The sequence below is a fragment of the Pseudomonas sp. SDT291_1_S447 genome (assembly GCF_054070155.1).
This window is the reverse complement of record NZ_JBSVXS010000005.1, coordinates 1-57,671: the sequence shown is the minus strand read 5'-3', so window position 1 is coordinate 57,671 and position 57,671 is coordinate 1. Positions and strand designations below refer to the sequence as shown.

The following is a 57,671-nucleotide window of genomic DNA, read 5'->3' as shown; positions in this document are numbered from 1 at the left end:
GATTATAAGAGGAGTCTCGCGATACAGGTAGCACGTCGCCGTGGGTTCTGGGGGTAAATGGGGACAGACCACGTTGGGTAAATGGGGACAGACCACGTTTGGAAAACACTCGGAAAACGTGGTCTGTCCCCGTTACCTCCATGTGAATGTGATCGCGAACCCTAATGGTCATAGAATTTTGAGAGACTGATCATGTCAGCGATTTTAAGTTATAAAGAAATAATGCAGCGAATGTTTTACTACTATCCCATTTACTGCAGGACTAAGATCAGGAAGAACAAAAAATCAGGTTTTTCCTGGGTTGAAGGGGAACTTGAAGTCGGCTATGCATTAAATGAGATGGAAGAAAGTTTTGTTACTCCAGTTGAAAAGCTAATGCTCCAGACTGCCGGGCTTGTGTTGTCGGCGGGAAGAGAGCCCAAGGTCGCTTTTGATTTTTCGGTTGACCATATAAAAGGGATTATTGAGGTGCATGGGTTAGCGTCTCTTATGTCACAGTTGTCTGAGCAAGATGCTGTGCAGGTCGAGTCGGACTTAAAGCTTTTAGACATTATTTAACGATTGCTGCTGGGCAGGTTTATTGAACTCGATAAGTCTGCCCGCTAAGTCTTTACGGGGTAATAAAAAGTGATTAGAGCGGGAATTTTGCTTTCACTGGTTTTCCTGATTGCAGGCTGCCACTCCAACGTCAGAGACTCTTCTCCCAGTCTTTTAAAGGATGGTGTACAACTTCAGCAAAAAACGGCTATGGCAGATGCACAACACGCCAAAGTCATCATGAAAGCGACAGGTTACACGTACCCTGTCGAGTTCTCGGTCCGCCGTGCTGCAGATCCCGATCGGCGAATGGAAGTGCTGGGTACTGTGGTGGATTCCGGGCGGGGCAAGGTATTCGGCTGGATCGCCAAAGTCAGCGAAGCGGCCAATAGCGCCACGTTCAAACACTTCCCTCAGTTGGAAACGCAAGCCAATGCCGACGAACCCTTCGAGGTGTCGGGGCGTTCCAACGGAATGGGTACCGGCAATACTTATAGCTGCGGGCCGCTGAACAGTACTTTTACCCCGGAGCGAAGCAAGGTCTACCTGGTGGAGTTCCAGTTTGTCGGGCAGGGTTGCGAGCAGCATGTTTACGATGTCAGCCGGCCGGATCAACGAATTGCTGTGACGTCCAAAAACTAAAAATCCCCCGCACGTAGCGACAAGCGGTCGAAACGTAAGATTGACGTCAAAATGATGGCCATCTAATATCGCGCCACTATTTTGATGTCACTTTCGTTTCAAGGGATCGAACATGTCCTCACCCGCCCTCGCGGCGAGGTTGTGCGCAGCTTTGCTGTGCAAGTCTCCATTTCATTTCGCTGCCGCAGCATCGACTCCCGGCAGCGCCACTGATACCCGCTGTTCCCCATCCAGAGCATCGAGCTCAAGGGCGTCGCCAGTGTGACGTTGCTCATTCCCCGGAACGGCCGGACGCGCTGACCGAGCGCGAAGCACCGATCTATTTCTGCATCGACTTCTTCATCTAAAGCAACTTCTCGAGATCATTGACATGGACGTTCGTCAGTTCGCCTTTCTTGCGTGCCAACCTTCTGCGGCCGTAAAAGACCGTGAGCGCTTTTTGGGCATGCCCAAGCGCGGGCTGGCATTTCTGCTGGCGAACGTCATGTTCTGGCAACCGATGTGGGCACAGGCCGACGGCATCGTCGTGGCCAACCCGAATACCTCGCTGGATCGTGCCGGCAATGGCGTGCCGATCATCAACATCGCCACGCCCAATGCCAGCGGGCTGTCGCATAACCAGTTCCACGACTACAACGTCGGCGCGCAGGGGCTGATCCTCAACAACGGCTCGACGCAGAATACGGTTACGCAACTGGGTGGGCACATCGTCGACAACCCGCACCTGAAAAACAGCGGTTCGGCACAGGCGATTCTCAACGAAGTCGTCAGCGGCAACCCGAGCCAGTTGCGCGGTTACACCGAAGTGGCGGGGCAGTCGGCGCGGGTGATCGTCGCCAACCCTTACGGTATTACTTGCAATGGCTGTGGTTTCATCAACTCGCCGCGCGTCACGCTGACTACCGGCAAACCCGTGCTCGATAACGGCCGGCTGGAGCGTTATCAGGTTGATCAGGGTTCTGTGGCCATCGAGGGCGCGGGCCTCAACGCGACCAACGTCGACCGTTTTGAAATCATCACCCGCAGCGCGAAGATCAACGCGCAACTTCAGGCGCAGAACCTGACGATTGTCGCCGGTCGCAACGACGTCAACGCACAAACGCTCAATGCCACAGCGCGCGCTGAGGACGGCAGCAGCAAACCGCAACTGGCCATCGACTCCTCGGCACTCGGCGGCATGTACGCCGGGGCGATCAAACTGGTCGGCACTGAGGCCGGGGTCGGGGTGAAGCTCGACGGCAAGCTGATTGCCAGCGGCGGTGATATTCAGCTCGATGCCAACGGCCAGTTGAGTCTGGCTGATACCTCGGCCACTGGCGCGGTCAACGTCAAGTCTGCCAGCCTCGACGCACGCGGCCCGGTTTACGCCGGCACCAGCGCTAACGTGCAAACCCAAGGCAACCTCACCAACCGCCAGACTCTCGCAGCCCGTGACAACATCACTCTCAGCGCCGGCGGCCAACTGACCAACGCCGGGACCATCGAAGCCGGCGTCAACGTCGACGGCAGCCGCAACGCCAGCGGCGACCTGAACCTCACCGCGCAGCACCTCGACAACACCGGCAAAAGCCTTGCCGCCAGCCGCAACCTGACGGTCAGCACCGCGCAAACCCTGAACAATCAGGGCGGCACGCTCAGCGGTCAGAACATCACCATAACCGGCGGCAAGCTCGATAACCGCAGCGGGCAGATTCTCGGTGACCTGGGCCTGAATATCGATCTCGGAGGTGCGCTGGATAACCGCGACGGCGTGCTCGGTTCGGGGCGTTCGCTGACTCTCAAAGCTGCCAGTCTGGACAACCGTGAAGCCGGGGCGCTGGTCAGCGATGGCAGCCTGACTGCACGCATCAGTGGCACGCTCGACAACCGCAACAAAGGCGATATCTCGGCCAAAGGTGCCATCGATCTGCAGGCCGGCACAATGCTCAACCGTGACGGTAAAGTCATCGGCAACAGCACGCTGGCCGTGCACGGTGACATGGCCGACAACCGGGGCGGAGTGATTCAGGCCGACCAGCAGTTGACCCTGAATGTCGCGCAACTGGATAACCGCGAAAAAGGCGTGATCAGCGCTAAGCAAGGCCTGACCTATGTTGGCACTCGTCTGGATAACAGCGGTGGACTGGTCAGTGCGGTCGGCCCCGTCAACCTTACGGCTGCGGAAATTCAAAACGCGGCCGGACGGATTTCCAGTCAGGGCGACCTGCTGGCAACCATCGGCCTGCTGCAACAACAGGGTGGTGCGCTGGTTGCCCAAGGCAATCTGAGCCTGACTGGCAAGGCACTCGATAACCGCAATGGCGGGTTGGTCGGCACGACAAAAGCGCTGACACTCTCGGTCGACGATGTCGACAACCGCAGTGGCGAAATCTCCAGCAGCTTGCTGATGAACGTCAAAGGCCTGCGTCTGGATAACGGCGACGGCGGCAAAATTCTCTCCGGCAGTAACATTGGGCTGAGCGTCACCAAGCTGATCAACCAGAGCAAAGGCTTGATCGCCGCCACCAAGGGCGCGGTAACCGTTATCGGCACCACGCTGGACAACAGCGGCGGCAATCTCACCAGCCTCAACGGTCTGGTGATTACCCTTGATGACGCGCTGACCAATTCGCTCGGCGCGATCAGCAGCGACGGCACGCTTACCGTCAATGCTGCGCGCATCGACAACAGCAACGGCAGCCTCGGCAGCGCCGGCCACCTGAAACTGACCAGCACTGGCGTTTTGCTTAATCAGGCCGGTTCGATCAACAGCGACAGCCTGCTGACCGTCAACAGCGGCAGTCTTGATAACAGCCGCAAAGGCGTGATCTACGGCCAAGGCAACAGCCGGGTCGAGACCGGCGGATTTGACAACAGCCAGGGTGGCAAACTCACCAGCGGCGCGGCACTGACGCTCAAGGCATGGCAGGTCAACAACGCCACTGGCCGCATCGCCAGCCAGCAAGCACTGGATGTCTCGCTTACCGGGCTGGATCAACAGGGCGGTGAACTGTTCAGCAAGACTGATCTGACCCTCGATCTGAATCACGGCCAGTTGAACAACCAGAACGGTTTGATCAATGCGCCCGGCACGTTGCTGTTGAAAAACCTCAACGGCGTAATCAACCAGGGCGGGGAAATCTCCAGCCAGCAAGCCTTCACGCTCGCCGCGCATGACCTCGACAACAGCAACGGCAAACTGCTCAGTCAGCAGAGCCTGACGTTGCGCATTGCCGCAGCATTGAACAACCTCAAAGGCGTCATCTCCGCCGCCTCGCTGGACAGCCGCAGCGGCAGTCTGGACAACCACGAAGGCTTGATCAGCAGCCGCGGCGAGTTGTTGCTCACCACCGACAAGACCTTGGATAACCAGTTCGGCACGGTCATCACTGACGGCCGACTGACCGTCACCGCTGACGATCTGGATAACCGTGAAGGCAATATCGCCGGCAAGGCCGATGCCAATGTGCAGGCGAAAACCGTCAACAACCAGAAAGGTCAGTTGATCGCCACCGGCAACCTCAAACTGGAGGCCGAGCAACTCGATAACCGGCAGAACGGTCTGCTGGGGTCGAGCCAAGACATGAGCCTGACCGTCGCTGATCTGGACAGCCGTGGCGGTGAGATCAGCAGCAACGGCGATTTGCGCGTTACCGGTAAAAAACTCGATAACAGCGACGGCGGCAAAATCTTCGCCGGCAAGGCCCTGAACCTGACCGTCGACGAAGTGCTCAACCGCACCAAAGGTCTGATCGATGCCGGCTCGCAGTTCAACCTGCAGGGGCGCTCGCTGGTGAACAACGGAGGCGAATTGCTCAGTCAGCAAGGCATGTTGTTGAACCTCACCGGCACCTTTGATAACACCTCGGGCAAGGTCAGCAGTGAGGGCACGCTGACGGTCAACACGACGCAAGTGACCAATGCCGGTGGCAGCCTGTCCAGCGCGGCGAATTTGAAGCTGGACAGCAGCGGCAGTGTCGACAACCAAGGCGGGCAAGTGGTTACCGATGGCGCGCTCGTCCTCGACAGTGCCAGCCTCGACAACCGCCAAAAGGGCACGCTCAGCGGTAAAGGCGCGGTCACCGTGACCACCGGCGCCTTCGATAACAGCAACGGTCAATTGAGCAGCGCCGACACACTGAATCTCACTGCCGGCCAGGTCAGCAACGGTGGAGAGGGCAGTATCGGCAGTCAGAACGCGCTGACAGCTTCGGTCAGCGGTTTTGATCAACAGGGCGGCAAGCTGTTCAGCAACACGCAATTGAGCCTGGACCTGAATCACGGTCAGTTGAACAACATCGGTGGCTTGATCAACGCCCCGGGCACGCTGCTGCTCAAGCGACTCAACGGCGTCAACAACCAGGGCGGCACGATTTCCAGCGCCGAGGCGCTCACCCTGACCGCGCAAAGCCTCGACAACAGCAACGGCAAACTCCTGAGCAATCAGGGCCTGACCCTACGCATCGCGGCCGCACTGGACAACGTCAAAGGCATGATCGGCGCAGCCGCCATCGACGCGCGCGCTGCGAGCCTGAACAACAGCGGCGGCAACCTGGTTAGCCGTAGCGACCTCGACCTGACCGTGGACGGTCTGCTGCGTAACGACGGCCGTGGGCTGATCAGTGCGGTGCAAACCCTTGAGATCACCAGTGCCGATTTGAACAACCGTGACAGTGGTTTGATCAACAGCCAGGGCAACCTGACGCTGACCGCCAGCGGGCTGGACTCCAGCGATGGCGGCGAAGTATCCGCCAGCGGTGACATCGACCTGAAGCTGACGTCCCTGAGCCAGAACGGCGGGCGCCTGGTGGGTGACAAAAGCGTCACCCTTGATCTGGCCAATGGCGATCTCGACAACCAGCGCGGTTTGCTCACGGCTCAAGGGCCATTGACGCTCAAACGTCTGCGTGACGTGAACAACCAGAGTGGTGAGATTTCCAGCAACCTCGGTTTCGATCTGATTGCTCAAGCGGTGAACAACGGCGCCGGCAAAATCATCAGCGGTGAAAAACTGCTGTTGCGTGGCTCCAGCCTGATCAACCAGAAGGGGCTGATCTCCGGCTGGCAGGGACTCACCGTCAACGCCGACAGCCTGGACAACCGCAACGGCGGCACGCTCTCCAGCAAGTTCGCCGATGTCTCGGTCGACATCAAGGATGCGCTGCTCAACAGCGACGCCGGGGCCGTCGTTGCCCAAGGCAATCTGGTCGTCAAGGCAGGCAGTCTCGACAACAGCAACAAGGGCAATCTGAGCAGTGGCGCAGGGCAAGTCCTGACGCTGGGCGGCGCACTCAATAACAACCAGGGCCTGATTTTCAGTGGTGCTGCACTGGATGTCGTCAGTACGGCGTTCAGCAATGCCGGCGGCTCAATCAATGTCGAACAGGCATTCACGGCCACGGCCACAGGTCTGGACAACAACGGTGGCCAGATCGCCAGCAACGCCGCGATCACCCTCAACCTGAGCGGAGGGCTGAACAACAACGCCGGCAAGCTGGCGAGCAGCGGCGCGATGTTGATCAAGGGTGTGACCGATCTGCACAACCAGAACGGCCAGATCGTCAGCCAGAAAACACTGGAAGCGCACACCGATTCTCTGGACAACAGCAACAAGGGCACCGTCGCGGCGAATGACCAATTGCAGATCACCGCAACGGGCGCCGTCAACAACAGCGCCGACGGTCTGATCTACAGCCAGAATGCCGACGTCCAACTCAATGCAGCCAGCCTGCGCAACGGCAAAGGTTCGATCCAGAGCGAAGGTGCGTTGACCCTCGAGGTCAGCGGTGACTTCGACAACCAGAGCGGTAAGGTCATCGCGCAAAGCGGCAATGTCTTTGTCAAAGCGGCCAACATCGATAACCGTGGTGGCACGCTGTCCAGTATCAAAGGCGCACTGGAAGCTCGCACCGTGGGTGTGCTGCGCAACGGCTTCGACCTGAACAATAACCGTCAGAGCGGCATCATTCAGGCGCAAAGCCTGACGCTTGCTGCATTGGCTGGCCTGAACAACAACGGCGGGCGCATTTCCGCGCAGTCGGCCGACAGCAGCATTACCACGGCGGCGCTGGATAACAGCAGTGGCGTGCTGTATTCGAAAGGACTGTTGGGCGTCACCGGCACAAGTCTGGAAAACGCTGGCGGGCAGATCGCTGCCAACCGCATCGACTTCGGTCTCAGTGGCGCGTTGCGTAACGGCACGGGTGTCATCGAAAGCGATACCCAACTGAGCGTAAAGGCTGCCAGCGTCGACAACCAGAACGGTCGTCTGCGTTCGCTGGGCAACACCGGCAAAACCCTGTTCCAGATCGGCGGTTTGCTCGACAACCGCAATGGCGTGCTGGAAACCGCCAACACCGACATGACCCTGGCAGTGGGAGGCCTCTTCAATGCCGGCGGGCAACTCAACCACGTCGGGCGCGGCAAGTTCGACATCTCCACCGCCAATGTCATCGGCGCCGGCGGCAGCATCGTCACCGGCGGGCTGCTGGAACTCAACGCCGACAGCTGGAGCAACTCCAACGTCATTCAGGCCGGTCGCCTGAACGTCAATGTCGGCCAATTCAGCCAGACCGCCAGCGGCAAATTGCTGGCTTCCGATTCCCTGCAGATCCGGGGCGGCAACTGGAGCAACGATGGCTTGATCGCCAGTGATGGCATCCTCGATATGCAAATCGGCGGAACCTACGCCGGCAGCGGCCGCTTGACCAGTCAGCGCGGCGCTTACCTTTCCGTCGCGCAGATGAACGTTGCGGCGGGCGGCAGCTTCGCGGTGGGTGCCACGTCGACCGTCAATATCGGCGGGCAGCTCAGCAACGCCGGGCGCATGACCTCCAGTGAAGACCTGACCATCAACGCGGGCAGTGTTGCCAACTACGGCACCCTGGGTGCGGCGCAGAACCTCATCATCAACACGCCCTCGTTGCTCAACGATCGCGGGCTGATTTTCAGCGGCAACAACATGACCCTCGGCGTCAGCACGCTGACCAACCAGCACGGTGATTTCTACGGTCTGGGCGATGTGGTGATGGGCGGGTATGGCGGCGCGGCGCGGGCAGCGGGGGTGTACAACATTTCCGGCTCGATGGAGAGCGGACGCGGGTTCACGCTGAGCGCCGACGTGTTTGAAAACCGCACAGAAGGGCCGACGGCGTCGGTTGAACGCAAGCTCATTTCCGGGTTCATTGCAGCAACGTGCGGTGACTGCGTTGGCGGCACTTTCAACAACTTCCTCGCCAGCCGCGAGACCTACCAATTCTTCGACACCGATACCAGCACCTCGGCGATGTTCAACGTCGGCAAGGATTTTACGTTTACGGGTGGCACGTTCCTCAACAGCAAAAGCACGGTAGCGGCGGGCGGCAACATCACCATCACCGCCGACAGCCTGAAGAACATCGGCGCCAAGAGCGGGACTGTCGAAGTCACGCGTCAGTACAACTTCGAGATGGGCACAGGCACCACGGCGCAATTCATGGCCAACGTGATCATGCCGTACAACCAGCGCAACAACCCTGATTTCCCGTTTGTGTACTACGTCATCGCACCGGAAGGTCTGATCCGTAAAGCGATCGCCACAACCGTGGGCAATGGCATTGTCATCGTCGACGCCGAGACGGGCGAAAACGTCGGCAGTCGCAAATACGGCCGGGCCATGTCTGGATTCATCGCCGGCTTTGAGACGTCAACGCCATCGATGTATGACCCGAATAATCTGCTGGCATTACCGAGCGAACTGGCGCCTTACGAAAGCCGTCTTGCGGTTGAAACCCCGGTGAACAGTACCGGTGCTGCTGATGCCAATAACTCGCGTAATGCAGTGATTCAGGCCGGCGGCAATGTCTCGATTACCGCGACCCGGGAAGTAGAAAACAGCGTTATCCATCAGGACTACAGCGCCACCGGGGGCACCAACAAGGTCGCCGATACCTCGGTCGGCAACAGCGGCACTGTCGTTGTGCGCATTAACAGCCAACTGCCGCCGGATCTTGCGCAACAGCAAGTCAATCCGCTGAGCTTGCCTGGCTTCTCGCTGCCGACAGGCGAGAACGGTTTGTTCCGTCTGAGCGGGCAGGGCACCAGTGGCGCCACAGCCGGCAACACCGGGCCAGCGCCAACGTGGACAGTCGCCAGTGAGTCGGTGAATGCCCAGGACCACACGGTCGCCGGCAGCAGCGGCGGGCCCCGCAACCTGTTTATCGATGCGCCGGCGCCGGTGTCCGACAGCACACGCGCCGTGGATACATTCCACCGTACGCCAAGCATGGTGCAGACAGTCGCCAGTACGGTCGACGTCAAAGTGCCGGAGAGTTCTGCAGGCACGGGCAACCCGGGCCGCGGTAACGACATGAAAGAGTCGATCGACACTCGTCCGGTCACGCGTGTCACTGGCCTGCCGGACACCACGGCGCCCTCGAACCCGCACAAATACCTGATCGAAACCAACCCGGTGCTCACCGACCTCAAGTCGTTCATGAGCTCGGATTATCTGCTGGAGAAGCTCGGCTACAACCCCGACCAGAGCGCCAAACGTCTGGGCGACGGCCTCTACGAACAACGCCTGATCCAGCAAGCCGTCACCGCCCGCACCGGCCAGGCTTTCATCGACGGCCAGACCTCCAACGAGGGCATGTTCAAGTACCTGATGAACAACGCCATCGCCAGCAAGGACGCACTCAACCTGTCCGTCGGCGTCGGCCTCACCTCTCAGCAAGTCGCGGCACTGACCCACGACATCGTCTGGCTCGAAGAGCATGAAGTGAATGGTGAAAAAGTGCTGGTGCCGGTGGTGTATCTGGCGCAGGCCAGCGGCCGTCTCGGCCCGACTGGGGCATTGATTGCCGGTAACGATGTGACGCTTATTGCGGGGGAAAACCTCGACAACGTCGGCACGCTCAAAGCCACCAACAACCTCTCCGCCACGGCGGGCAAGGACCTGGTCAACAGCGGTTCGATCGAGGCGGGCAATCGTCTGGATCTGCTGGCCACCAACAGCATCGTCAACAAAGCCGGCGGCATCATTGCCGGCAAGGACGTCAGCCTGACCACCCGCACGGGCGATGTGATCAATGAGCGGACCATCACTTCGATGGACAACCAATACGGCTCCGTCACCCGGCATCAGGACTTTGCCGATAACGCAGCGCGGATCGAAGCCGCCAACGACCTGACCGTCAAAGCGGCCAAGGATATCAACGTCATCGGCGGCGTTCTGAAAAGCGGTCAGGACATGGCGTTGAATGCCGGGCGTGATGTCAACGTGGTCTCTGTGCAGGTTAACGACAGCGCGTCGCTGGGTTGGAGGGGAGCTGTTAGCAGCGTCACGCAACTGGGCGCCGATATTGATGCCGGGCGTGATTTCAAGGCGGATGCCAAGCGTGACATCAATGTCATTGCCAGTGACATAGAAGCCAAGCGTGATGTCTCGATGAAAGCCACCGAGAACCTGGTCATCACCTCGGCGGCGGATGAAGAGCACTCGCTCTCAAAAAACAAGCACATGACCCGTCAGGAAGACCATGTCACTCAGGTCATGTCCGGCATCACGGCGGGCGGCGACGTCAAACTGGATGCGGGCAAAGACCTCAGTGTGATTTCCAGCCGCGTAACGGCGGGTGATGAAGCCTATCTGGTCGCGGGCGACCGCCTCGAACTCCTGGCAGCGCAAGATACGGACTACTCGCTCTATGACATGAAGAAAAAAGGCAGCTTCGGCAAGCTGAAGATGCAGCACGATGAGGTGACCGACACCAAGTATGTCGGCTCCGAGATCAAGACCGGTGGCAATCTGACGCTGTCGAGCAAGGGTGATCAGCTGTATCAGGTCGCCAAACTGGAAAGTGGCAACAACATCACGCTGGACAGTGGCGGGGCGATTACTTTTCAGGGGGTCAAGGACCTCCATGACGAAAACCATACCAAGACCAACAACAGCGCTGGCTGGGTGTCCTCCAAAGGTCGCGGCAATACCGACGAGACCTTGCGCCAAACCCAGATGATCGCCAAGGGCAATATCGTTATCAAGGCGGTCGATGGCCTGAAAATCGACATCAAAGATGTGAATCAGCAGTCCGTCAGCCAGACCATCGACGCTATGGTCAAGGCGGATCCGCAGTTGGCATGGTTGAAAGATGCTGAGGCCCGGGGGGACGTGGATTGGCAGCGGGTGAAGGAGATTCACGAGTCTTTCAAATACGAAAACTCGGGACTGGGTCCGGCAGCACAAATCGCAATCGCCATCATGATGTCCTTCGTGATGGGACCGGCAGGGCTGGGCCTGGTCGGCGGTGGCTTCGGTGGGGCAGTCGCCACAAGTCTGGCAACCACGGGCGTTACCAGCACCATTAATAACAAGGGTGATCTCGGGGCCGCATTCAAGGAGACCTTCAGTGCCGGAAGCTTGAAAAATGCGGCTATCGCCGGGTTTACGGCGGGCATGCTCGACTATGCAGACACCAACTGGTTTGCGGCTGGGGGCAGTAAAACTGCAAATATCCTGACCACCAGCAATATTACTGATGTCGCTATCCGCACGACGGGGCGCGCGATTATCTCCAGCGGTATTTCGACCACTATTGGTGGAGGTAGCTTTGGTGACAACTTCGGAGCGGCGTTGCTGGGTGAGGCGAGCAGTGTCGCCATGGCGACCGGGTTCAACTGGGTTGGTGACAACACGATCAAGTTTCCGGATGGCAGTGTTGAAAAAGTTGTAGCTCATGCGCTGATGGGCGGTCTGATTTCTCAAGTGATGGGAGGGGATTTTGCGACGGGCGCGGCGGCGGCGGGGCTGAACGAAGCAGCGATGAATGTGCTTGTTGATTTCGTAGGCGATAACAAAGAACTGCATCAAATGCTTTCGCAGCTTACGGGTCTCGTTGGGGCGGCAGCTGTTGGAGGGGACTTCCAACTGGGTGCCGATATCGCGGGAAGTGCAACGCGGTACAACCACGATTTGCATGAAGGAGCAGCGCGGGATCTCGCGAAACAGGCATTGGGTTTCTGCAATTCAAATCCAGGTAGCTGTGATGTGGGTGTTGATGTTTCAGGACTGACAGTCGAAGACGTTGTTAAAGCGATGCGCGTCGAGGGCTTGCACGGTGCTGGCATTGATGGTGTGAAGCCAGAGGCGATTGCATTCCTGGATGATTTCATATTTTCCAGAATTCCCGGGTATAGAGACACTCTTTACAGTCCAACAGAGTCGGAGGCATCGAGACTCGATACCGAACAGAAATTTACACTGGCTTTTTCGATATTCAACCTCGGTCAGGCGGTCAGAAACTTTGGTAACACTTTGCAAGGTCTGGTGGGACTTGAAGCGGGTGGTGCACTTCTCGTTAAGAATGTGGACGAGGCGACCGCGGGTGGCTTGCCAGAAAAGGCGGTCGAAACGATTAAAGCCCTGCCAGGTCCTCGTCAAATTGATGCGGCTTGGGGAGCCCTCGACTATAAAAAAGGTGGACTTATGATGGGGATTGAACACGTAATGTACCGCCATGGGCCTGATTCAGGATTTCCCGTTAGCAAATTTTCCAAAGGAACTTCGATGAAGGATATTTCTGCTTATGTTGACAATGCGCTGAGATACGGGAAAGTCTCTCAAAATGGGCCAACGGGCTACGTTGTTGAATACAATGTCGGAAAAATAATTGGTACTAATACATTAGGTAATCCGACTAATATTTTGAAGGTTAATGTTCGCGATGGTGTGATTCATACCGCGTTTCCACTGTGAGGTTGTGATCATGAATGAGTTGTTTCAGCGTTTTTTAAGTGAGGAGCTTAATGAAGGTGCTCGTGAGTTATTGCGCACTGGGGTTTTAAGTGCGCAAGAGCCCGGTGCTGTTACGTGCATCCGTGAGTTCAACTTCAATTTGTTTGATGTTTTGATTGATTTTGAGACGCGGGTTGTAGTTGTTCAAGATGTACTGCTACCAGAAACTGACCCGGGTTCAGTAATGTCACTGGATGAGTTCAGAAGTTTGTGTGGGATTTGAAGAAGGGGGAACAAATGGGGTAAATGGGGACAGACCACGTTTAGAAAGTACTCCGAAAACATGGTCTGTCCCCGTTTTCCCGCGGAACGGTACGTGCTGTGATTGGACAGAATTTGCGTCCAGGAAACGTCTGGGAAACCGCAGAGTTGCCCGCACTTCTGAAAAATCCTAAAGTGGATAAAATAGTTACTATTGATCCAGTAACCAGACTCGAGAAAACTATATTTGTAAGAGGTGATTTGTGATTCTTGAAATATCTCGAGGATATCTGAAAATACAGGTGGCTAATAAAGTAGCGACCATTCAAGGCGAAATGTTCTTTCCGGGAGGGGATAAGCTTGGTTTCGTGTTGTATAGGAACTCGTTAAAGCACTGGGATTCACCCCATGAAAATCAAGTTTTAACTGAAGAAGAAGTTCAGATGGTTATTGACGAAATTGAGGCGGAACTCTCGAGAAAGGGACACATGCTTGACGTCGAGAAGTGACTGGGCGGAGCTAACTACCCTTGAAGCGCGTCTGTTGGCGGGATAAATGGGGACAGGCCACGTTTAGATAAGGGGCGGACCACGGCTTTGCAATTTATTCAAAAAACGTGGTATGTCCCCGTTTTCTCTAAAATTCACTCCCTCGATCCGCCCAAGGACGGGCAGGTAGTTCCTAGGTGTGATAACTGCACTAATATTTCCGGAGTCGAATAATGGAAATGCACGACGAATTTCTGGAAATCAATGATCTTGATTGGTTTGCCTCATGTCGAGGTGAGGTCATCGCTCATTTCGCTACAGGTGGACATGGGGTTGTGCCTGACGATGTCCGTCAGTCAATTTCCAGATATGAGGAAATTTATGACTACTTCTATTCAAGGCCTGGAGGCGTGGACGTTGAGATAGTAGAAGCCAATTTGGTTGAGTTTGCCGATGAAGCTCAGCGTGCGCGCTATCTAAAATCTTTTGTTGAAATGGCCGGCAGAGGGTTGTTCAGTCATGACGCTTCCGAGCAGGGTGGTTATAAAATAATTGCCAAACCAAAATCGGCGCTAAAGTTAGTGGATCTCCCGAAGTTGATGCAGTCTTCTATTTGTAAGCTACCATTGGAGCTCACTGACTGGATACGTTGCGACGACTTCACTAAAGATTAAATGTAGAAGGATAAATGGGGGCAGGCGACGTTTAGAAAGTACTCCGAAAACATGGTCTGTCCCCGTTTTCCCTCAGGCTACCAACGTATTTATTATTAAAGGGACCAAAAACCCGAGCATTGTTCCTACGAATCCTAACTGGACCCAACGATGAATACTGGTACCGAATTGAAGGACTGGAATTTCCAGGTGTTGATGCTTATGCAGTCGATGCTGGGCGCTATCACTCCAAATTTCAGAATGGTCGTGCTGTCTAGAGATGAAGACGGCTGGCTAATAAAGTTTTATCTCCAAGATGATGTGGGCGAGGATGTTGAGGAGGTCGATGATATTATCTGCCAGTATTCCGCCTATCAGGACTCTGGCTTTAAGTGTAAGTGGACAATTGTGATAGGTGGTGATGAACTGCCTCTTGTCGCGCAAGCTGATAGGGTTGTATATCGCCGCAAAGAAATTTTTGACTAGAGTAAAATGGGGGCAGACCACGTTTAGAAAGCACTCCGAGAACGTGGTTTTCCCCCTTTTTACGCTTTTTACGTCGTCGCGAATCGCGGACCATAGTCGTCTCTGGAACCGGTTGGAATAATAAGCACTTGAACGAGGTTTAATATGGATCAGATGTTGCTGAGGAAAAGTGCAGAATGTCTGGAAGAAGTTATTAATAAATATGCATTTACTGATGCGGAGGTTGATGGTTTATATAAATCGTTATCAACTTTGATCACTGATGCTCTTGCTGGAAAAATTTTACTTCCCATGCAATGGGGAGATGTACCCGGTGCCTACGGTTTTCTTGAGGGTGGCCTGCGACAATATCGTGACCTTGAAACCGCATATGCCATTTTTAAAATAGAAGTTACTGGCGGTGAAAGTCCCCTTCTGAAAAGGGTAAAGGGGGACAGACCACGTTTAACGTAATTGACTGCAACAATAGGTAAAAATTTGCCGTCATTTGTACCTTGCGGCCCGCTAAGCTTTCAGTTCGACCAATTGAAAGGATTCATCGATGCCGCGTAGACCCCGAGTTTTGATACCAGGCGTACCATTGCACTTGATTCAGCGAGGAAACAATAGATCTGTCTGTTTTTTTACCGAGGAAGATTACCTTTTTTATTTGGAGCTTTTGGTCGAGCAGGCTTCTAAAAATGATTGTGATATTCATGCGTGGTGCTTAATGAGTAATCACGTTCATTTGTTAGTCAGTCCTCATAATGCCAACAGCGCAAGCCTGCTAGCGATACGTCCAATATATAAATCGTACGTATAGTCGCAGCGGAAGTTTGTGGGAAGGCCGGTTTCGTTCATGCCTTGTTGAGAGTGAACGATATTTGTTGTGCTGTTATCGATACATCGAAATGAATCCCGTCAGAGCGAAAATGGTAAATCATCCGGCAGAATATCGCTGGTCAAGTTACCGTTTTAACGCACAATCAGAGCGATCACACATTGTTACCCCTCATGCTCAGTATTTGGCGCTTGGAGTGCAGGGCGGGCAGCCGGCAGATGCTTACCGCGAACTGTTCAAAAATGACTTAGAGTCAGAGTTGGTTGACCAGATTCGTGACGCGACCAATGGAAATAATGTTTTTGGCGGTTCAAAGTTTGCTGTTGATGTCGAGGCAATGATCGGTCGTCGCGTGCAGCGAGGGAGCCCGGGACGGCCAAAAAAATCGACCATCTAGTTAAACCGTGGTCTGTCCACGTTTCCTTCGAAAAGCTTGAAGAAATTTACGCACGGAACCTCAAGCAATATGGTGACAAGCTGGTGCCGACTATTGAATGGCTCAGAGCAAAAGGAAAGAGTCGGGAGCAAATTACTGAATCAGCAAGCCGCGCAGGCGGTAAGGACCTGTGATTCTAATGATGAATATAGAAAACAAGAGCATCCGGCTTGGGGACGAATACGATGATGTTTTGAGGGCTGCTCTAGTAGCGGTGCTCACGTCCCATGGCGCAATAGGAGTAGGAAGTTCATGGGGCGTTGGTGGATCCCAAGAGCTTGATACAGCAACGGTCAAGCTGGGAGATGCGGTCATCACCATTGAGTCTGAGACTTATATAGGGCTGAAGATTGAAGGACCTAGCCCCATCGTAGACACTTTGGCTCAAGAAGTTGCAGAACACATTCGATCCCGAGGATCGTCAGTGCGTTGAAGGCGTATGGTGCATGAGACGGGGTGGGGAACAAATGGGGAACAAATGGGGACAGACCACGTTTAGGAACAAATGGGGACAGACCACGTTTAGAAAGCACTCTGAAAATGAAAGGTAAATGGGACGGTAAATGGGGACAGACCACGTTTAAAAAGTACTCCGAAAACGTGGTCTGTCCCCGTTTTCCCCTTACCGATTACGGGAAAAGTAAATGAATCCCATGAAGGCCACGTTTCGTTTATATCTAGCTGTGGTGCTGAGGGCGGTGGTGTTTTTTTACCTCCTCGGATTGCTAGGGAATTTGATAGGCGCGCTTATTATCTTTGGCAAAGATGGGGTTTGGTACTTCCAAAGTGACGCTCTGTTTGTTGCGTTGAGGTTTTCACTCATCTATGGCTTCTTTACCGGAAGCGGTCTATGGATCTTCGCAAAAATGGAGGAGATCAAAAGACGAAAGAAGAAATAGATTTGAGCCCTGATCCGCGGCGCAAGCTGCGTTTCAATCTGAAGCAATCGCGCCGGAGTCGGAAAGCCGCCGTTCAGGGGTAACGTTCACTCGCTAACAAACGCAAAAAAGGGGCGAATTCAAATCGATGAATTCGCCCCTTTTTATTGCCGCTCAATTACGCGGTTCTCAGCGAAACGCCGGCACCACATGCTTGATAAACAGCTCCAGCGACTTCTTCTTCTCCTCATGCGCCAAGCTGTTATCACACCAGAAACTGAACTCATCCACCCCCAGTTCCTGGTAGTACTTGATCCGCGGAATGATCTCCTCCGGCGTACCAATCATCGCCGTTTTGTGCAAACTCTCCAGCTCAAACTCCGGACGCCCGGCAAACTTCTCTTCCGGGCTCGGCGCGAGGAAACCGTTGACCGGCGTTTCCTTGTTACCAAACCACGCATCGAAAGTGCGGTAGAAGCGTGAAATAGCTTTCGCGCCGACTTTCCAGCCATCAGGATTATCGGCGGTGTGCACGTGGGTGTGGCGCAGCACCATCAATTGCGGACGCGGCACATCCGGGTTGTTATCCAGCGCAGTCTGGAACTTGTTCTTCAGGTCGAGGACTTCTTCGTCGCCCTTCATCAGCGGCGTGACCATCACGTTGCAGCCGTTGGCCACGGCGAAGTTATGCGAATCCGGGTCGCGGGCGGCGATCCACATTGGCGGGTTCGGTTGCTGGATCGGCTTCGGTACGCTGGTCGAGGTCGGGAATTTCCAGATGTCGCCGTCGTGGGCGTAGTCGCCTTGCCACAGGGCGCGGACCACCGGGACCATTTCGCGCAATGCCTGGCCACCGCTGGAGGCGGGCATGCCGCCGGCCATGCGATCGAATTCAACCTGATAGGCGCCACGGGCCAGGCCGACTTCCATGCGGCCGTTGCTGATCACGTCGAGCAACGCGCATTCACCGGCAACGCGCAGCGGGTGCCAGAACGGCGCGATGATGGTTCCGGCGCCGAGGTGGATGGTGGTGGTTTTGGCGGCGAGGTAGGCGAGCAATGGCATCGGGCTGGGCGAGATGGTGTATTCCATCGCGTGGTGTTCGCCGATCCACACGGTGCTGAAACCGCCGGCCTCGGCCATCAGGGTCAGTTCGGTGAGGTCTTCGAACAGTTGGCGGTGGCTGACGCTTTCGTCCCAGCGTTCCATGTGGATGAACAGGGAAAATTTCATGACGCTTCCTCGGATCTTTTGTTGTTGAGGCTACATGTGGGAGCGGGCTTGCTCGCGATGGCGGTGTGTCAGAAAACACATCGACATCGGATAAATCGCTATCGCGAGCAGGCTCACTCCTACAGTTGAATTGTGCGGGGCTGACGATCAGGCCAGGACGGGCAGGGCGCCCATCTTGCCGTGGCAGTACACCAGCGGTCCGGCGATTTGCTCGGGGACGATCAGGTTCTTCACCGCGCCGACCATGATGGCGTGGTCGCCGCCTTCGTATTCGCGCCACAGCTCACACTCGATGATAGCTGTCGCGTTGGCGAGGATCGGGTTACCCAGTTCGCTCAAGGTCCACTCGATGCCCTGCGCCTTGTCTTTGCCTTTGCGGGCGAAGGCGTAGGCTTCGCTTTGCTGGCCGCCGGACAGAACGTGGATGGCAAAGCGTTTGTTCTTGATCAGTACCGGGTACGAATCGGAGCTGTAGTTGGGGCAGAACAGCACCAGCGCCGGATCCATCGACAGCGAGCTGAATGCACTGGCAGTCAGGCCGACGATCTGACCGTCATCGTCCAGGGTGGTGATGACGGTTACGCCGGACGGGAACGAGCCCATGACTTGTTTGTAGATGGCGGCATCGATCATTGGTCGGTCCTCGGGTGTGGTGCTGCTGTTTTTATGTGTTTGTTGGTCTGATGGTATACCACTATTCGATCTTTGCAAGGCCTTTTAAGCTGAACCGATAAACGTGCCGCGTTCGTCGGAAACTCAGCATTTACGGGGCTTTCGACTGGTCTGCAAGCCGCGGTTTCAGTAAGGATGGCGTATCAGTTGGCGCCGCAAACTACGGATCAGTCTTGTGAATTGTTTGGAATACCATAATATGGTCTGCATCTGAGGGGCGGCCAGAGAGTCCCCCCGGTTTGGCTTCATACAACGATAAGAACAGACAAACTCGAGTTCATGCATATGTCCCAGATGTCCCGGCAAGATCCGTTGATCGAGAATCATACGGTCGACTACGTCCCACTCGCGGAACGCCACGGGAAGGCCCGCGACCTATTCACCCTTTGGTTCAGCACCAACATTGCGCCACTGCCCATCGTCACCGGCGCCATGGTGGTTCAGGTGTTCCATCTCGATTTGCTCTGGGGGCTGCTGGCGATTGCGCTCGGGCACATGATCGGCGGCGTGGTGATCGCGCTGGCGTCGGCGCAAGGTCCGCGCATGGGTATTCCGCAAATGGTCCAGAGTCGCGGCCAGTTCGGGCGTTACGGCGCGCTGCTGATCGTGTTCTTCGCCGCGCTCATCTACATCGGTTTCTTTATTTCCAACATCGTGCTCGCCGGCAAATCCATCGTCGGCATCGCGCCGTCGGTGCCGGCGCCGTTGAGCATTCTGATCGGCGCACTGGCGGCCACGGCGATCGGTGTGATCGGCTACAACTTCATCCATACGTTGAACCGCATTGGCACCTGGGTGATGGGCAGTGCGTTGCTCGCCGGGTTCATCTATATCTTTGCCCATGACTTGCCGGCGGACTTCCTCACTCGCGGCAGTTTCAACCTGTCCGGTTGGCTGGCGACGGTGTCGCTGGGGATTATCTGGCAGATCAGTTTCTCGCCGTACGTGTCCGACTATTCGCGTTACTTGCCTGCGGATATCGGCATTGCCAAGCCGTTTTGGGCGACTTATCTGGGCGCGACGCTGGGCACGATTCTGTCGTTCAGCTTTGGCGCCGTTGCTGTGCTGGCGACCCCGGAAGGCACTGAAGCGATGGTCGCGGTCAAGCAATCGACCGGGTGGCTCGGGCCAATTCTGATGGTGCTGTTTCTGCTCAACATCATCAGCCACAACGCGCTGAATCTGTATGGTGCGGTGCTCTCGATCATCACCTCGATCCAGACCTTTGCCAGCCAATGGACGCCGAGCATCAAGGTGCGCGTAGTGTTGTCGAGCGTGGTGCTGGCGGGTTGCTGCGTGGTTGCGCTGGGTGCATCGGCGGATTTCATTTCCGAGTTCATTGGTTTGATTCTGGCGTTGCTGCTGGTGCTGGTGCCATGGGCGTCGATCAACCTGATCGACTTCTACCTGATCAAGCGCGGCTGCTACGACATCACCTCGATCTTCCGTGCCGATGGCGGGGTTTACGGGCGCTTCAACCTGCACGCGATCATTGCTTACTTCATCGGCATCATCGTGCAACTGCCGTTCGCCAATACTTCGCTGTACGTCGGGCCTTACGCCAATCTGGTCGAGGGCGCGGATTTGTCCTGGCTGGTCGGCCTGGTGGTCACCGTTCCGCTGTATTACTGCCTGGCCACGCGCGGCCAGACTCAGCAGAGCAGGGCGGCCAGGTTGGGTTATACCGACTGAGCTGATCCGCTTCACCACAATGCCCGGCCATTCGCCGGGCATTGTTGTTTGCGTATCCCGGCGGTCATTCAAATTGGCCACATCGATCCCCTTTTGGCCCATCCCCCACTGTGATCCGTCTACGCTGTCAGCAAGAATCAAAACCACAACGAGACGCTGGATCTTTTTTACCCTTGGCTACCTTTACAGCCGCTGCCGTGTACAGAACATAAAAACCATCGAACTCACGCTGCCTTTTGGGGAACAACCATGGTCACGATGAAACGCATTCTGGGTGCCACTGTGTGTGGGCTGACGCTGTTGGCCGGTGCCGTCCAGGCTGAGCAACGCGAACTGCGCGTGTACAACTGGGCGGATTACATCCTGCCGTCCGTGCCCAAGGATTTCGCCGCAAAAAGCGGCATCAAAGTGACCTGGGACACCTTCGACACCAACGAATCCCTGGAAGCCAAACTGCTCACCGGCAACTCCGGTTACGACCTGGTAGTGCCGTCGAACCAGTTCCTTGAAACGCAGATCAAGGCTGGCGTGTTTCAGAAGCTGGATAAATCGAAACTGCCGAACTGGAGCCACCAGGATCCGGAACTGTTGAAACTGCTGGGCAAGAACGATCCGGGCAACCAGTACGGCGTGCCCTACATGGTCGGCACCGTGCTGATCGGCTTCAACCCGGCCAAGGTCAAAGCCGCACTGGGCGACAACGCGCCGGTCGACAGTTGGGATCTGGTGTTCAAACCGGAGAACATGGAAAAGCTCAAATCCTGTGGCGTGGCGATGCTTGATTCGCCGACAGAAATCCTGCCGTTGGCCCTGCATTATCTGGGCCTCGACCCGAACAGCCAGAACCCCGCCGACTATGAAAAGGCCAAGGAGCTGATGCTCAAGGTTCGTCCGTACGTGACGTATTTCAACTCGGCCAAGTACATGACCGACATTGCCAACGGCGACATCTGCGTAGCCATCGGTTACTCCGGCAGCTTCTACCAGTTCGGCAATCGCGCCAAAGAGGCAAAAAACGGCGTGGTGGTCGACTGGCGCTTGCCGAAGGAGGGCGCGCCGATCTGGTTCGATACCTTCGCCATTCCGAAGAGCGCGAAGAACGTCGCCGAAGCGCATGAATTCCTCAACAACCTGCTCGACCCGAAAGTGATCGCGCCGATCAGCGACTTCCTCGGTTACCCGAATGCGAACAAGGATTCGATACCGCTGATCAACAAGGAAATCACCGACAACCCGAACCTGACACCGACCCCGGAAGCGCTGAAAAACCTCTACGTCGTGCAACCGTTGCCGCAGAAACTTGAGCGCGTGCGTACACGGGTGTGGACCAGCATCAAATCCGACAAGTAACACCGCTCCCCCTGTAGGAGTGAGCCTGCTCGCGATAGCGCCAGATCAGTCAACATCGCGTCGTTTGACAGACCGCTATCGCGAGCAGGCTCGCTCCCACAGGGTTTTGTGGTGTGTCATTCCGTGCTGCGTTCGCTTTCTCTGGTCATCACCAGACTCAGCAGCACCGACCCCAGAATCACCCCACCCACCACCGCCAACGACCACTCCACCGGCATGTGCAACCACGGCATCAACACCATCTTGCCGCCGATAAACACCAGCACAATCGCCAGCCCGTACTTGAGCAAGTGAAAGCGGTCCGCCATGTCCGCCAGCAGGAAGTACAGCGCGCGCAGGCCCATGATTGCGAAGATATTCGAGGTGAAAACGATGAACGGATCAGTCGTCACGGCAAAGATCGCCGGGATGCTGTCGACCGCAAACATCAAGTCACTGGCCTCGATCAACACCAACACCAGGAACATCGGCGTGGCCCAGCGCACGCCGTTCTGCAGCACGAAAAAGCGTTCGCCATGAAAGCTACTGGTGATGCGCATATGCCCGCGCACCCAGCGCAGCAACGGATTCTTGTCCAGATCCGGCTGGTGGTCGGCAAACACCAGCATCTTGATCCCGGTGAAGATCAGGAACACGCCGAACGCGTACAGCAGCCATTCAAACTGCGACACCAGCCAGACACCGGCGAAGATCATCACCGCGCGCATCACGATCGCCCCGAGCACGCCGTACAACAACACGCGCCGCTGCAGCTCCGGCGGTACGGCGAAGTAGCTGAAGATCATCACGAAGACGAACATGTTGTCGATCGACAGCGATTGCTCGATCAGATAACCGGTGAGGAATTCGAGGGTTTTTTCCCGGGCGATCTCGGCGCCGAACGCACCGTGCAAATACCACCATAGTAGGGCCGCGAAACTCAGTGCCAGCAGGCACCAGGCGATGACCCAGGACAAGGCTTCGCGCACTGACACCCGATGCGCCTTGCGCCCACCGAAGACAAACAGGTCCAATGCCAGCATGGCAAGTACGAAGACGATGAAGGCGCCCCACATCCATGGTTCGCCGATATTGATGTTTGTGGCTGGCATGTCACGCTCCCTGTCTATTCTTGGATTGGGGTCAGACGGGGCCATGCTAGCGACGACTTTACGGTAAAGAAAAATCGTTTATTTCTGCGCAACAGTTCGATAAAAACGAACTATCCGCCCTCGTTAACAGCTCGGGCACTTTTTACGGAGCAATGTTTTCAGCGATGAATACCGACATTCTCGAACCTCAAGCGGTGTGCAGTCCGATCACCAGCAGCGCGATTTTCATCGTCGCGACGCTGAATGCCGGGCTGGAAGCTGCGCAAACCGTCAAAGACTGGTGCGGCGATGTCGCCGGGCTGGTGCGCTCGGTTGGCAAGCGTGTACCGACCGGCAATCTGACCTGCATCTGCGGCTTTTCCTCGAACGCCTGGGATCGACTTTTCGGTAATCCGCGCCCGGCGTCGCTGCACGGTTTTCGCGAGTTTGGCGGGAAAGGGCGGCACGCTCCGGCAACCCCGGGTGACCTTTTGCTGCACATTCGCGCCGATCAAATGGACCTGTGTTTTGAGCTGGCCACACAAATCATGGCCGCGCTGGGCGATGCCGTGACCGTGGTCGACGAGGTTCAGGGTTTTCGCTATTTCGACATGCGCAGCATCATCGGCTTTGTCGACGGCACGGAAAACCCGGTCGGGCGTAAAGCGGTGAATTTCACCATCGTCGGTGACGAAGATCCGGGCTTCAGCGGCGGCAGTTACGTGCTGGTGCAGAAGTACCTGCACAACATGACCGCATGGAACGGCTTGAGCGTTGAAGCTCAGGAGCGCGTCATTGGTCGCACCAAGCTGTCCGACATCGAACTGGATGACGCGGTCAAACCGAGCAACTCGCACAGCGCGCTGACCACCATCACCAACGCAGCCGGCGAGGAAGTGAAAATCCTCCGTGACAACATGCCGTTCGGCCGGCCGGGAGCAGGGGAGTTCGGCACGTTCTTTATCGGTTACGCGCGCTCGCCCGAGCCGATCGAGCAAATGCTGGAAAACATGTTTGTCGGCAAGCCGCCGGGCAACTACGACAAGTTGCTGGATTTCAGCACAGCGGTAACCGGCGGCCTGTTTTTTGTACCTTCTGCAGACTTGCTGGAGTCACTGGGAGATTGATAGATATAAGGCTCAAAGTGGGGCGGTAGCCTTTATCAGCAGTTCTCCTTTGAATTTATATATGTCTCCATTGTAGGTGATCTGGTATTCAAAGCTGGCTTTGACAAACTGGCGCTCTTCGACTTGTTCAAGCGTGACGCTGCCATTTTTTCCCCTGTAAAATACGCCGCCTGCCAAAACTACGGCCAATAAATCTTCACTGAGTGGATGAGTCCCGTTTTTTATAGCCCTTGGTACTACGAGGGCGAATTGTTGCACGTCCCCTCCGTTGTCCTGACGCGCAATAATGCTTATGGTTGTTGAGGTAAGCGAACCATAGATAAAGTGGTTTGGTTTGAATTTGACGCCATCAAGGGGAGGAAAGGTAGGTGTGATCTTTACCTGGAATTGGTTTTCTGGTTCGGCGCGCGAAGCTCTCTCCGATAAGGGTTTCAGGTTCTTATCCAGGTCGAGCGCTATATGGTCAAAGTTGTCCATTGTATTGGCATCTCTATAATTAAGTCGGGTTGATTGTTTGGTAGGCGAATAAGCTTTATCGCCCAACTCTGACGCTACTCATCACGTGCCAATAGCACAACTGTCAAGGTTGACAGTTGTTTGGTTGTGCGGGGTGTGTTAGTCGATTCTGAAGGGCGTGCGGATTTGAATAATTAGCTGAACATCATACGAACAGATACTTTGCACTTAACGATTATCGGAAGTCCAAAAATGACGAGACTCAACGAAAAAACTCCCCCGGCGTTTCCCCGAACTGCTGACGAAACGCCGCGATAAACGCCGACGTCGAGTCGTAACCGCAGGCCAGCGCGACGTCGGTGACGCGTTCGCCTTTCTCCAGCGGTGTCAGCGCGCCGAGCAAACGCAAGCGCTGGCGCCATGCGCGGAAGGTCAGGCCGGTGTCGCGCAGAAACAGGCGCGTGAGGGTCTTTTCGGTGACGCCGAACTTCTCGCTCCAGTGGCTCAGTGTGGTCTGCTGTTCCGGGTGTTGTTCAAGGCTCAGGTAGATCTGCTTCAAGCGTGCGTCTTGCGGCAACGGCAACATCAGGTCGATCTGCGGCGCTTCGGCCAGTTGATCAAGGATCACTTGGGCGAGGCGTCCATGCGGGCCGCTCTGGTCGTATTCCACCGGAACCTGACTGAACGCGCGGATCAGCTCCCTGAGCAGATCGCTGACGCCGAGCACATGACAGCGCCCGATTGCCCATCCGGCAACGCTGCAATCGATGTAGAGGCTGCGCATTTCCGTGTGCGGCGAGCTGAATACCCGATGCGGCACACCGGCCGGGATCCACACCGCGCGCTCCGGCGGGGCGACGAAGCGGCCGGCGCTGGTCTGGATTTCCAGCACGCCCTGAATCGCGTAGGACAACTGTACCCACGGGTGGCTGTGGCGTCGGGTCAGGGCGCGATTGGGCAGCGATTCGGTGCGCCCGTACAGTGGACGCGGCAGGCTGGGCAGCCCGGGAATGCTACGCCGGACGCTTTTGTCATGTCCTTTAGGCGGCATCTTGTGGCCCTTCGGCGTTAGTCGGTAATTGGCAGTCACGTTAGAGTCGTCGGCACGCACTGGCAACCCCCGGATGAACCGACCATGACTCGCCCACGTTTTTTGCCCGACAACTTCACCCTGACGCTGATCGGCGTCGTGTTGCTGGCCAGCTTCCTGCCGGCCAGCGGCCAGGTCGCCGTCGGCTTCGGCTGGCTGACCAACATCGCTATCGCGCTGCTGTTTTTCCTGCATGGCGCCAAACTGTCCCGTGAATCGATCATTGCCGGCGCCGGCCACTGGCGCCTGCATTTGCTGGTGTTCGGTTTGACGTTTGTCCTTTTCCCGTTACTGGGCCTGGCGCTCAAACCGCTGCTGTCACCGCTGATCGGCGACAAGCTGTACATGGGCATGCTCTACCTGTGCGCACTGCCGGCCACGGTGCAGTCGGCGATCGCATTCACCTCGCTGGCGCGGGGCAATATTCCGGCGGCGATTTGTAGTGCGGCGGCATCGAGCCTGTTCGGGATTTTCCTCACGCCGTTGTTGGTGACGCTGTTGCTCGACGTTCACGGTGATGGCGGTTCGACGCTGGATGCGATCCTGAAAATCAGCGTGCAATTACTGCTGCCATTCATCGCCGGGCAGATCGCCCGGCGCTGGATCGGCGCGTGGGTCGGGCGCAACAAGAACTGGCTGAAGTTCGTTGATCAGGGCTCGATTCTGTTGGTGGTTTACGGCGCGTTCAGCGAGGCGGTCAACGAGGGCATCTGGCATCAGATTCCGGTCGTTGATCTGCTGGGATTGGTGGTGGTCTGCTGCATTCTGCTGGCGCTGGTGCTGTTGGCGTCGACGTTGCTCGGCAAGGCATTCGGCTTCAGCCAGGAAGACCGCATCACCATTCTGTTCTGCGGCTCGAAAAAGAGCCTGGCCACCGGCGTGCCGATGGCGCAGGTGTTGTTCGCTGGCAGCACGATTGGCGTGCTGATCCTGCCGTTGATGCTGTTCCATCAGATTCAGTTGATGGTCTGTGCGGTGCTGGCTCAGCGCTACGCCAAGCGCCCGGAATCGGTGCCAGAGTTGATGGCGCAAGTCGATCCGTGATCGCCGCAGATCAGACGATGTCGTCGATCAGGATATGCGACAGCCCTTTGCTGCACTGCTCGATCCGCGCCTCGACCTGATAGACATCGCGCAGCATCTGCTCGGTGATCACTTCACTGCTTGGGCCGCTGCCCTGACTGGTGCCATCGGCAATCACCAGCACCTGATCGGCGAAGCGCAACGCCTGATTCAGATCATGGATGGCAATGAACACAATCACCTCGCGTTGGCGCGCGAGGCTGCGCATGAAGTTCAGCACCTGCACCTGCCGATGCATGTCGAGGGCGCTGGTCGGTTCGTCCATCAGCAGGATTTCCGGCTCGCGCACCAGCGTCTGGGCGATGGAGACCAACTGCTGCTGACCGCCGCTGAGTTCACCAAGGTTACGAAACGACAGCCTGGTGATGCCCAGCGCGGCGAGAATCTCGTCGACCAGTTTCAGCTCATCATCGTGGACCACCCAGCCCGGGGTCAGTTGCTTGCGCGCCAGCAGCACGGATTCGTACACCGTCAAACGCGCACTGGCATTCAGGCCTTGCGGCATGTAGCTGATGCCCGTCGGGCCTTTTCTCGATTCTTTCAGGATGACCTGACCCGGCCCGTCGATCAGCCCGGCCATACGTTTGAACAACGTCGATTTGCCGGCCGCGTTGGGCCCGACCACAGCCACCACCTGACCGCCAAAAAACGTTGCCGTCGAGACACCACGAATGATCTCGCGCTGGCCGTAGCGCGCGCCCAGATTGTCCAGTTGCAGCGTCACCATGAGTTTTTCTTCCCGCCGAGAATCAGTGAAATGAAGAACGGCACGCCGATCAGTGAGGTGACCACGCCGATAGGGAAAATCGCACCGGGGATCAGGGTCTTGCTGACCACCGAACTGGCCGAGAGAATCAACGAGCCGGTGAGCAAGGAGGCCGGCAAAAAGAAGCGCTGATCTTCACCGATCAGCATGCGCGCGATGTGCGGCCCGACCAGACCGATGAAGCCGATGGTGCCAACGAAGGCCACGGGAAACGAGGCGAGCAGGCTGACCATGATCAGCGTCTGAAAGCGCAGGCTGCGCACATTGATGCCGAAACTGGCAGCCTTGTCGTCACCCAAACGCAGGGCGGTCAAGGCCCAGGCACGTTTGGCAAAAATCGGCAGGGTGATCAGGATCACCAGACAGATCACTCCGAGTTTCGGCCAGGTGGCTTTGGTCAGGCTGCCCATGGTCCAGAACACCACGGCGGCGACGGCTTGTTCGGTAGCGAAGAATTGCACCAGCGCCAACAGCGCATTGAAAGTGAATACCAGCGCGATGCCGAGCAGCACGATGGTTTCGGCAGTGACGCCACGGCGCATGCTCAGGAAGTGAATCAACAGCGCCGAGAGCATGGCCATGATGAAGGCGTTGAGCGGCACCATGAATTGCGCGGCCAGCGGGAACAACGCCACACCGAAGGCCAGGCCCAGTGCCGCGCCGAAACTGGCGGCAGCGGAAATGCCCAAGGTGAACGGACTGGCCAATGGGTTGTTGAGGATCGTCTGCATCTGCGCGCCGGCCAGCGACAGCGCCGCGCCCACGGCCACTGCCATCAACGCCACTGGCAAACGAATATCCCACATCACCACGCGCACTTGTGGAGACGCGCTGTCCGGTGAAAACAATGCGCCGAGCACTTCGCTGAAGCTGTAACTCGCTGGCCCCAAAGCAAGGTCGAGCAGCACGCTGCACAACAGCAGAATCACCAGCCCGGCGAGGATCAGGCGTTTACGCAACACCAGTCGCCGATAGGTTTCGCGCTGCACCTCGACGGTGTCGGTCAATGAACTCATGGTTTGACCTCAGGATTGCGCAGGCTGACGAAGTAGCCCGACTCATACGGCACGGGCAGAAAACGCTCGTGCAGTTCACGGAATGAGGCGTCCGGGTCGAGATCGGCAAACAGCTCCGGGTGAAACCATTTGGCCAATTGCTGAATGGCCACGAACTGGTAGGGGCTGTTGTAGAACTGATGCCAGATGGCGTGAAAGGCTTGTGTCTCCTGAGCCTTGATTCCGGCGTAGGCCGGACGCTGGGTGTACCACGCGAGTTTTTTCCGTGCCTGGTTCATGTCGGCGCCGGGCCCGACACCGACCCAATGGCCACCGGGTGCAAAGGCTTCCCAGTTGGCCGTGGTGACTACCACGTGCGCCGGATTGGCGACGATGACTTGCTCGGGATTCAACTGGCCGAACGTGGTCGGGATGATCCCCCGGGCGATGTTGTTGCCGCCGGCCATGTCGACAAACAGGCCAAAATTCTCGTTGCCGAAACTCAGGCAACAATCGTCGGTATAGCCGCCGATGCGCTCGATGAACACGCTTGGACGCGGTGGGTGCTGTTTCTCGATGACGTCGGTGACGCGGTGAATCTGCTGGTTGCGAAAATCAATGAACGCCTCGGCGCGTTGCTCTTTACCGAACAGTTTGCCAAACAGACGCATGGTCGGTTCGGTGTTCTGCATCGGGTTGTTGCGAAAGTCGACGTACACCACCGGGATGCCCAACGCGTCGAGCTTCTCGATATAGCGCGCATCTTCGGTGGCGTGCTGCGCTTCGATATTGAGGATGATCACGTCCGGGCGCTGCGAGATCGCTTGTTCGATATCAAAGGTGCCGTCTTCAAAGCCGCCGAAGGTGGGGATCTTGGCAATGCCGGGGAATTTGCGCAGGTAGGCGTTGTAGGTGTCCGGGTCGGACTGGATCAGGTCCTTGCGCCAGCCAACGATGCGTTCGATCGGGTTCTGTGTGTCCAGTGCGGCGAGCAGATACAACTGCCGGCCTTCACCGAGGATGACCCGTCTGACCGGCAGATGCACCTTGACCTTGCGCCCGAGCAGATCGGTCACTTCGGTGCGCGCCGTATCCGCTTCGCTGGCGTTTGCATCGTGCGGCGCCAGCGCAGACAGGCTCAGCAGTCCTGCCAGTAACAGCGCAGCCAGCGCGAGGCTGCGTCGATCGAAAATCACCATGGTCAAAGCCTTTGCAAAGGTCAGGTCGGCCAACGGCTCACACCGCTGTCCGGCTGAACGTTTCAGAAATCGACAGTCGCCGACAGTAATAAGGTGCGCGGTGAGCCTTGGGAGAACGCGCCATAAGAGGCGACGCCCGACCAGTACTCGTGGTCGAACACGTTCTGCACGGTGGCGCGAAACGTGGTCGGTCGATCATCGATGCGCGTGCTGTAGCGGGCGCCGACATCGAAGCGGGTCCAGTCATCGAGTTTTTGTGTGTTGGCCTGGTTCACGTACTGGCTGCCGGTGTGGATCGCGCCTCCGGTCAGTGTCAGCCCCTCGACCCAAGAGGTGTCCCATTCGGCCCAGAGGTTGGCCTGAACCTCGGGCACGCCGACCGGTTTATTGCCGCGGTTGGCGGCCACGCCGGTTTTCGTCAGTTCGGCATTGAGCAACGTCACGCCGCCGAGCAGACGAGTGCCCGGCGTGACTTCGCCGAACACGTTCAGCTCCAGCCCGCGATTGCGCTGTTCGCCTTGTACCGAGAACACCCCGGAGGCCAGTTCGCCGCTGGGTTTGGTGATCTGAAACAGGCTGATGGTGGAGGTAAACGTGCCGTAGTCGGCCTTCACCCCGAGTTCGTGTTGGCGGGAAATGTAGGGGGCAAAGATCTCGCCGGCGTTGGACGCGGTGGAAGGCGCGATGTCGCCCTTGCTCAAGCCTTCGAGGTAGTTGTAGTAGAACGAAACGTGATCCCAAGGCTTGATCACCGCGCCGAACAACGGTGTCGTCCGGCCGTCGTCGTAGGATGTGGTCACCACGCCGGCGGCGTTGTAGTTGTCGGATTTGATGTTCTGTTTGCGCAAGCCCAGGGTTACCTGCGCGCGGTCATCGAGAATCGACAGCGTGTCGGCAAGCGCCACGCCAGTCAGTTCGCTCTGCGAGACTTTCGGCGTATCCGGCTTGGGGATGTAAGGTTGCGGGCGATCCACCGGGTGATAAATGTTCGACAGAATCGGTGCGCCGGAAATGATCCCGCGCGACAACACATCGCGATAGCGACTGACTTGCACGGTGGTGCGGTGACTGATCGGCCCGGTATCGAAGCGCAGCCGCGCACCGGCATCAACGGTGTAACGCTCGACTTCGAACTTGTAGTAACCGGGGATCGACGAGGTGTCGCCAGCGGCATTGATAATGGTCGGCGTCTGGTCGGACATTCGCGCCACATCCGATTTGCCGCCGCCGGCATGGGCGAATACCGTCAACGCATCGCTGAGGTCGTATTCGCTGCTGAGCAGCGCCGATTTGTCCTGGGTTCGCGACCAGCCCCAATCCTGACTGACGTTGCTGCGGCCGTTGGCGGCGGAAGGAATGTCCACGCCTGGAGCAATCAGGAACGGTCGCGAAGCGGCGTCGAAGCTTTCTTTCTGGTTGAGCCAGTCGAAGGTTGTGCGCAGGCGCTCACCCTGATAATCGAGAGAGATCGCACCAATATCGACATGCCGCGATTGATCGTCGATCGCCGTGTTGCCCAGTTGCGTACTGCCGTTGAAGCGCACACCGAAGCGGCGCTCTTCACCGAAGCGGCGACTGACATCGAGATGGCCACCGGCCTGAGCATCCATGGCGTAACTGGCGGTGAAACGGGTCAGGTCTTCATCGAGGGAGCGTTTCGGCACCACGTTGATCACGCCGCCCACCGCGTTGTTGGGTGACATGCCATAGAGCAGGGCGCCGGGGCCTTTGACCAGTTCGATGCGCTCGGCGTATTCGGTGAACACCCGGTAATTGGGCGCCACGCCGTACACGCCGTCGAAGGCCAGTTCACCGAGGTTGCCTTCGCCGACGGGAAAGCCACGGATAAAGAACGAGTCGACAATCCCCCCGGTCTGGCCGGTAGAGCGCACCGAGGAGTCACGTTCCAGCACATCGCCGACGGTGACGGCCTGTTGATCCTTGATCAGCGCCGAGGTGTAGGTGCTGATGCTGAACGGCGCGTCCATCACGTCAGTGTTGCCGAGCAAGCCCAGACGTCCGCCGTTGGCGACCTGGCCACCGGCATACACCTGCGGCAGGGCATCGCTGCGCTTGTCGGTGCCGATCACGGCGGTTTCATCCAGCGTAACCCGGCGCTGCACCAGCGTGTAGCTGCCGTCGCTGCGCAAGACCATGTCCAGGCCACTGCCGGCCAGCAAGCGATTGACCGCCTCCTGCGTCGAGTAATGACCGATCAACGCAGGGTTGGTCAGGCCTTCGGCCAGCGAGGGCTGGAACGATAGGGCAATGTTGGCGTCCACGGCGAAGCTCGACAGAGTCGCACCCAGCGGCCCGGCGGGAATGTTGTAGGCACGAACCGCGACAGCGTCCAGTTGCACCGGCACGGCGGCCAAGACAAACGGGCAAACGGCACCGATCAGAACAAGGCTTAGCAACGCACTGCGAACAACGGGTTTGAGCTGACGTTCCGGGCGCAGATGGCGTGCGGCAAGCATGGATGAATGAGCCTATAAACAGGACGAAAAGGTGCTTCTCCCCAATAGCCAGTCGAGATCGGAAAAAGTATCAGCCTAAGGCAAATATTTTTTCACTCAGGCGGGGGAAAGCATGACCCAGTAGCCATTCAGGTGGCCGCTGACGAGGATCGGGTAGGTTTGCGCCAGCATGTTCAGGGTGCGCTGGCTGTCGCTGATCGGGTAGGCGCCGGAAATGCGCAGATCGGCGATTGCCGGATCGAGGCGTACGAAACCGCGACGATAGCGCGTGAGTTCGTCGACAAAATCGGCCAGACGCATCTTGTCAGCCATCAGCATGCCTTGCGCCCAGGCACCGACATAACGGTCGGCAACGCTGAGCTGGCCAAAGGTGTAGGAAGAGAAGTCGGTGCGTTGACCGGCGTTGACGATCAGTGGCGTGGTCTGGCGATTGTCCGCGAGCTCGACTTTGACCGCGCCTTCCAGCACGGCGAGGTGGGTGCGCGGTTGCAGTTCGCGCACGGTGAAACGCGTGCCCAGCGCCTGCATGCGGCCCTGACGGGTGCTGACCAGAAACGGTCGCGCCAACGGTGAAATGTCCGGTGCGGTCTGCACCAGTATTTCGCCTTCGCGCAGGTGGATGAGGCGTTGATTGGCGTCGAACCGCACGTCGATGGCGGTGTCGGTGTTCAGGGTGATTTTCGAGCCGTCGGCCAGGGTCAGCTCGCGTTGCTGGCCAACGGCAGTGCGATAGTCGGCTGACCATTGCTGCGACTCTGCCAGTTTCCAGCTGCCCCAGCCGGCCGGCAGGATCGCTAGAATCATCGCCAGTTTGCCCAGCGCCGCACGGCGTTCCGGGCTGCTTGGGCGGTCGAGTGCGGACATCGCCAAGGACGGTGGCAGCCCGCCGAGTTTGCTCTGCAGCAACTGCGCGCGGGCCCAGGCACGACTGCGCTCGGGGGTGCTGGCTTTCCAGTATTCCCATTCGCCGCGTTCGCTGTCGCTGAGTTCGCCTTCACTCATGCGGATCAACCAGTCGGCGGCTTCTTCCAAGGCCTGGTGATCGAGATGCGGCTCATGGCGGCGGCTGAGCATTCACTCCACCAGCAACAGGCACTGCACGAAGGCTTGCTTCATGTAGCGTTTGACGGTGATCAGCGAAACGCCCAATTGCTCGGCAATGTCATCGTATTTAAGGCCGCTGATCTGCGACAGCAGGAATGCGCGTTTGACCAGTGGCGGCAGGGCGTCGAGCATCGCGTCGATTTCGTGCAGGGTCTCCAGCACCATGAAACGCAATTCCGGCGAAGGCACTTCCGGCGCCGGCACATGGGCGAGGGCGTCCAGGTAGGCACGTTCCAGCGCCTTGCGCTGATACCAGTTGACCAGAATGCCCTTGGCCACGCAGCTCAGATACGCGCGCGGCTGCTCAATGACGGTGACTTGCGAGGCGAGGATGCGCGTGAAGGTGTCCTGCGCCAGATCCGCCGCATCCATGGCGTTTCCCAGTTTTTTTCTCAGCGTCGCGTACAGCCAGCCGTGATGGCCGCTGTACAGGGCTTCGATCGCGCGCAGGTGATTGGCATTATTCGCGGGAAGGGTTTCGCTCATGGCTGCAGATTTTCATGCAATTGAGAAGTATTCCCAATGCTAGTTTACAAAGCCGCTGGGACGCAAGCGCCGATTGGTGTCCTGGTCAGACGCCCTGCAAACCGCGCAGTGCAGCGACCATCGTGTCGATTTCCGCCTCGGTGTTGTACGCATGCACCGAGGCACGGCTGACCTCCAGCAAGTCCCTGTGTTGCATGTCGAGCAGGGTCGAGCGGAACGTCGAGGTGCTGACGTTGATGCGCTTTTCCTGGCCGGCCAGCCACTGTTGCACCTGCGCGGCGCTGTGGTTTTGATGGGTGAACGTGACGATCCCGGATTTCTGTAGCCCCGGATCCTGTGGCGTGACGCCGGGAATCTCAAGCAGTCGCTGGCGCAGGTAACCGGCCAATTGCTGAATCCGCAGCCACATCGGTTCGATGCCTTGCGCCAACGCGTATTCCACCGCCGCACCGAGGCCCAGCTTGGCGGCGACGTTGCATTCCCAGTTCTCGAAACGTCGGGCATCGGCGCGGATGGTGAACGTGTCGGCGCTCTGCAACGCGGCGGCATGCAAGTCGAGAAACGCCGGCTCAAGGTTCTGGCACAGAGATCTTTCGACATACAAAAAACCCATCCCGCGCGGTCCACGCAGGTATTTGCGGCTGGTGGCAGCGAGCATGTGGCAGCCGATTTTCTGCACGTCGATCGGCATCTGCCCGACACCCTGACAGGCATCGAGCAGAAACAGCACGCCAGCCGAACGGGCGAGAGCGCCAATTTGCTCGATGGGCTGCACCGGGCCGCCATTGGTGGCGATCACCGGCAGCGAGATCAGCGCGACCCGATCATCCTCGAGCATGGTCGTTAGTGCCGAAAGGGATGCCTGGCCGTGTTCATCATTGGGGATGACACGAATCTCGATGCCACGCCGCTGCTTCATTTGCAGATAGGGAATGTAGTTGCCGGCGTATTCGGTGGTCGACGTCAGCACCACATCGCCGGGTTGCAATGGCAAGGAGTAGAACGCCATATCCCATGCGCGGGTCGCGTTCTCGATCACCGCAATTTCATCAGGCTGGGCGTTGATCAAACGGCCGATGGCGCCATACACGTTTTCCAGGTCGGCCGATTGCCGTCCGGCAGCTTCATAGCCGCCGAGACTCGCTTCAAGCTGAATATGACGGGTCATCGTTTCGATCACCGGCGCGGGCATCAGCGCCGCGCCGGCATTGTTGAAGTGGATCAGTTGCGCGACGGCGGGGGTGTCGGCGCGCAGTTGTTCAATATTCAAAAGCAGACTCCTTGATCATTCCCCATCCGGGGCAGGGCTTGCTTGCATCGCCGCCGGCCAGTAGCGCAACGCGACGATCGGGATCAGTGCGACGACGTAAGCGAGGCAAACAAACAGATAGGTGTACTGCAAACCGTAGACCTGACTGAGCAGACCACCGGCGGAAATCCCCGCAATCGAAGCGAATTGCGCAGTGCCCTGAGCGATGCCCAGTACATGACCCTGTTGCGAGCTGTCGGCGGTCTTCGAGATCAGCGCCATCAACACCGGCGTGGTCGCACCCAGCAACACACCCCAGATGAAGTAGGCAATAACGAACACCACTGGGTTGTGGGTGACGCCTGCCACCGCAGTGAGGACGATGCAGCCGATGACCACGTAAGTCATGCGCTGCAAGGTGTCCTGCTGACCACGGTGTTCGAAATAACGCGACCACGCCGTGGCCGACAGAATGAAGCCCAGCGCCAGCAAGCCGTAGCACAGACCGACCACCGAATTGCTGACCTCGAACACCGAGCTGACATACAGCGAAAACGAGGTCTGCGGCAGCATCCGCGCCAGCAACAGAATGCCCATCACACCGAGCAGCGACAGCAATGGTGAGCCTTGCCAGAGGCTGCCGGAACGAACCGGCGCAGTTTTGTCGGCGACCACGACTTTCTTCACCGGCGGCACGTCCGGCAAGGTCACGGCGGCGATCACGGTACACACCGCACACAGCGCCGAAGCGATGATGTTGATCCAGAAGAACGTCGCGTAATCGAGGATCAAACCGCCGACCACCGCACCCAGCAGCGAGCCGACATTGGTCGAGATTTGCAGAATGGCGAACAGCCGTGCGCGCCGCGACGGCGCTTCAATGCTCACGCCGTAGGCCTGTGCCGGGGCGATATAGCCGGCAAACGCGCCTTGCAGAAAGCGCAGGATCAGAATCACCCAGATATCACTGAACAGGGCCAGCCCCAACTGGGTCAACGACAAACCGGCGAGGGCGCGGATCATCATCAACTTGTGGCCGCAGCGATCACCGATCCGGCCCCAGAATGCACTGGTGAGAATAATGCCCAGCATCGGCCCGACGTACACGGCGATGCTGGCGAAGCTGAAAAGCGACTCTGACGTCGTCAGCCCACGCAGGTGGACAGGCCAGAACGGCCCGCTCATTTCCATCGCGCCCATCGATACCAACTGGATCGCAAATAGAAGATAAATCAGGATTCTTACTCTCGAACCCTCGATGGCACCTGCTTGGGACATGAGTCAGCCTCGGTTAAACGCTAGCGAGCGGGTTGGTCAGGGTGTGTTGCAAACGATAGTTGCTGTACTGCATCAAGTGCATGCGCAACAACGAACGGGTTGGCCATGGCTCTTCGACGAACGCCTTGTGCTCGGTTTCCCACACGTCTGCCGCGACCCGGTCACGCACCGCTTCGAAGGCGAGGTCGGTTTCTTCGCGCAAGATTTGCCATAGCCGTGTGTTGTTGAAAGCGTATTCCTTGGTCAGCCACAGAGCCATTTCATGCAAGTGCGTGAGGAACGCCGCGTCGAGCACAAACATGCGCACCGGCTCGATATCACCGGAGAACACTGTCGGCAGAATACCCGGCTGCACGTGTGGTTGCAGGCTGTAACCACGGCCCTCGAGCAACGGCGCGTAAGTGCGGCCATCACCGAAATCGCGGATCAGCAGACTACGTGCTTTGCCATCCGGGGAGAACAGCACCATGGTGTTTTGCTGGTGCGCCTCAAGGCCGATGCCGTACATCAAGTAGATCGCCACCACCGGGTGAGTCACCACTTTCGCGTACTCGCGGAACCAGTTCTCGACCTGCGCAGCATTGGCGCGCACACCGTCACGTTCAATCAGGTCGGTGAACAGCGGGCGGCCGCTGCCGGGCAAACGGGTGAACAGCGACGCCACGGTAATCGGCAGGCAATCATCACGGCGTTCGAACGCTGGCGCACTGCTGCGATAGACCACGGACAAATGCCGCCCCGGGTGATCGTCCTGCGTCACCGCGTTTTTGTAACGCACACCGATTTCTTCCGGGAAGATTTCCAGGCGCTGATCGAAGCCGTTTTCCGTCTCGAGAATCTTGCTGATCACCGTGCTGATGCGCGGGCCCATGTGAATCGACTTGGCTTGCAGGCTGCGCAGTTCGCTGGTCATCCATACCGCGATGGGCAGTTTGATCAGCGGCGCGGATTCGTCCAGTACCGGCATCATTGTGCGATAGGACATGGTCGGCAGGGTTGGCAGGTCCGGACCATCGGTGATCAGGATGCCGTCGGCGATTTCCTGCGCGAAGGTTTCCAGCACGTAGGCTTGTAAATGCCAGCTGTGGATCGGCAAGGGCAGCCATTGGTTTTCGTCCAGTCCCTTGCTGTTGAGCGAGGCTTTCCATTGCGCCCATTGCGTCGGGAAGTGCTCGGCAAACCAGGCGCGGTAATCGATCACGTGCGGCATGCTTTCGCTTTTCGCGTTGTCGGCGCGCAGTGCGGCGATGCGCAGCGGCACCTGTGCGTTGAACTCGGGCGACAGTTGCTCGACCTCTTCATCGGTCAGGCCCGGGCGGGCTTTCCAGGTCGGGTAATACGGGTGACCTTCCAGTGAACCCCACTGGTCGAGAAGAATGGCGGCGTCCTTGGTTTTGGCGTGCTGGCGCAGGTAGTCGGTGAAGCTGTCGAGCCCGGCATCCTTGGTGGCCTGCTGCAGTCGGGCGTTCCAGTGCTGGCGATGCTGACGGGCGTGGGCGTCGTTGCTCAGGCTGTTTTCCATGTCGGACTTGAGCCCGGCCACGCCTTCATCGGTCGGCGCGAAGTCGAAGCTGTCGCGCAGCACATCGAGCATGTCCTGGTGGCTGGTGATGAGCTGGCGCACGCCTTCATCGGTCACCAATACCACGTCGCCGTCGTTGACCACGGTATCGGCCGGGCCTTTGGCGATGTCGGAAAAGGCCAGATGGGCGTGGCCGCCCTTGAGCGGATACGTGGCCTGGTTGCCCTCGACGGAAAAGCTCAGGGCCGCTCGGTCGAGAATGTTTTCCGCAAACAGGCAACGCACCAGACGACGCATGGCGTTTTTGCGGGAGTAGGCGATCAGTGTCTTGAAGTCATCCATATCAGTGGTCTGCTCGTCGAAAATTGAATAGAGAGATCAAGCGGCGGCGCTTGTCGTGTGCGGCCATTGGCGCGGGAAATAGTCGAGTGCCGAGTCGCGCAGGCCATTCATGTAGGCCACGCTCCACTGCAGGACTTCCTCGATGTAAGGCACCTTGAGGTCGAAACGCTTGGCCATTTCCACCAGCAGCACCAGGCCGTAGGCGACGTCTTCGTTGAAGGCGCGACTCTCGCGCTCGATCACGTAACCGGCGCGGTTGTCCGCAGCCGGCACCATCGGCGCAAGGATGTCGTTGTAGGCCTGATTGGTGCGCAGGATCGACAGCATGCTGCTCGGGTCGCGGATCTGCTCGCCGTAGGCCTCGACGATTTCCTGTTTCAGCGATTTCACCGAGGACAGGTCGATGCCCAGACGCTGGCTGATCACCGCGCACAGTTGCTGGCTTTCCTGATCCATGCGTTCAAGGAAATACGCGCCGAGTTCCGGGCATTCGGTCCACCAGCACATGCGCTGCGGGAAAATCTTGCGATGCCACTGGCCGTAGGGGCCGATGAGGCCGTAGATCACCGAGCTGTGCATGATCGGGTTGCCCGGCGTCAGGGTGATTTCCAGAAAGTGCTCGAGCATCGTCACGCACGGGCCGTAGAGCCGCGTGAGTATTTTTTCCAATTGGCGGCGCGCGGTTTGTGGCTCCCGGGCGTGGGTCGCGACGTACAACTGGCTTTTGCCGCCGCCCATTTTGATCGAACGTCCAGGGGTCAATTCGAACGCGGTGTGCGGCACATCTTTCATGCCCCAGATCACCACGTTCGGTCGATCGGGCAGGGTGGCCTCGGCCAGCCAGTCGAAACCGCAGAAGCCGGGAATGGCGCCGATGAACACCGGTTTGCTGGTGGTCAGATGCGGCGCGATGTCTTTCAGGGTTTGCGGGCGCGCATGGGCCGGCACGGTGATGATGACGATGTCGGCATCTTCCACCGCGGCTTTCGCGTCGCTGGTCACCCGATCCAGCCGGGCGCTCAGGGTCGAGCCGTCCGGCAACAAGGCCTGCATCGGCGTCTGGCGGGCGTGTTGTTCGATGACCTCCTGATTATGGGTGTGCATCGAAACCTGAACATTGGGTAGCTGCTTGAACAGGATGGCGTTGAGATGGCCGGTCCTGCCGCCACCACAGATGGCGACTTTCAACAGATTCATCGAGAGGCGTTCCTGTGTGAAGGGTGGGTCATGCGACGCTCAGTTGCAGCGGCGCGGAAACGGTGTCCAGCCAGTGGGTCTTGCCCAGCCAGGCGTCCAGTTGCGGAGCGATGCTCGGGTCGATCAGGTCGCGCTCTTGCAGCCACTTGTCGTCGAACACGGTGTGCAGGTATTTCTCGCCACCGTCGGCGATCGGCACCACGACGTTGCCGCTCAGCACGCCTTTGTGGATCAGCTCCAGTGCCTTGAAAATCGCACCACCGGTCGAGCCGCCGACCAGCAGGGCGAAGTTACGCGCGATGTAGCGGGCGGTTTCGAACGCCTGCGAATCGGTGACTTGCACGCCCAGATCGATGCAGCTGTAGTCGAGCACCAGACCCACGGTGTCGCCGGCCGGCGTACCGGTGCCGGATTGGTAGTAGGGATAGCCGGGGTGACCGAAGACGATCGAACCGGCCGGTTCCACCGCGACGGTGACGGTGTCCGGGTTGTGCACTTTCAAGCCGCGCGCAATACCGGTCATCGAACCGCCGGTGCCGACGCAGCCGACGTAGGCGCCGACCACGCCTTCAGCCTGCACGATGGTTTCGCGGACGAAATCGCTGTAGCCGCCGGCATTGGCGGCGTTATCGGACTGGTTCATGAATACCGCGCCGGGAATCTCGCTCGCCAGTTCGGCGGCCATCTGTTGGCGCTCGACCACCGCGACTTCGTCTTCGCGATAGGTGCCTTTGACGAAACGAATGTCGGCACCGAGGGCCTTCATCACGGCGATCTTGTCTTGTGCGGCGTGGTGATCGACCACGGCGATGAAATGCAGGCCGAACTCGACTGCGGCCATGGCCAGACCAATCCCGGTATTGCCCGACGACGATTCGACCACGACACCGCCGGGTTTCAGGCGACCGGACTTGAGCGCCGCCAGCACCATGTTGCGCGCCATGCGGTCTTTGATACTGCCGCCGGGGTTGTTCTTTTCAATCTTCAACAACAATCGCGCGTTGGTGTCCGGAACATCGATGCCCAACATCGGTGTATTACCAATAAGGTCAGAAACTTTATTCAAGATCATTGCAATTGTTCCCTTTAGTAGTCAGGTGAAAACGCATAGTTACCTTCCGTACAACAGGTCGCCGTCAACCGCCGGGGCAGGGGATGGCGATGAAACTCGTTTTCCAGCAAGTCCATCTGATAGCCGGCGGTGTTGATATAAATCAATAAGTCACCGGCTTGCGGTGCCGTCGAAAAGTTGATCAGGCGATGGGTAATGACGTCATCGTCCAGGCAACTATGGCCGGCGATATAAGCCTGGATCGGGGCGTGTGGCTGTTGTTTGGTACTGACAAGTATCGGATCTACCAGATATTCCGAGGCAAACCAGGTTTCGCAAGCGCTGAAACTGCTGCCCTCCACGAAGATCACGGTTTTATTGTCAGCCAATTGTTTGCTGCGCGTGACGCGAAATATTGACATGGCGGCTTGATCGACCAGACTTCGGCCGGGTTCGAGTGCGAGGGTTATATTCTGCGTCTGCAAGTAATTGGCAATCGACAAGCCCGGCGAGTGCTCGGCTTCGAGCAATAACGTCAGCCATTGCGTCGCGGTCAGTTCACTGCCGTAAGGATAATAAGCGGCGGGAACTTTCTGGTTGTAATAGTGGCTCGGGTTATTGTCATTTTGCAGGAACTGAGCGTAGGTCTCAGGCTCGACATAACGAATCGGCAAGCCGCCACCGATGTCGATCATCTGCGGATTCAAGCCCATTTCCCTGGCCGCCTCGATAAATCCGCTGACCTCACGAAAGGCCTGTGCGCGGGATTCGAATCCATAGCCGCCGAGGTGAAAATGGAAACCTTCAAAATGAAAAGGCTCAGGGTTTTCTGTCAACCGTTGCAGGCATTGCAACAGGTCTTGCGAGCCCATCCCGAATCGGCTGTTCTGACTGCTTTTCGGTCTGTAACGCAGTAGCACTCTGGTTTTCGTCGGACCTGCTTGTGTGGGGATCACACTATGCAGGTGATCGAATTCCTCCAGCGAATCCACACAAATCAATGAACCGGCGCTGATCAGCGCTTGATGGAAAACGGCTGTTTTGGCCGGTCCTGTGGCGCAGATTTTGGTGCCCGGCACACCTGCGCGCAGGGCAGCATTCAACTCGTGAATGCTCGACACATCGACGCCGATCCCCGAATTCGCTGCAGCGCCGAGCATGCTTTGCGACTTGTTGGCCTTGGCCCCGTAGAACAGGGCATGGGGAACCTGATATTGCTTCAATACGTTCAGCAGCGCTTGCGTGTTCAATTCAAACGCATGGGGCCAGACCAGATTTAACGGTGAGCCCTGTTGTTCCACCAAGTCTGCAAGTTTGTTCGGGAACTTGTTGATAAGCGTGGAAATAACCGGGTCGATCAGTGGCGTTAACATCTCCGGGTGATGAACTTTATACGGCTGCTCAACAGCAGATTTATTTGTTGTAGGCATAGTTAACCCCTGGCGTCGAAAGTTACGTCGCCATTGATAGTTCGATCACCGATTGTTATCGATGCAGGTCGTCTTTTTTGCTCGTTAGCGTCGAGCCTTTAAACGCCTGGGAGGCGGATGCCAAATGAAATCCGCTATTGGATCTGTAGCCCTGATCGTAATAAATGGTTCACAGAACAATTGCATGAGAACCCCATTCCATAAGGTTTGTGCGGATGTAATGAATGGCCGTTAGTTGCTGGCCATTGCCCTGTAGCAGCCTGTAGCTGATGTTTTAGTGACATCACTGACAGGTACTTTTGCAGATACCGATGACTTGCTTTGAAACGAGAATAGTTCCTCTTGGCGGCGTGAACAATATTGCGAACAGGAACGATTATCAAGTAAGGTTTTCAAATATTTTTCAATAACGACCTGCTTCAGGTGAATCTATGAACGTGCATTTACACGCTCAAGGACTCGTTCGTCCCGAGATTAAAAAGTCTCTTAATTGCTTGATCAATAAGGCGTTAAGGGCTGTTGCGACAAGCCCCGGAACGGCAGGCAAATCTGCCGTTGAACGGGCCTGAAAATTTTCACAAACCACGACGGGTTCACGTCAAAGGAGCAACGCCATGCAATCCGATCGACTCAGCCGCAAAGCGCCACTCTCGATCAGCTACCTGTTCGTGCCGGGCAACCGTCCCGAGCGTTTTTCCAAAGCCTGCGATGCAGGGCCGGATGCGATCATTCTCGACCTCGAGGACGCCGTACATCCGGACAGCAAAGTCGCCGCTCGCGCCGCCATCCAGGCGTGGCAGGAGAAAACACCGAGCGTTGCCTGCGAGCGGTACATTCGCCTGAACAGCGTCAGCAGCACGCTGTTTGCCGAGGATCTGAGCTGGCTCAGCGACCTGCGCTACCCCGAGCGTTGCGAGGGGATTTTCCTGCCCAAAGCCGAATGCCCCGAGGCCCTGGCACGCGTGGTCGAACGCCTGCTGGCGTGGCAACCGAAACTGGCGATCGTCGCCATCATCGAAACCGCCAAAGGCCTGCAACAGGTCGAGGCGATCGCAGCCATTTCCGGCGTGGCGCGACTGGCGTTCGGTTCGCTGGATTTCTCGCTGGACATCAACTGCAGCCAGGTGCCCGAGGCGTTTCTGTTTGCCCGCAACCGCATCGTACTGGCGTCGCGCACGGCGGATTTGCCGTCGCCAATCGATGGCGTGACGCCGGCGATCAGCGACCTGGCGGTGGTCGCCAAGGACTCGCATTACGCGCGGTCGCTGGGCTTCGGCGCCAAGCTGTGCATCCATCCCGGCCAGCTCACCACGGTGCAACGCGCCTTCCTGCCGGACTCGCGTCAATTGGCCTGGGCTGACCGCGTAATGCGGGCGGTGGCCACGGGCAGTCACGCGGTGCAAGTGGACGGCGAAATGGTCGACTTGCCGCTGATCGAACTCGCCCAGCGCCTGCTCGATATGGCCAGTCAGCATGCGCCGGTCGCCCGCGCCGATGCCTGCTGAAATCCCCGGCGAATCAGGAGATCACCATGGACCACGGTTATCAGATTGCGCTGCGACCACTGTGCGACGTGTTGCAATCGGAGCAGGTCGACCTGGCCAACGTGGCGCTGCTGCGCGAGTCGATCGTCCGCGCCGGGCATTGGCTGGAACCGATCATCGTCGAGCGTTCGCGCGGCATCGTGATGGACGGCAATCACCGTTTCACCGCGGCGTTGCAGTTGGGCTTGAGACGGGTGCCGTGCATCCAGCTCGACTACTCCGATCCACGCGTCTGTGTGCGGCATTGGCAGACCGGGCAGGCGTTCGAGGTGGCGCGAATTTTCACCACCATCGCTCGCGGCGAGATTTTTCCGTACAAGACCACCCGGCACGCGTTTGACCCTGCGTTGCCGCTGGTCGCGATCCCGCTGGAACGTCTCTACGCCTGACCCTGAGCGGGCGACAGAAAAAAACTTTACTGCGGGTGATACTTTTTCGCAGATCGACTGGCAATAGGAGTGATTACCATTTTCCCTCGATGAAAAGGATCCTCACGTCATGCCTGTTGTCAGTCGTCCTTGCGGTGAGCGGGTGTTAACACTCGCCGTGCGTACCGCCATGCTGAATTTCGTTTTGGTCGCAGGAAGCGCCAACGCTTGGGCCGCCAGCCCCGAGCAACCAGGCGTTGCCGCCGACCCGACTGCGAACGCCGCGCCGGACGCGCTGACCCTCGACACTACCAACGTCAACGCCCGTTACAACGGCGCGACTGCGTTACCGGAAACCCTCGCCGGCGGCCAGGTGGCGCGCGGTGCCCGATTGGGCATTATGGGCAACAAAGACGTGATGGACACGCCGTTCAGCGTCACCAGTTACACCGCCAAGACCCTCGCCGATCTGCAGACCGTGACCGTCGCCGACGCCTTGGAGCGCGACCCTTCGGTGCGCTCGACCGGGCAGACTGGCGGTATCGTCGATTCCTTTTTCATCCGTGGCTTCCCGATTGGCGAAGGCAACCTTGGTGAGCTGGCGTTCGACGGCGTCTACGGTGTCGCGCCGAATTACCGGGTGTTCACCGACTACGCCGAGCGCGTCGAAGTGCTCAAGGGGCCGGGCGCGCTGATGTACGGCATCTCGCCGAACAGTGGCGTCGGTGGCGTGATCAACATCGTGCCCAAGCGGCCGCTGGATGAAGACCTGACCCGGTTCACCGGCACCTATGCCTCGGACTCTCAGGTCGGTGGGCATCTGGATCTGAGCCGGCGCTTCGGTTCGGAAAACCAGTTCGGCGTGCGTTTCAACGGCAACTTGCAGGGTGGCGACACGGCGATTGACGATCAACACCGCGATCTCGGTGTCGGCGCGATCGCTTTGGATTATCGTGGCGAGCGTTTGCGCCTGAATCTCGATTACATCAGCCAGAAAGAAAGTTGGGAGGGCGCTTCGCGGCCGTTCACCATTGCGCCGGGTGTTGATGTGCCGTCTGCGCCGAACGGCCGCACCAACCTGTCGCAGGACTGGGGCTGGTCGGACACCAAAGAGCAGTCGGCCTTGCTCGGTGGCGAATATGACCTGACGGATAACGTCACCGTGTTCGCTCATGCCGGTGGTGGCAAGTCCGACGTTAAGCGCCTGTCCGATCAGGTGCCGAGAATCCTCAACGACGCCGGCGATACCAGCAACATCCCGGGTTACTACAAATTCAACGTTGATCGCTCGACGGCTGACGTCGGTATGCGTGGCGTGTTTGCCACTGGCCCGATCACTCACACCACCACGGTCATGGCGACCCGGTATCAGGATGAGCTGTCGCGCGGTATCAACAACGGCACGGCCATTCTGTCGAATATCTACCACCCGATCGACAGGCCGCAGCAGTACATCAACTCGCCCAAAGTGTTGCGCGTTTCCGAGTCGGAGCTGTCCGGCGTGGCGTTGACCGACACAATGTCGATGCTCGATGACCGCTTCCAGTTGACTCTCGGGGTACGTCGTCAGGACATCGAATCGCGTAACTACAACGCGGCCGGTGCGGTCAGTTCGAAATACAAGGACAACGCCACGAGCCCGCTGGTTGGCGTGGTGGTCAAGCCTTGGCAAGACGTTTCGCTCTACTACAATTATGTCGAAGGCTTGAGCAAGGGCGACATCGCCCCGGGCACGGCGTCCAACGCCGGCGAAACCTTTGCCCCGTACGAATCCAAGCAGCACGAGATTGGCGTCAAGTACGAGCACGGCACGTTCATGACCACGTTGGCGTTGTTCCAGATCGAGAAACCGAGTGGCGAAGTCGGTGCCGACAACGTGTTCTCGGTGCAGGCCGAGCAACGTAACCGTGGTATCGAGTTGAGCATGTTCGGCGAAGTGGCACCGGGCACTCGCCTGATGGGCGGTGTGACGGTGCTCGACGGCGAACTGACCGATTCGGCGACCAAGGCCAATCGCGGCAACAAACCGGTTGGCGTGCCGGATGTGCAAGCCAACCTCTGGGCCGAATGGGACACGCCATGGCTTGAAGGCTTCACCCTTACCGGCGGGGCGATCTACACCGACAGCCAGTACGTCAACCAGGCCAACACTCAGGAACTGGATGCCTGGACCCGCTTCGACGCCGGCGCGCGTTATGCGACAAAAATCGAAGGCCGGCCAACGACGTTCCGCGCCACGGTGCAGAACGTGTTCGATCGTGAGTACTGGTCGGGCGTGGCGTCCTATGGCGCGTTCTCTCCGGGTTACCCGCGGACCTTGCAGCTGTCGGCCACGGTCGATTTCTGACGGGGCGGGAAGGGCGGCGCTGTCGTCACCTTCTATATAGAAAGTCACGATCACGTTGCCTGTCCGACACGTGGTCGGCAGGCGGGAAGCAGCTGCAACCCGCCTGAACATTTCAGAAAGGGAGTATTCGCCATGTTTAACCACCCAGGCGTTGGCGCTGTAAACGCACCTTCAGCGTTTCGGGCAGCGAACAACCCATTGGCCTTTGAGTTTGATCGCAGCGCCAATACGCATATTCGCGAACTGCTGCGCCACTTCGGACTGCGCACCAGCCTGATCCGCTTCAAAGTCATCAATGCACTGGTGGTGGCCGGCCGCGACGGGCATGGGATTGGAGTGAATGGCGTGCATACGTTTGTCGAGTCTTCATCGCCCGAACTGTCGTTCGTCAGCGTGCGTGAAGTGCTCAAGCGTCTGGGTGAAGAGGGGCTGATCGTGCTTGGGAGTGACAAGACCTACCGATTTTCCTCTGAGGCCATGGAATTGCTGCAGCAACACACCGATCATCTGTAGGCGCTGCCGAGCGCCTACAGAGTCCCCGTGTATTTCACCGCGGCGGCCGCTCGCGAGGGCACGTTCAGCGTGCGTAATAAAGAAGACACATGAATGCGTACCGTGAACGGGGAGATATCCAGTTCGCGGGCAATTTCCTTGTTGGTCTTGCCTTGGGCGATCAAGCGCAGCACCTCCTGCTGACGAGGCGTGAGGGCGGCGCCGGTTTCCAGTGGCAGCAAGCCTGATGGCGCGAACTTCACCAGCACTTCACCTTCGCGAATCGCCAGAATCGCCTGACCGATTTCATCGGGGGAGATGTTCTTGCCGATAAAGCCGTCGATACCGGCGGCCATGACTTCGCTGATCAACGCCTCATCATCGATCATCGACACCACAATCAGCGTGGTACGCGGCAGGCGCCGACGCAGTTCGCCGAGCTGGCTGACACAGGTGAGTCCGGGAAAACGCAGGTCGAGAATCAATGTGTCCGGCTCATCACCCAACGGCAGCAGCGCCAGCACGGCGTCGAGATCGCCGGCTTCGTCGATAAGGGCGTCGGGAAGCAAACGTTGAACTGTGCGCAGCATCGCTTCGCGAAACAGTGGGTGATCGTCGGCTATGATAATTCGGCAGGTCATGGCGTGACCCTCCTTGGGTCAGGCGTTGCTCAAGGTCTGCACATTAGCACCGAGAGCAAGGGTTGCCTGTAGGCTGCTTCTGAATCTGACGATTGCCGCACAAGGACGTTTCCCGTGAAGTTCGAGAAAAACACCGAACTCGACCAGGCCAATCTGCGCATTATCATCGCCGCTATTGCCGTGGTTTACATGCTCGTCCTCGGTTTTTTGCCGGGGCAGCGCTTCGATACGTATTTGCCGGTGGTCACATATATCTGCCTGTTTTTACTGGCCTCGATAGTGCTGCGCCAAGCGATTGTGCGCTGGCCCGGGCATTACCCGGCGCGGCGGATCTTCGCCATGATCCACGATTACACCGGCACCTGCTTTGGCCTGGTGGTCGGTGGTGAGGCGGCATTGCCGCTGTACGCGGTGATTATCTGGGTCAACCTCGGCAACGGTATGCGCTATGGCTCGCGCTATCTGGCGATCGCCACGGCGCTGGCGTTGCTGTCGCTGCTGTGTGTCTATCGGCTGACACCGGCGTGGCAGGCTCAGCCGTTCATGGTGTTGATGCTGATGATTACCAGCACGGTGATCCCGTTTTACGCGCATTTGTTGCTGGAGCGTACGCGCAAGGCCTCCGAAGAAGCGGTGGCGGCGAATCTGGAAAAATCGCGGTTTCTCGCCCAGGCCAGTCATGATCTGCGCCAGCCGATTCACTCCATCGGTCTGTTTACCGCGTGCCTGCGGGAATCGCGGTTGGGCGATGAGGAGCGACGTCTGGTCGACAACATCGACCGTTCGTTGCTCAACGTCTCGCAGTTGTTCCGCTCGATTCTCGATCTGTACACCCTCGACAACGGCCGGGTTCTGCCCAAACTGCAAACTTTCAATTTAGGTGAATGGCTCGCGGATCTGATTCGTCAGAACGCCGAAGCGGCGCGTTGGGCTGGCGTGGAGCTGCGGTTTCGCCCCTGCGAATACTGGGTGTGCAGCGATCCGGCGTTGCTCGCGACCATGGTGCAGAACGTGCTTTCCAACTGCTTCAAATACGGTGCGCATCGGCCGGTTTTGATCGGCGTGCGTCGGCGCGGGGCAGGGCTGGCCATTGTGATTTATGACCAAGGCAACGGAATTGCCGAAGAGCATCTGGCCAAGGTGTTCGAAGAGTTTTATCGGGTGCGGCAAGTGCGTGACAAAGACGTCGAAGGCGTGGGGTTGGGGCTGTCGATCGTCAAGCGCCTGGGGGAGTTGATTGGTGTGGGCGTTACTCTGCGCTCGCGGCTCGGGCGGGGAACAGCGGTGACTTTGTACGGCTTGCCGATCACCGCGTCGCCGCAGGCAACGGTCAATCGGGATGAAGCACGTCAGGTCGGTTTACTGACCGGGTTGAAGGTGTGTCTGGTGGAGGATGATCGCAACGTATTGCTCGCGACTTCGGCGCTATTGGAGCGTTGGGGCTGTGTGGTTCAAGCTGAACTGAGCGGGCGGGATTTGATGACTGACTGCGACATCATCGTCGCCGATTATGACCTCGGCACCCACGCCACTGGCATCGAATGCATCGACGATGTGCGTAAACAACGGGGCTGGGCAGTACCGGCAATGATCATCACCGGACACGACGTCGAAAAAATCCAGGCCGCGCTACATGACCGCCAGATTGCCATTCTGTCCAAACCGGTGCGCCCGGCCGAACTGCGCGCAACTTTGCGAGCCTTGCGCGATCACCAACCGCAAACCCAAGCCTTGTAGGAGCTGCGGCACGCTGCGATCTTTTGATCTTCTTTTCAGGATCAAAATCAAAAGATCGCAGCCTCGTTGCACTCGACAGCTCCTACAGGGTCAAGCGTCTAGCGCTTGCACAGGTAATCCTGGGTGATGGTGGTTTGCAGGCAGTTGTACTGGCCCATGGTGCGGCAGATGTTTTTTTCGGAGCCGGTGACCTCGGCGTTTTTGTAGCCCCAGGTCTTGCAGCGTTGCGCGGCGACGGTCAGGCCTTGTTCGGCGCTGGTCTGGCCGCTTTCGAACTGGCCCAGTTCATAGGAGACCTGGACGACGCCATCGTTTTTGCTGCCGCCAGTGGCTTCCCATTGTTTCGGCGTGGCGCAGCCAGTGAGGAACAGGGCGCTGAGGGTGAGTGTTGCGATCAGGGTTTTCATGGTGTGTCTTCCTTGGTGTTGTTCTGATTTCCAGGCACAACGATCCCGCACGCTGCGAGCAGGCAACGTTGAGGAACATCGAGGGGTGCGGGGGAATATAACGCCAGCTGACAGGGCGGTCGATTAGCACAAATGTGCTAGTGCAGTAGGGGGGTCGACGGGTGTTAGGCGCTTCTCTTCCTGCCCGATTCGGGCAAAGCTCGAATCAGTCTAAAAACACTGACCCGCGTCGGCGAGCCTTTGCTAGGCTCATAGATGTAGGCGAAGACGCAGACTGATGCGCAATCGGATAGCAAGGGGGCGTGGGGCGCGCTCCGAAAGGTACACGGTTAGAAAGATCTCCGCGCTGAGATCCAGCCCTTATGCCGTGTGAAGCAGCCGAGGCCGTACCTTTTCAATTTGGCCCGGTACTGTGGGAAGCCCGATAAACCTTGTAAGCCAGAGACCAGCACTGGCCGCCTACTCGAACACCAAAGCCCGCTTCATGCGGGCTTTGTCGTTCCTGCAAGGTCAGATCGATTGCAGCGCCTGCGCCAGATCGGCGCGCAGGTCTTCGACGTCTTCGACGCCCACCGATAGACGCACCAGACCGTCGCCGATCCCCAGTTTCGCCCGGGTATCAGCCGGAATGGTCGCGTGGGTCATGATCGCCGGGTGCTCGATCAGGCTTTCCACGCCACCGAGACTTTCCGCCAAGGCGAAGATCTTCACGTTCTCAAGGAAGCGCCGCGCACCGTCCAGATCACTGTTCAGATCCACGGAAATCATCCCGCCGAAACCGCGCATCTGGCGCTTGGCCAATTCATGCTGCGGATGCGAAGCCAGCCCCGGATAGTAGACGCGTTTGACCTGCGGCTGCTGTTCGAGCCACTGCGCCAGATCCAGTGCGTTGCTGCAATGACGCTCCATGCGCAGTGCCAAAGTTTTCACCCCGCGCAGGGTGAGAAATGCATCGAACGGCCCGGCAATCGCACCGACCGCGTTCTGCAAGAAGCCCAGCTTCTCGGCCAGTTCTTCGTTCTGGCCGACCACGGCGATCCCACCGATCACATCGGAGTGGCCGTTCAAATACTTGGTGGTCGAGTGCAGCACGATGTCGAAACCCAACTCCAGCGGCCGCTGGATATACGGGCTGGCAAAGGTGTTGTCGGCCACGCTGATGATCCCGCGTGCACGGCAGATACGGGCGATAGCGGCGAGGTCCGACAGGCTAAGCAGCGGGTTGGTCGGTGACTCGACAATCACCAGGCGAGTGTCGTCCTGTAGCGCCGCTTCGAACGCCGCCAGGTCAGTCAGATCGACGTAGCTGAAACGGTGTCCGGCACTGCGCTGACGGACCTTGTCGAACAAGCGGAACGTGCCGCCGTACAAGTCATTGCCGGAGATGACGTGCGAACCGGCATCGATCAGTTCGAGCACCGTGGAAATCGTTGCCAGCCCGGAAGCAAAGGCAAACGCCTGGGTGCCGCCTTCCAGGTCCGCCACGCAACGTTCAAGGGCAAAACGCGTCGGGTTGTGCGAGCGGCCGTAGTCGAAACCCTTGTGCACACCGGGGCTGTCTTGCAGGTACGTGGAGTTGGCGTAAATCGGCGGCATCAGCGCGCCGGTGGTCGGGTCAGGCGTCTGCCCGGCGTGGATCACCCGGGTCGCGAAGCCTTGGGATTTATCGTCGTGCTGACTCATGCAAGGGATCTCCGTAATTGGTTGAGCATGTCGGTGCGGGTGATCAGGCCATGGAAGCCCGATGCATCGGCAATGATCGCGACGAGACCACGGCTGAGCACCGCTTCCAGCTCGGAAAGACTGGCGCCGGGGGCAAGGGTTTGCAGCTTGTCGGTCATCACGCTGGACACCGATTGGCTGAAACGGGAAGCGTCTTCGTGCACCGGCAGCAGGATGTCCGACTCGTCGATCACGCCAACCAGTTGCTTGCCTTCCACCAGCACCGGCAACTGCGAAACATCGGCCAGGCGCATGCGCTGGAACGCAGTCAGCAGGGTGTCGCCGGGGCCGACACTGATCACGCGGCCATCTTCGAAACGCCGGGCGATCAGGTCACGCAGATCGCCGTAGCCCTTGCGCTGCAACAGGCCCTGATCGGTCATCCACTGGTCGTTATAGACCTTCGACAGATAGCGCGTACCAGTGTCGCAGACAAAACTCACCACGCGTTTCGGCTCGGTCTGTTCACGGCAATAACGCAGCGCCGCCGCGAGCAGGGTGCCGGTCGACGAGCCGCCGAGAATACCCTCGGCCTTGAGCAACTGGCGGGCGTGATCGAAGCTCTCTTCATCGCTGATCGAGTAGGCGTGGCGCACGCTGGAGAGGTCGGTAATCGATGGAATAAAGTCTTCACCAATGCCTTCCACCGCCCATGAACCGGGCGTCGGCATCGTGCCGTCGCGGCTGTATTGCGCCATGACCGAACCGACCGGGTCAGCGAGGACCATTTCCAGATCCGGTTGCACGCGCTTGAAGAAGCGGCTCAGGCCGGTCAGCGTACCGGCCGAACCGACACCGACGACGATCGCGTCCAGGTCATGTTCGGTCTGCGCCCAGATCTCCGGCGCGGTGCTGCATTCGTGGGCCAGCGGGTTGGCCGGGTTGTTGAACTGGTCGGCGAAAAATGCGCCGGGAATGTCTTTCGCCAAACGCGCGGCGACGTCCTGGTAGTACTCGGGATGACCCTTGCCGACGTCGGAGCGGGTGATGTGCACCTCGGCGCCCATGGCCTTCAAGTGCAGGACTTTCTCGGTGGACATTTTGTCCGGCACCACCAGCACCACGCGATAGCCTTTGGCGCGGCCAACCAGTGCCAGGCCCAGGCCGGTGTTGCCGGCGGTGGCTTCAACGATGGTGCCGCCGGGTTGCAGACGACCATCACGCTCGGCGGCGTCGATCATCGCCAGACCGATGCGGTCCTTGATCGAGCCACCGGGGTTCTGCGATTCGAGTTTGAGAAACAGCGTGCAAGGCCCGGTGTCGAAGCGGGTGACTTGCACAAGCGGAGTGTTGCCTATCAGCCCAAGTACGGCAGGGCGTGATTCCTTTGACATTTCTTCACCTCTTGGTGGTGTTGATCGCGTTCCAATCGCGGGGAAAAGACTCGCGTGCAACATAGGCTCAGACATCGGCTGTCGCAACCTTTAGTCGGTCGCAAATACAGCCATTTCGATCTAACGATAGATCGAAATCAAAGACTTGCCGGGACGGGTTTGAGTGCGTTTACACAGAGGCGTCATTGAGTTTTCAAAGGGCGTCTTCCCGGCCACGAGCGGCTTGATTTGCGAAGCAATATCCTGCAGCGAAAACCGTCCGGAAGATTTCACATCGCGCAGTTATCGGCTGCCGGAGATGGTAGCGGGTCAGCCAATGAAGGTGTTGACCCTGCCGGGGCATGACATTCAGGTTCGGGGAATTTCCATGGCAGCGCAGGGTAGGGTGTTGTTACTCTGACCGGCCGCAATCGAGGCGTTTGCACTACATGAGTCATCAACCGATCATTCAGGCCGTGTCTGAAGCAGACATTGGCGAGGTGCTGAATTTTGTTCTGGCGGCCCGTGCCGAGCTTTTTCCCAAGCTCAGCGCAACGGGTATGCCAGACGATCTGGCGCGTTTCGCCGAGGTTTATCTGGGTGGGAAAGGGCGTTTTCTGATTGCTCGCCAGCAAGGGCAGATCGTCGCGTCCATCGGTTATCTGCCTTACGACCGACGCTTCCCGCGCCTTGCCTGGCCTGACCGTAACGTGGTGGAAATCGTCCGCCTGTTCGTCCTGCCCTCGCAGCGACGCTCAGGGCTGGCCGGCGCGCTGTATCGAACACTCAAGGAAATGGCGCTCGCCGACGGGGTCGAGCTGATCTACCTGCACACTCATCCGTTTCTGCCGGGGGCCATCCAGTTCTGGCAGCGGCAGGGCTTCGAGATTATCGAGGTCGACGCTGACCCGGTCTGGCAGACGACGCACATGCAGGATGTCATGAGTGGAATCGAAGAATCTGCGCCCCATCAAACGGGTCCGTCAGATAGTGCGCCCTGACCCCGAAAGTGTCCTGTAACCGCTGCGGTGTCAGCACTTCCAACGGCGCACCCAACGCCACCAGTCGACCCCGTTCCAACACCGCCAGACGATCGCATTTCAACGCCTGATTGAGATCATGCAGTGCGATCAGCGTGGTCACCGGCAAGGCCTGCACCACGTTGAGAATGGTCAGTTGATGCTGGATGTCGAGGTGGTTGGCCGGTTCGTCCAGCAATAGAATCTGCGGTCGTTGCGCCAATGCCCGAGCGATGTGTACCCGTTGCCGTTCACCCCCCGACAAGCTGCGCCACAGGCGTGTGCGCAGGTGCATCGCATCAACGTCAGTCAACGCCTGCTCGACGATGGCGTCGTCCACCTGCGACCACGGTTGCAGCGCCGACAGCCAGGGCGTGCGCCCCAACGCCACCGCATCGAACACGCGAATGCCGTCATCGGTGTCGGCCTGTTGTTCGACCACTGCCAGTTTTTGCGCAATGCTGCGCCGGGCCATTTTGCCCAAGCGCTGACCTTCAAGCAGCACCTCGCCAGCGCTCGGTTCGCGCAACCCGGCCAGCAGTTTGAGCAGGGTGGATTTCCCCGAACCGTTCGGCCCGACGATGCCCAGGGTTTCGCCGCGCCGAACTTCAAGGCTGACACCGTTGAGCAACTCGGCGCCGCGCACTTTGAAGCTCAGACCAGAACAACTCAAAACGCTGTTCATCGCGCGGACCTGCGGCCAACCAGAATCAAGGCAAACACTGGCGCCCCGACCAGTGCGGTAATCACCCCGACCGGAATCACCTGACCTTTGATCAGCGTGCGCGACAGCACGTCGGCGGCAATCAAAAACACCGCGCCGCCCAACGCACTGGCCGGCAACAGGCGTGCATGCCCGGTGCCAAGCAACAGACGCGCGGCGTGGGGAATCACCAGGCCGACAAAACCGATCGAACCGACAATCGACACCATCACCGCCGTCACCAGCGCCGCACAACCAATCAGCAGAATCTGCACGCGTCGCACCGGAATGCCGAGGGATGCCGCCGAATCCGCACCAAAGGTAAACGCATCCAGCGCCCGCCGATGCCACAGACACACAACCAACCCCAACACGGCCACCGGCACCGCCAGCCACACCGACGGCCAGCGCACGCCGCCGAGATTGCCCAGCAGCCAGAACATGATCCCGCGTGCCTGTTCAGAGCTGGCCGAGCGGGTGATTAAAAACGCCGTCAGCGCATTGAACAGTTGCGAACCCGCGATCCCTGCAAGAATGATTTGCCCGGTGCCGCTGGCGGAGCCGCTTACGCGCGCCAGCAAAATCACCAGCACGAACGCGGTGACTGCACCGGCGAAAGCTCCGACTGACAGCGAGATGAGCCCGGCGCCAACACCGAGCAACGCCACCATCACCGCACCGGTCGAAGCCCCGGCAGAAATCCCCAGCAGATACGGATCGGCCAAAGGGTTGCGCAACAACGACTGCAAAATCACCCCGCACGTGGCCAACCCGGCACCGCACGCCGCCGCGACCAGTGCGCGGGTCAGGCGGTAGTTCCAGACGATGCCTTCATCGATAGGATCCAGTGCGTATCCGGCGCCCCACAATTTGTTCGCCAGCACTTGCACTACCACGCCCGGTTCAATCGAGGTTTCGCCGATGGCCACGCCAGCGACCACTGCAATCAACAGTGTGGCCAAGGCCAATAACGTACGGATCAGGCTGGCACTCATTGCGACAGGTCATAGCCGTTGATGGCCGTGGCCAGTTGCTCGATGCCATCGAACATGCGCAGGCTGGCCTGCATGGCCATGGCGTCGAGAATGATGATGCGGTTGTGCTTTACCGCATCCATGTTGCGCGTCACCGGGTCGCTGCGCAGGAAGGCGAGTTTCTTTTCATAGTCGTCAGCGGGGAAGCGGCGACGGTCCATGCGCGCGATGACGAGGAAGGTCGGATTGGCTTTGACGATGGTTTCCCAGCCAACCGTTGGCCACTCTTCATCGGACTGCACGACGTTGCGCACGCCGAGGGTGCTAAGCATGAGATCGGGAACGCCTTTGTGCCCGGCCACGAATGGCTCGATGTCCATTTGTGCGCTGGAGAACCAGACCAGCGCGCTGGCGTCCTTGAGCTGTTTGCCTTGGGCGGTGGCTATCGAACGCGCGAGGCTGGCCTTGAGTTCATCATTGAGCTGCTGGCCACGCTCCTGCACATCAAAGATCTGCGCCAGTTGGCTCACGCTCTTGTAAATCGTCTCGATGCGAAACGGTGCGAGCCGCGTGCCGTCGGCGCCGACGAGGTTGTCCTTGGCTTCGCAATCGGAAGGCAGCAGGTAGGTCGGAATCTTCAGTTCATGAAACTGCTCGCGAGTACCCACGGCACCCTGTGGGCCGACCATCCATTCCAGCTCCACGGCGACCAGTTCCGGGCGCTTGCCGATCACCGATTCGAAACTCGGCTCGTTATCGGCCAGACGCTCGATCTTGTCGTTCTGTGCCTTGTATTTATCCAGCACATTGTTGAACCACAGCGAAGTACCGACGACTTTGTCGCCCAGGCCCATGGCGTAGAGCATTTCCGTGCCGGCCTGGCCGATGGTCACGGTGCGCGTCGGGGCGTGCTGGAAGGTCAGGCTGCTGCCGCAGTTTTCGATCGTCAGCGGATAGACCGTCGGTGCCGCATGCGCCATGGCGCCAAGGCTCAGGCCGGTGATGAGGGTGGCGATGCGGGGCAGCAGCATGGGGCAGTCTCCAAGGGAACCGTACGGGGAGCGGGAGAGTACGGTCTGGAAACACACCATCGAACGCGGTCAGGAAAACAGCGCAAGGCCGGGCAGCCAACGAAGACGCGCACGGCACGATGTCCTTCCCGGACACCCCGCCGGTTAGTAATCACTGTGTCGGCAGGTCTCCTGACTGATGCGTCATCGCCTTGCTCCAGCCTTCCCGGGATTTACCCAGTGGCCGTTGTGGAGCAGGCTCGGCACCTACAGTTGCGGGGGCAGTTCCGATCAATGCTGTGCAAGCACCTCGGATTCCCTATTAGTCCCCTTCGGGAACCGACGGCGGCATGGTAGTCGATCGAGCCGCTGAAGGGGAGACGAATCTGCCGTGGCGAGGATCAGTGCTGGCTCATCAAACCGTGCAACACGCCCAGACGCAGACCCGGTTCCGACGGCAGCATCTGCGCAATGCCGAACACTTTGAACGCCGCCAGCATCAACACCAGACCGCCGGGGAGAATGCTTTGGCGATGCGCTTGCAGGCCGGCGAGCTTGAGCTGTTGCACGTTGTTCACCTTCAACAGCAGCAGCGACAGGCGCAGCAGTCCGCCGTAGGTAATGCCGTCCTGACCGTAGTCGTTGAGGCGATTGGTCTTGAGCACTTTGGCCAGCATGCGCGCAGTGCCGGAAGAACCGATGGTCTGCTGCCAGCCCTGCGCACGATAGCGCCGGGCAACCTTTTCAAACTGCAGAATGGCGAAGCGTTCGGCCTCCTGTAGCGCCCCGGCAGACACGTCACCGCCGCGAAAGAACCGCGTGCTCAACGTGCCGCTGCCGATGGCGATGCTTTCGGTGAGTAACGGGTGTGAGCCTTGGCCGAGGATCAGCTCGGTGGAACCGCCGCCGATGTCGACCACCAGGCGCAGGTCTTCAGCGCTCGGCAAGGCATGGGTCACGCCGGCGTAGACCAGCCGCGCCTCTTCATGGCCGCAAATGACGTCGATGGGAAAGCCCAGATGCCGCTCGGCACTGGCCAGAAACAGTTGCGCGTTGTTCGCCTCACGCACCGCACTGGTCGCCACCGCACGGACTCGGCCGGCCTCGAAGCCGCGCAGCTTTTTGCCGAACCGCGCCAACGCCTGCCAGCCGCGATCCAGTGCCAACGCATCCAGCGCTCCGCCATCAAAACCTTCAGCGAGGCGCACCGGTTCACGCAGGGTTTTCACTTCCTGAATCTGCAGACCTTTTCGACTGCGCACTGACTGGCCGATCATCAGGCGAAAGGCATTCGAACCCAGGTCGATGGCGGCAAACAGCGAGGCGTCGTCTTTCATGGGAATCCTTGCAGAGCATCCGTCGCGAGGCTCAAGACGGTTTGCGAGGATTCTGCCGTGATCTTGATGACATCCTGATGACGGGGCAGGGGCGGTTCAATGAATTTGCGGCTGTCATGACACTGTCATTATTCGGCGTCTATGCTGAGGCCAATACATCGCGTGTTCTTAAAGTTTTTGCTGCCGGTTTTGGCAGCTTTTTTTTGCCCGCGATTTGGCTGTTGATCGTTCCCACGCTCCGCGTGGGAATGCCTCTAGGGCCGCTCCGCGTCCAATGACGCGGAGCGTCACGGGC

Annotated in this window: 48 protein-coding genes and 1 riboswitch (1 of these 49 running past the window's edge); of the genes, 23 read left to right on the top strand and 25 right to left on the bottom strand. The window is 58.4% G+C overall.

The genetic code is table 11. The features are described from left to right. The 12 genes from ACW9IR_RS03390 to ACW9IR_RS03335 all read left to right on the top strand — a co-directional run. Nucleotides 1–8, top strand: partial view of a hypothetical protein gene (locus ACW9IR_RS03390; protein WP_110721266.1) — the final stretch only. 352 nt of this gene lie to the left of the window's left edge; only the last 8 of its 360 coding nucleotides appear in the window; its start codon lies off the left edge, out of view; the stop codon is at nt 6–8. 184 nt (nt 9–192) lie between these two features. Beyond that, nucleotides 193–558, top strand: coding sequence for a hypothetical protein (locus tag ACW9IR_RS03385; RefSeq protein WP_110720912.1), 366 nt, complete (start codon nt 193–195; stop codon nt 556–558). Between the two features lie 87 nt (nt 559–645). After that, the gene (locus tag ACW9IR_RS03380) at nt 646–1,179 is read left to right on the top strand and encodes a hypothetical protein (RefSeq protein ID WP_457461647.1); all 534 of its coding nucleotides are present in this window, start codon (nt 646–648) and stop codon (nt 1,177–1,179) included. 370 nt (nt 1,180–1,549) lie between these two features. Then, the gene (locus ACW9IR_RS03375) at nt 1,550–12,892 is read left to right on the top strand and encodes a two-partner secretion domain-containing protein (protein WP_457461645.1); all 11,343 of its coding nucleotides are present in this window, start codon (nt 1,550–1,552) and stop codon (nt 12,890–12,892) included. A gap of 10 nt (nt 12,893–12,902) precedes the next feature. Then, the gene (locus tag ACW9IR_RS03370; RefSeq protein WP_141234570.1) at nt 12,903–13,154 is read left to right on the top strand and encodes a hypothetical protein; all 252 of its coding nucleotides are present in this window, start codon (nt 12,903–12,905) and stop codon (nt 13,152–13,154) included. 241 nt (nt 13,155–13,395) lie between these two features. After that, nucleotides 13,396–13,641, top strand: a complete 246-nt coding sequence (locus ACW9IR_RS03365) for an Imm74 family immunity protein (RefSeq protein ID WP_457461643.1) — start codon at nt 13,396–13,398, stop codon at nt 13,639–13,641. Nucleotides 13,642–13,853: 212 nt separating this feature from the next. Continuing rightward, the gene (locus tag ACW9IR_RS03360; RefSeq protein ID WP_457461641.1) at nt 13,854–14,294 is read left to right on the top strand and encodes a hypothetical protein; all 441 of its coding nucleotides are present in this window, start codon (nt 13,854–13,856) and stop codon (nt 14,292–14,294) included. A 150-nt stretch (nt 14,295–14,444) separates the two neighbouring features. Further along, nucleotides 14,445–14,759 (top strand): hypothetical protein, encoded by a 315-nt coding sequence (locus ACW9IR_RS03355; protein WP_110720916.1) that lies wholly within the window; start codon nt 14,445–14,447, stop codon nt 14,757–14,759. Nucleotides 14,760–14,903: 144 nt separating this feature from the next. Beyond that, complete coding sequence (locus ACW9IR_RS03350) at nt 14,904–15,212, top strand: hypothetical protein (RefSeq protein ID WP_457461639.1); 309 nt, start codon at nt 14,904–14,906, stop codon at nt 15,210–15,212. Nucleotides 15,213–15,300: 88 nt separating this feature from the next. Further along, nucleotides 15,301–15,561: a transposase gene (locus tag ACW9IR_RS03345; protein ID WP_457461637.1), complete on the top strand. Its 261-nt coding sequence runs from the start codon at nt 15,301–15,303 to the stop codon at nt 15,559–15,561. Between the two features lie 88 nt (nt 15,562–15,649). Next, a complete protein-coding gene (locus ACW9IR_RS03340; protein WP_457461635.1) occupies nt 15,650–15,976 on the top strand; it encodes a hypothetical protein in 327 nt (108 codons plus the stop codon). A gap of 683 nt (nt 15,977–16,659) precedes the next feature. After that, nucleotides 16,660–16,914 (top strand): hypothetical protein, encoded by a 255-nt coding sequence (locus ACW9IR_RS03335; RefSeq protein WP_110720920.1) that lies wholly within the window; start codon nt 16,660–16,662, stop codon nt 16,912–16,914. 168 nt (nt 16,915–17,082) lie between these two features. Here the strand turns inward: ACW9IR_RS03335 and ACW9IR_RS03330 are convergent, their stop codons facing one another. Together ACW9IR_RS03330 and ACW9IR_RS03325 are read right to left on the bottom strand one after the other, a co-directional pair. Beyond that, entirely contained in the window at nt 17,083–18,126 is a 1,044-nt protein-coding gene (locus ACW9IR_RS03330) for an LLM class flavin-dependent oxidoreductase (RefSeq protein ID WP_102902121.1), read from the bottom strand. A 147-nt stretch (nt 18,127–18,273) separates the two neighbouring features. Continuing rightward, nucleotides 18,274–18,759, bottom strand: a complete 486-nt coding sequence (locus ACW9IR_RS03325; protein WP_016987069.1) for a flavin reductase family protein — start codon at nt 18,757–18,759, stop codon at nt 18,274–18,276. A gap of 324 nt (nt 18,760–19,083) precedes the next feature. Between ACW9IR_RS03325 and ACW9IR_RS03320 the strand changes: the two genes are divergently transcribed. Beyond that, nucleotides 19,084–20,490 carry a purine-cytosine permease family protein gene (locus ACW9IR_RS03320; protein WP_102902122.1) on the top strand — a complete coding sequence of 469 codons (1,407 nt, stop codon included), beginning with the start codon at nt 19,084–19,086 and terminating at the stop codon, nt 20,488–20,490. A gap of 249 nt (nt 20,491–20,739) precedes the next feature. Further along, entirely contained in the window at nt 20,740–21,840 is a 1,101-nt protein-coding gene (locus ACW9IR_RS03315; RefSeq protein ID WP_102902123.1) for a polyamine ABC transporter substrate-binding protein, read from the top strand. A 116-nt stretch (nt 21,841–21,956) separates the two neighbouring features. Here ACW9IR_RS03315 and ACW9IR_RS03310 read toward each other — a convergent pair whose 3' ends face one another. Next, on the bottom strand, nt 21,957–22,931 hold the full coding sequence (locus ACW9IR_RS03310) for a TerC family protein (protein ID WP_102902124.1): 975 nt from the start codon (nt 22,929–22,931) through the stop codon (nt 21,957–21,959). Between the two features lie 164 nt (nt 22,932–23,095). Between ACW9IR_RS03310 and ACW9IR_RS03305 the strand changes: the two genes are divergently transcribed. Further along, nucleotides 23,096–24,037, top strand: coding sequence for a Dyp-type peroxidase (locus ACW9IR_RS03305; protein WP_457461631.1), 942 nt, complete (start codon nt 23,096–23,098; stop codon nt 24,035–24,037). A gap of 12 nt (nt 24,038–24,049) precedes the next feature. Here the strand turns inward: ACW9IR_RS03305 and ACW9IR_RS03300 are convergent, their stop codons facing one another. Further along, entirely contained in the window at nt 24,050–24,514 is a 465-nt protein-coding gene (locus ACW9IR_RS03300) for a hypothetical protein (protein WP_457461629.1), read from the bottom strand. A gap of 241 nt (nt 24,515–24,755) precedes the next feature. Next, a complete protein-coding gene (locus ACW9IR_RS03295) occupies nt 24,756–25,544 on the bottom strand; it encodes an AraC family transcriptional regulator (protein ID WP_457461627.1) in 789 nt (262 codons plus the stop codon). An 84-nt stretch (nt 25,545–25,628) separates the two neighbouring features. Here ACW9IR_RS03295 and ACW9IR_RS03290 point away from each other — a divergent pair, with 84 nt between their 5' ends. Beyond that, a complete protein-coding gene (locus tag ACW9IR_RS03290; protein ID WP_110720925.1) occupies nt 25,629–26,627 on the top strand; it encodes a bile acid:sodium symporter family protein in 999 nt (332 codons plus the stop codon). A 10-nt stretch (nt 26,628–26,637) separates the two neighbouring features. Here the strand turns inward: ACW9IR_RS03290 and ACW9IR_RS03285 are convergent, their stop codons facing one another. The 12 genes from ACW9IR_RS03285 to ACW9IR_RS03230 all read right to left on the bottom strand — a co-directional run bounded on the left by ACW9IR_RS03285 (nt 26,638) and on the right by ACW9IR_RS03230 (nt 41,762). Next, on the bottom strand, nt 26,638–27,393 hold the full coding sequence (locus ACW9IR_RS03285) for an ABC transporter ATP-binding protein (RefSeq protein WP_457461625.1): 756 nt from the start codon (nt 27,391–27,393) through the stop codon (nt 26,638–26,640). Continuing rightward, nucleotides 27,387–28,448: a FecCD family ABC transporter permease gene (locus tag ACW9IR_RS03280; RefSeq protein ID WP_093437627.1), complete on the bottom strand. Its 1,062-nt coding sequence runs from the start codon at nt 28,446–28,448 to the stop codon at nt 27,387–27,389. The genes ACW9IR_RS03285 and ACW9IR_RS03280 overlap by 7 nt, the downstream gene beginning before the upstream one ends. Next, on the bottom strand, nt 28,445–29,626 hold the full coding sequence (locus tag ACW9IR_RS03275; protein WP_457461623.1) for an ABC transporter substrate-binding protein: 1,182 nt from the start codon (nt 29,624–29,626) through the stop codon (nt 28,445–28,447). The genes ACW9IR_RS03280 and ACW9IR_RS03275 overlap by 4 nt, the downstream gene beginning before the upstream one ends. 62 nt (nt 29,627–29,688) lie before the next feature. Next, a complete protein-coding gene (locus ACW9IR_RS03270; protein ID WP_457461621.1) occupies nt 29,689–32,103 on the bottom strand; it encodes a TonB-dependent siderophore receptor in 2,415 nt (804 codons plus the stop codon). Between the two features lie 96 nt (nt 32,104–32,199). Further along, entirely contained in the window at nt 32,200–33,177 is a 978-nt protein-coding gene (locus tag ACW9IR_RS03265) for a FecR domain-containing protein (protein ID WP_457461619.1), read from the bottom strand. Then, nucleotides 33,178–33,693, bottom strand: a complete 516-nt coding sequence (locus tag ACW9IR_RS03260; RefSeq protein ID WP_016987079.1) for a sigma-70 family RNA polymerase sigma factor — start codon at nt 33,691–33,693, stop codon at nt 33,178–33,180. Nucleotides 33,694–33,778: 85 nt separating this feature from the next. Next, entirely contained in the window at nt 33,779–34,963 is a 1,185-nt protein-coding gene (locus ACW9IR_RS03255; protein ID WP_457461617.1) for an aminotransferase class V-fold PLP-dependent enzyme, read from the bottom strand. Nucleotides 34,964–34,978: 15 nt separating this feature from the next. Next, nucleotides 34,979–36,220: an MFS transporter gene (locus ACW9IR_RS03250; protein ID WP_457461615.1), complete on the bottom strand. Its 1,242-nt coding sequence runs from the start codon at nt 36,218–36,220 to the stop codon at nt 34,979–34,981. A gap of 13 nt (nt 36,221–36,233) precedes the next feature. Continuing rightward, the gene (locus ACW9IR_RS03245) at nt 36,234–38,084 is read right to left on the bottom strand and encodes an IucA/IucC family protein (RefSeq protein ID WP_457461613.1); all 1,851 of its coding nucleotides are present in this window, start codon (nt 38,082–38,084) and stop codon (nt 36,234–36,236) included. A gap of 36 nt (nt 38,085–38,120) precedes the next feature. Then, nucleotides 38,121–39,281 carry an NAD/NADP-dependent octopine/nopaline dehydrogenase family protein gene (locus ACW9IR_RS03240; protein ID WP_102902136.1) on the bottom strand — a complete coding sequence of 387 codons (1,161 nt, stop codon included), beginning with the start codon at nt 39,279–39,281 and terminating at the stop codon, nt 38,121–38,123. Between the two features lie 28 nt (nt 39,282–39,309). Continuing rightward, nucleotides 39,310–40,353: a PLP-dependent cysteine synthase family protein gene (locus ACW9IR_RS03235; protein ID WP_457461611.1), complete on the bottom strand. Its 1,044-nt coding sequence runs from the start codon at nt 40,351–40,353 to the stop codon at nt 39,310–39,312. Nucleotides 40,354–40,367: 14 nt separating this feature from the next. Next, nucleotides 40,368–41,762 (bottom strand): Y4yA family PLP-dependent enzyme, encoded by a 1,395-nt coding sequence (locus tag ACW9IR_RS03230; RefSeq protein ID WP_457461609.1) that lies wholly within the window; start codon nt 41,760–41,762, stop codon nt 40,368–40,370. A 614-nt stretch (nt 41,763–42,376) separates the two neighbouring features. Between ACW9IR_RS03230 and ACW9IR_RS03225 the strand changes: the two genes are divergently transcribed. From ACW9IR_RS03225 to ACW9IR_RS03210, 4 genes are all read left to right on the top strand, one after another. Then, nucleotides 42,377–43,267: an HpcH/HpaI aldolase/citrate lyase family protein gene (locus tag ACW9IR_RS03225; RefSeq protein WP_102902138.1), complete on the top strand. Its 891-nt coding sequence runs from the start codon at nt 42,377–42,379 to the stop codon at nt 43,265–43,267. A 26-nt stretch (nt 43,268–43,293) separates the two neighbouring features. Further along, nucleotides 43,294–43,695, top strand: coding sequence for a transcriptional regulator (locus ACW9IR_RS03220; RefSeq protein ID WP_457461606.1), 402 nt, complete (start codon nt 43,294–43,296; stop codon nt 43,693–43,695). 109 nt (nt 43,696–43,804) lie between these two features. After that, on the top strand, nt 43,805–46,021 hold the full coding sequence (locus tag ACW9IR_RS03215) for a TonB-dependent receptor (protein WP_457461604.1): 2,217 nt from the start codon (nt 43,805–43,807) through the stop codon (nt 46,019–46,021). Between the two features lie 132 nt (nt 46,022–46,153). After that, nucleotides 46,154–46,534 (top strand): fe2+ zn2+ uptake regulation protein, encoded by a 381-nt coding sequence (locus ACW9IR_RS03210; protein ID WP_095120391.1) that lies wholly within the window; start codon nt 46,154–46,156, stop codon nt 46,532–46,534. 14 nt (nt 46,535–46,548) lie between these two features. Here ACW9IR_RS03210 and ACW9IR_RS03205 read toward each other — a convergent pair whose 3' ends face one another. Beyond that, on the bottom strand, nt 46,549–47,154 hold the full coding sequence (locus tag ACW9IR_RS03205) for a LuxR C-terminal-related transcriptional regulator (RefSeq protein WP_457461602.1): 606 nt from the start codon (nt 47,152–47,154) through the stop codon (nt 46,549–46,551). Nucleotides 47,155–47,268: 114 nt separating this feature from the next. Between ACW9IR_RS03205 and ACW9IR_RS03200 the strand changes: the two genes are divergently transcribed. Next, nucleotides 47,269–48,891, top strand: coding sequence for an ATP-binding response regulator (locus tag ACW9IR_RS03200; protein WP_457461600.1), 1,623 nt, complete (start codon nt 47,269–47,271; stop codon nt 48,889–48,891). A gap of 98 nt (nt 48,892–48,989) precedes the next feature. Here ACW9IR_RS03200 and yecR read toward each other — a convergent pair whose 3' ends face one another. The 3 genes from yecR to ACW9IR_RS03185 form a co-directional block, all read right to left on the bottom strand. Beyond that, nucleotides 48,990–49,298: a YecR family lipoprotein gene (yecR, locus tag ACW9IR_RS03195; protein WP_007918065.1), complete on the bottom strand. Its 309-nt coding sequence runs from the start codon at nt 49,296–49,298 to the stop codon at nt 48,990–48,992. A 510-nt stretch (nt 49,299–49,808) separates the two neighbouring features. Then, complete coding sequence (locus ACW9IR_RS03190) at nt 49,809–50,981, bottom strand: cystathionine gamma-synthase (RefSeq protein ID WP_457461597.1); 1,173 nt, start codon at nt 50,979–50,981, stop codon at nt 49,809–49,811. Continuing rightward, entirely contained in the window at nt 50,978–52,354 is a 1,377-nt protein-coding gene (locus ACW9IR_RS03185; protein WP_102902145.1) for a pyridoxal-phosphate dependent enzyme, read from the bottom strand. The genes ACW9IR_RS03190 and ACW9IR_RS03185 overlap by 4 nt, the downstream gene beginning before the upstream one ends. Nucleotides 52,355–52,782: 428 nt before the next feature. On the opposite strand from ACW9IR_RS03185, the gene ACW9IR_RS03180 reads away from it, so the two are divergent. Then, entirely contained in the window at nt 52,783–53,334 is a 552-nt protein-coding gene (locus ACW9IR_RS03180; protein WP_186614424.1) for a GNAT family N-acetyltransferase, read from the top strand. Here the strand turns inward: ACW9IR_RS03180 and ACW9IR_RS03175 are convergent. The 4 genes from ACW9IR_RS03175 to ACW9IR_RS03160 all read right to left on the bottom strand — a co-directional run bounded on the left by ACW9IR_RS03175 (nt 53,273) and on the right by ACW9IR_RS03160 (nt 57,376). Further along, nucleotides 53,273–54,037, bottom strand: coding sequence for an ABC transporter ATP-binding protein (locus ACW9IR_RS03175; RefSeq protein WP_457461595.1), 765 nt, complete (start codon nt 54,035–54,037; stop codon nt 53,273–53,275). The two genes, ACW9IR_RS03180 and ACW9IR_RS03175, sit on opposite strands and share 62 nt — an antisense overlap. Then, nucleotides 54,034–55,038 carry a FecCD family ABC transporter permease gene (locus ACW9IR_RS03170; RefSeq protein WP_176470075.1) on the bottom strand — a complete coding sequence of 335 codons (1,005 nt, stop codon included), beginning with the start codon at nt 55,036–55,038 and terminating at the stop codon, nt 54,034–54,036. Before ACW9IR_RS03170 ends, ACW9IR_RS03175 begins: the two co-directional genes overlap by 4 nt. Nucleotides 55,039–55,046: 8 nt before the next feature. Continuing rightward, the gene (locus ACW9IR_RS03165; protein WP_457461593.1) at nt 55,047–56,060 is read right to left on the bottom strand and encodes an ABC transporter substrate-binding protein; all 1,014 of its coding nucleotides are present in this window, start codon (nt 56,058–56,060) and stop codon (nt 55,047–55,049) included. A gap of 144 nt (nt 56,061–56,204) precedes the next feature. Next, nucleotides 56,205–56,398, bottom strand: a riboswitch (cobalamin riboswitch). 42 nt (nt 56,399–56,440) lie between these two features. Then, nucleotides 56,441–57,376, bottom strand: coding sequence for a Ppx/GppA phosphatase family protein (locus tag ACW9IR_RS03160; RefSeq protein ID WP_457461591.1), 936 nt, complete (start codon nt 57,374–57,376; stop codon nt 56,441–56,443). A gap of 8 nt (nt 57,377–57,384) precedes the next feature. Here ACW9IR_RS03160 and ACW9IR_RS03155 point away from each other — a divergent pair, with 8 nt between their 5' ends. Beyond that, nucleotides 57,385–57,654 (top strand): hypothetical protein, encoded by a 270-nt coding sequence (locus ACW9IR_RS03155; RefSeq protein ID WP_457461589.1) that lies wholly within the window; start codon nt 57,385–57,387, stop codon nt 57,652–57,654. Nucleotides 57,655–57,671 lie beyond the last annotated feature (17 nt).

Bases quoted from the DNA above. Each gene is read 5' to 3' on its own strand.
- ACW9IR_RS03385 (WP_110720912.1), top strand. From the start codon at position 193: ATGTCAGCGATTTTAAGTTATAAAGAAATAATGCAGCGAATGTTTTAC.
- ACW9IR_RS03375 (WP_457461645.1), top strand. From the start codon at position 1,550: ATGGACGTTCGTCAGTTCGCCTTTCTTGCGTGCCAACCTTCTGCGGCC.
- ACW9IR_RS03370 (WP_141234570.1), top strand. From the start codon at position 12,903: ATGAATGAGTTGTTTCAGCGTTTTTTAAGTGAGGAGCTTAATGAAGGT.
- ACW9IR_RS03360 (WP_457461641.1), top strand. From the start codon at position 13,854: ATGGAAATGCACGACGAATTTCTGGAAATCAATGATCTTGATTGGTTT.
- ACW9IR_RS03355 (WP_110720916.1), top strand. From the start codon at position 14,445: ATGAATACTGGTACCGAATTGAAGGACTGGAATTTCCAGGTGTTGATG.
- ACW9IR_RS03350 (WP_457461639.1), top strand. From the start codon at position 14,904: ATGGATCAGATGTTGCTGAGGAAAAGTGCAGAATGTCTGGAAGAAGTT.
- ACW9IR_RS03345 (WP_457461637.1), top strand. From the start codon at position 15,301: ATGCCGCGTAGACCCCGAGTTTTGATACCAGGCGTACCATTGCACTTG.
- ACW9IR_RS03340 (WP_457461635.1), top strand. From the start codon at position 15,650: ATGAATCCCGTCAGAGCGAAAATGGTAAATCATCCGGCAGAATATCGC.
- ACW9IR_RS03335 (WP_110720920.1), top strand. From the start codon at position 16,660: ATGAATCCCATGAAGGCCACGTTTCGTTTATATCTAGCTGTGGTGCTG.
- ACW9IR_RS03330 (WP_102902121.1), bottom strand. From the start codon at position 18,126: ATGAAATTTTCCCTGTTCATCCACATGGAACGCTGGGACGAAAGCGTC.
- ACW9IR_RS03325 (WP_016987069.1), bottom strand. From the start codon at position 18,759: ATGATCGATGCCGCCATCTACAAACAAGTCATGGGCTCGTTCCCGTCC.
- ACW9IR_RS03320 (WP_102902122.1), top strand. From the start codon at position 19,084: ATGTCCCAGATGTCCCGGCAAGATCCGTTGATCGAGAATCATACGGTC.
- ACW9IR_RS03315 (WP_102902123.1), top strand. From the start codon at position 20,740: ATGGTCACGATGAAACGCATTCTGGGTGCCACTGTGTGTGGGCTGACG.
- ACW9IR_RS03310 (WP_102902124.1), bottom strand. From the start codon at position 22,931: ATGCCAGCCACAAACATCAATATCGGCGAACCATGGATGTGGGGCGCC.
- ACW9IR_RS03305 (WP_457461631.1), top strand. From the start codon at position 23,096: ATGAATACCGACATTCTCGAACCTCAAGCGGTGTGCAGTCCGATCACC.
- ACW9IR_RS03300 (WP_457461629.1), bottom strand. From the start codon at position 24,514: ATGGACAACTTTGACCATATAGCGCTCGACCTGGATAAGAACCTGAAA.
- ACW9IR_RS03295 (WP_457461627.1), bottom strand. From the start codon at position 25,544: ATGCCGCCTAAAGGACATGACAAAAGCGTCCGGCGTAGCATTCCCGGG.
- ACW9IR_RS03290 (WP_110720925.1), top strand. From the start codon at position 25,629: ATGACTCGCCCACGTTTTTTGCCCGACAACTTCACCCTGACGCTGATC.
- ACW9IR_RS03285 (WP_457461625.1), bottom strand. From the start codon at position 27,393: ATGGTGACGCTGCAACTGGACAATCTGGGCGCGCGCTACGGCCAGCGC.
- ACW9IR_RS03280 (WP_093437627.1), bottom strand. From the start codon at position 28,448: ATGAGTTCATTGACCGACACCGTCGAGGTGCAGCGCGAAACCTATCGG.
- ACW9IR_RS03275 (WP_457461623.1), bottom strand. From the start codon at position 29,626: ATGGTGATTTTCGATCGACGCAGCCTCGCGCTGGCTGCGCTGTTACTG.
- ACW9IR_RS03270 (WP_457461621.1), bottom strand. From the start codon at position 32,103: ATGCTTGCCGCACGCCATCTGCGCCCGGAACGTCAGCTCAAACCCGTT.
- ACW9IR_RS03265 (WP_457461619.1), bottom strand. From the start codon at position 33,177: ATGCTCAGCCGCCGCCATGAGCCGCATCTCGATCACCAGGCCTTGGAA.
- ACW9IR_RS03260 (WP_016987079.1), bottom strand. From the start codon at position 33,693: ATGAGCGAAACCCTTCCCGCGAATAATGCCAATCACCTGCGCGCGATC.
- ACW9IR_RS03250 (WP_457461615.1), bottom strand. From the start codon at position 36,220: ATGTCCCAAGCAGGTGCCATCGAGGGTTCGAGAGTAAGAATCCTGATT.
- ACW9IR_RS03245 (WP_457461613.1), bottom strand. From the start codon at position 38,084: ATGGATGACTTCAAGACACTGATCGCCTACTCCCGCAAAAACGCCATG.
- ACW9IR_RS03240 (WP_102902136.1), bottom strand. From the start codon at position 39,281: ATGAATCTGTTGAAAGTCGCCATCTGTGGTGGCGGCAGGACCGGCCAT.
- ACW9IR_RS03235 (WP_457461611.1), bottom strand. From the start codon at position 40,353: ATGATCTTGAATAAAGTTTCTGACCTTATTGGTAATACACCGATGTTG.
- ACW9IR_RS03230 (WP_457461609.1), bottom strand. From the start codon at position 41,762: ATGCCTACAACAAATAAATCTGCTGTTGAGCAGCCGTATAAAGTTCAT.
- ACW9IR_RS03225 (WP_102902138.1), top strand. From the start codon at position 42,377: ATGCAATCCGATCGACTCAGCCGCAAAGCGCCACTCTCGATCAGCTAC.
- ACW9IR_RS03220 (WP_457461606.1), top strand. From the start codon at position 43,294: ATGGACCACGGTTATCAGATTGCGCTGCGACCACTGTGCGACGTGTTG.
- ACW9IR_RS03215 (WP_457461604.1), top strand. From the start codon at position 43,805: ATGCCTGTTGTCAGTCGTCCTTGCGGTGAGCGGGTGTTAACACTCGCC.
- ACW9IR_RS03210 (WP_095120391.1), top strand. From the start codon at position 46,154: ATGTTTAACCACCCAGGCGTTGGCGCTGTAAACGCACCTTCAGCGTTT.
- ACW9IR_RS03205 (WP_457461602.1), bottom strand. From the start codon at position 47,154: ATGACCTGCCGAATTATCATAGCCGACGATCACCCACTGTTTCGCGAA.
- yecR (WP_007918065.1), bottom strand. From the start codon at position 49,298: ATGAAAACCCTGATCGCAACACTCACCCTCAGCGCCCTGTTCCTCACT.
- ACW9IR_RS03190 (WP_457461597.1), bottom strand. From the start codon at position 50,981: ATGAGTCAGCACGACGATAAATCCCAAGGCTTCGCGACCCGGGTGATC.
- ACW9IR_RS03185 (WP_102902145.1), bottom strand. From the start codon at position 52,354: ATGTCAAAGGAATCACGCCCTGCCGTACTTGGGCTGATAGGCAACACT.
- ACW9IR_RS03180 (WP_186614424.1), top strand. From the start codon at position 52,783: ATGAGTCATCAACCGATCATTCAGGCCGTGTCTGAAGCAGACATTGGC.
- ACW9IR_RS03175 (WP_457461595.1), bottom strand. From the start codon at position 54,037: ATGAACAGCGTTTTGAGTTGTTCTGGTCTGAGCTTCAAAGTGCGCGGC.
- ACW9IR_RS03165 (WP_457461593.1), bottom strand. From the start codon at position 56,060: ATGCTGCTGCCCCGCATCGCCACCCTCATCACCGGCCTGAGCCTTGGC.
- ACW9IR_RS03160 (WP_457461591.1), bottom strand. From the start codon at position 57,376: ATGAAAGACGACGCCTCGCTGTTTGCCGCCATCGACCTGGGTTCGAAT.